The 57671-nt window shown below is 68.3% G+C and carries 38 protein-coding genes, 1 tRNA gene, 3 rRNA genes and 1 pseudogene (2 of these 43 cut by a window edge); 33 read left to right on the top strand and 10 right to left on the bottom strand.

Annotated elements, in window-relative coordinates:
* The 4 genes from ACSMXX_RS06995 to ACSMXX_RS06980 form a co-directional block, all read left to right on the top strand.
* Positions 1-289: the final stretch of an MFS transporter gene (locus ACSMXX_RS06995; protein WP_473183172.1), read on the top strand. 1151 nt of this gene lie to the left of the window's left edge; 289 of the gene's 1440 nt are visible here — the last part of the coding sequence; its start codon lies off the left edge, out of view; its stop codon occupies positions 287-289.
* Positions 286-1074 (top strand): DeoR/GlpR family DNA-binding transcription regulator, encoded by a 789-nt coding sequence (locus ACSMXX_RS06990; protein ID WP_473183171.1) that lies wholly within the window; start codon positions 286-288, stop codon positions 1072-1074. The genes ACSMXX_RS06995 and ACSMXX_RS06990 overlap by 4 nt, the downstream gene beginning before the upstream one ends.
* Positions 1075-1270: 196 nt before the next feature.
* On the top strand, positions 1271-4975 hold the full coding sequence (locus ACSMXX_RS06985; RefSeq protein WP_473183170.1) for a trypsin-like peptidase domain-containing protein: 3705 nt from the start codon (positions 1271-1273) through the stop codon (positions 4973-4975).
* A gap of 55 nt (positions 4976-5030) precedes the next feature.
* Positions 5031-5999, top strand: a complete 969-nt coding sequence (locus tag ACSMXX_RS06980) for a bifunctional riboflavin kinase/FAD synthetase (protein ID WP_473183169.1) — start codon at positions 5031-5033, stop codon at positions 5997-5999.
* Between the two features lie 80 nt (positions 6000-6079).
* On the opposite strand, the gene ACSMXX_RS06975 is transcribed toward ACSMXX_RS06980, so the two are convergent.
* The 3 genes from ACSMXX_RS06975 to eccE form a co-directional block, all read right to left on the bottom strand.
* Entirely contained in the window at positions 6080-9274 is a 3195-nt protein-coding gene (locus ACSMXX_RS06975) for an SCO5717 family growth-regulating ATPase (RefSeq protein WP_473183168.1), read from the bottom strand.
* A 489-nt stretch (positions 9275-9763) separates the two neighbouring features.
* Positions 9764-10618, bottom strand: coding sequence for a hypothetical protein (locus ACSMXX_RS06970; protein WP_473184670.1), 855 nt, complete (start codon positions 10616-10618; stop codon positions 9764-9766).
* A gap of 32 nt (positions 10619-10650) precedes the next feature.
* Positions 10651-11976: a type VII secretion protein EccE gene (eccE, locus tag ACSMXX_RS06965; RefSeq protein WP_473183167.1), complete on the bottom strand. Its 1326-nt coding sequence runs from the start codon at positions 11974-11976 to the stop codon at positions 10651-10653.
* A 559-nt stretch (positions 11977-12535) separates the two neighbouring features.
* On the opposite strand from eccE, the gene eccB reads away from it, so the two are divergent.
* The 9 genes from eccB (at position 12536) to ACSMXX_RS06920 (ending at position 22146) form a co-directional block, all read left to right on the top strand.
* Positions 12536-14077, top strand: a complete 1542-nt coding sequence (gene eccB, locus ACSMXX_RS06960; protein WP_473183166.1) for a type VII secretion protein EccB — start codon at positions 12536-12538, stop codon at positions 14075-14077.
* Between the two features lie 351 nt (positions 14078-14428).
* On the top strand, positions 14429-14740 hold the full coding sequence (locus ACSMXX_RS06955) for a WXG100 family type VII secretion target (RefSeq protein ID WP_473183165.1): 312 nt from the start codon (positions 14429-14431) through the stop codon (positions 14738-14740).
* Between the two features lie 93 nt (positions 14741-14833).
* Positions 14834-15124 carry a WXG100 family type VII secretion target gene (locus ACSMXX_RS06950; RefSeq protein WP_473183164.1) on the top strand — a complete coding sequence of 97 codons (291 nt, stop codon included), beginning with the start codon at positions 14834-14836 and terminating at the stop codon, positions 15122-15124.
* Between the two features lie 141 nt (positions 15125-15265).
* Positions 15266-16627: a type VII secretion-associated serine protease mycosin gene (gene mycP, locus ACSMXX_RS06945; protein ID WP_473183163.1), complete on the top strand. Its 1362-nt coding sequence runs from the start codon at positions 15266-15268 to the stop codon at positions 16625-16627.
* A gap of 26 nt (positions 16628-16653) precedes the next feature.
* A complete protein-coding gene (locus ACSMXX_RS06940) occupies positions 16654-16983 on the top strand; it encodes a hypothetical protein (protein WP_473183162.1) in 330 nt (109 codons plus the stop codon).
* 64 nt (positions 16984-17047) lie between these two features.
* Positions 17048-18541 carry a WXG100 family type VII secretion target gene (locus tag ACSMXX_RS06935; RefSeq protein ID WP_473183161.1) on the top strand — a complete coding sequence of 498 codons (1494 nt, stop codon included), beginning with the start codon at positions 17048-17050 and terminating at the stop codon, positions 18539-18541.
* A 94-nt stretch (positions 18542-18635) separates the two neighbouring features.
* Complete coding sequence (gene mycP / locus ACSMXX_RS06930; RefSeq protein ID WP_473183160.1) at positions 18636-19964, top strand: type VII secretion-associated serine protease mycosin; 1329 nt, start codon at positions 18636-18638, stop codon at positions 19962-19964.
* An 82-nt stretch (positions 19965-20046) separates the two neighbouring features.
* Positions 20047-21423, top strand: coding sequence for a type VII secretion-associated serine protease mycosin (gene mycP, locus ACSMXX_RS06925; RefSeq protein ID WP_473183159.1), 1377 nt, complete (start codon positions 20047-20049; stop codon positions 21421-21423).
* A 291-nt stretch (positions 21424-21714) separates the two neighbouring features.
* On the top strand, positions 21715-22146 hold the full coding sequence (locus ACSMXX_RS06920; RefSeq protein WP_473183158.1) for a hypothetical protein: 432 nt from the start codon (positions 21715-21717) through the stop codon (positions 22144-22146).
* A gap of 167 nt (positions 22147-22313) precedes the next feature.
* Here the strand turns inward: ACSMXX_RS06920 and ACSMXX_RS06915 are convergent, their stop codons facing one another.
* Positions 22314-22697, bottom strand: coding sequence for a hypothetical protein (locus tag ACSMXX_RS06915; protein ID WP_473183157.1), 384 nt, complete (start codon positions 22695-22697; stop codon positions 22314-22316).
* Between the two features lie 380 nt (positions 22698-23077).
* On the opposite strand from ACSMXX_RS06915, the gene ACSMXX_RS06910 reads away from it, so the two are divergent.
* The 5 genes from ACSMXX_RS06910 to ACSMXX_RS06890 are packed head-to-tail and all read left to right on the top strand — an operon-like array spanning position 23078 to position 26943.
* Positions 23078-23401: a hypothetical protein gene (locus tag ACSMXX_RS06910; protein WP_473183156.1), complete on the top strand. Its 324-nt coding sequence runs from the start codon at positions 23078-23080 to the stop codon at positions 23399-23401.
* The gene (locus tag ACSMXX_RS06905; RefSeq protein ID WP_473183155.1) at positions 23401-24687 is read left to right on the top strand and encodes a putative T7SS-secreted protein; all 1287 of its coding nucleotides are present in this window, start codon (positions 23401-23403) and stop codon (positions 24685-24687) included. The genes ACSMXX_RS06910 and ACSMXX_RS06905 overlap by 1 nt, the downstream gene beginning before the upstream one ends.
* A complete protein-coding gene (locus tag ACSMXX_RS06900; protein WP_473183154.1) occupies positions 24684-25394 on the top strand; it encodes a hypothetical protein in 711 nt (236 codons plus the stop codon). Before ACSMXX_RS06905 ends, ACSMXX_RS06900 begins: the two co-directional genes overlap by 4 nt.
* Entirely contained in the window at positions 25391-26215 is an 825-nt protein-coding gene (locus ACSMXX_RS06895; RefSeq protein ID WP_473183153.1) for a hypothetical protein, read from the top strand. The genes ACSMXX_RS06900 and ACSMXX_RS06895 overlap by 4 nt, the downstream gene beginning before the upstream one ends.
* Positions 26216-26262: 47 nt before the next feature.
* Positions 26263-26943, top strand: a complete 681-nt coding sequence (locus ACSMXX_RS06890) for a hypothetical protein (protein ID WP_473183152.1) — start codon at positions 26263-26265, stop codon at positions 26941-26943.
* 52 nt (positions 26944-26995) lie between these two features.
* Here ACSMXX_RS06890 and ACSMXX_RS06885 read toward each other — a convergent pair whose 3' ends face one another.
* The 3 genes from ACSMXX_RS06885 to eccCa all read right to left on the bottom strand — a co-directional run bounded on the left by ACSMXX_RS06885 (position 26996) and on the right by eccCa (position 32047).
* Positions 26996-27250 carry a DUF397 domain-containing protein gene (locus ACSMXX_RS06885; RefSeq protein ID WP_473183151.1) on the bottom strand — a complete coding sequence of 85 codons (255 nt, stop codon included), beginning with the start codon at positions 27248-27250 and terminating at the stop codon, positions 26996-26998.
* 140 nt (positions 27251-27390) lie between these two features.
* On the bottom strand, positions 27391-28017 hold the full coding sequence (locus tag ACSMXX_RS06880) for a hypothetical protein (RefSeq protein WP_473183150.1): 627 nt from the start codon (positions 28015-28017) through the stop codon (positions 27391-27393).
* 88 nt (positions 28018-28105) lie between these two features.
* Positions 28106-32047 carry a type VII secretion protein EccCa gene (eccCa, locus tag ACSMXX_RS06875; protein WP_473183149.1) on the bottom strand — a complete coding sequence of 1314 codons (3942 nt, stop codon included), beginning with the start codon at positions 32045-32047 and terminating at the stop codon, positions 28106-28108.
* Between the two features lie 269 nt (positions 32048-32316).
* Between eccCa and eccD the strand changes: the two genes are divergently transcribed.
* From eccD to ACSMXX_RS06845, 6 genes and pseudogenes are all read left to right on the top strand, one after another.
* Complete coding sequence (gene eccD / locus ACSMXX_RS06870) at positions 32317-33786, top strand: type VII secretion integral membrane protein EccD (protein ID WP_473183148.1); 1470 nt, start codon at positions 32317-32319, stop codon at positions 33784-33786.
* A gap of 177 nt (positions 33787-33963) precedes the next feature.
* Positions 33964-34254, top strand: coding sequence for a 30S ribosomal protein S15 (rpsO, locus tag ACSMXX_RS06865; protein ID WP_473183147.1), 291 nt, complete (start codon positions 33964-33966; stop codon positions 34252-34254).
* A 315-nt stretch (positions 34255-34569) separates the two neighbouring features.
* On the top strand, positions 34570-36822 hold the full coding sequence (locus ACSMXX_RS06860; RefSeq protein WP_473183146.1) for a polyribonucleotide nucleotidyltransferase: 2253 nt from the start codon (positions 34570-34572) through the stop codon (positions 36820-36822).
* Positions 36823-36902: 80 nt separating this feature from the next.
* Entirely contained in the window at positions 36903-38225 is a 1323-nt protein-coding gene (locus ACSMXX_RS06855; protein WP_473184669.1) for a M16 family metallopeptidase, read from the top strand.
* A 95-nt stretch (positions 38226-38320) separates the two neighbouring features.
* On the top strand, positions 38321-39076 hold the full coding sequence (gene dapB / locus ACSMXX_RS06850; protein WP_473183145.1) for a 4-hydroxy-tetrahydrodipicolinate reductase: 756 nt from the start codon (positions 38321-38323) through the stop codon (positions 39074-39076).
* A 4-nt stretch (positions 39077-39080) separates the two neighbouring features.
* Positions 39081-39512 (top strand): annotated as a pseudogene (locus ACSMXX_RS06845) (hypothetical protein); the annotation flags it as partial.
* 110 nt (positions 39513-39622) lie between these two features.
* Here ACSMXX_RS06845 and ACSMXX_RS06840 read toward each other — a convergent pair.
* Positions 39623-40204, bottom strand: a complete 582-nt coding sequence (locus ACSMXX_RS06840) for a hypothetical protein (protein WP_473183144.1) — start codon at positions 40202-40204, stop codon at positions 39623-39625.
* Positions 40205-40390: 186 nt separating this feature from the next.
* Positions 40391-40627, bottom strand: a complete 237-nt coding sequence (locus ACSMXX_RS06835) for a hypothetical protein (protein WP_473183143.1) — start codon at positions 40625-40627, stop codon at positions 40391-40393.
* Between the two features lie 336 nt (positions 40628-40963).
* Between ACSMXX_RS06835 and thyX the strand changes: the two genes are divergently transcribed.
* The 8 genes from thyX (at position 40964) to ACSMXX_RS06795 (ending at position 51391) form a co-directional block, all read left to right on the top strand.
* Complete coding sequence (gene thyX / locus ACSMXX_RS06830; protein WP_473183142.1) at positions 40964-41704, top strand: FAD-dependent thymidylate synthase; 741 nt, start codon at positions 40964-40966, stop codon at positions 41702-41704.
* A gap of 203 nt (positions 41705-41907) precedes the next feature.
* Entirely contained in the window at positions 41908-42807 is a 900-nt protein-coding gene (gene dapA, locus ACSMXX_RS06825; protein ID WP_473183141.1) for a 4-hydroxy-tetrahydrodipicolinate synthase, read from the top strand.
* A gap of 221 nt (positions 42808-43028) precedes the next feature.
* Positions 43029-44714, top strand: coding sequence for a ribonuclease J (locus tag ACSMXX_RS06820; protein ID WP_473183140.1), 1686 nt, complete (start codon positions 43029-43031; stop codon positions 44712-44714).
* Positions 44715-45109: 395 nt separating this feature from the next.
* Positions 45110-46637 (top strand): 16S ribosomal RNA (locus ACSMXX_RS06815).
* 341 nt (positions 46638-46978) lie between these two features.
* A 23S ribosomal RNA gene (locus ACSMXX_RS06810) occupies positions 46979-50104 on the top strand.
* A 150-nt stretch (positions 50105-50254) separates the two neighbouring features.
* Positions 50255-50371: ribosomal RNA gene (rrf, locus tag ACSMXX_RS06805) — 5S ribosomal RNA — on the top strand.
* The 16S, 23S and 5S rRNA genes sit together here, the layout of an rRNA operon.
* A gap of 102 nt (positions 50372-50473) precedes the next feature.
* A complete protein-coding gene (locus ACSMXX_RS06800; protein ID WP_473183139.1) occupies positions 50474-51160 on the top strand; it encodes a DegT/DnrJ/EryC1/StrS family aminotransferase in 687 nt (228 codons plus the stop codon).
* A gap of 158 nt (positions 51161-51318) precedes the next feature.
* Positions 51319-51391: transfer RNA gene (locus tag ACSMXX_RS06795), tRNA-Thr, on the top strand.
* A gap of 90 nt (positions 51392-51481) precedes the next feature.
* On the opposite strand, the gene ACSMXX_RS06790 is transcribed toward ACSMXX_RS06795, so the two are convergent.
* Complete coding sequence (locus ACSMXX_RS06790) at positions 51482-54097, bottom strand: SpoIIE family protein phosphatase (RefSeq protein WP_473184668.1); 2616 nt, start codon at positions 54095-54097, stop codon at positions 51482-51484.
* Between the two features lie 503 nt (positions 54098-54600).
* Between ACSMXX_RS06790 and ACSMXX_RS06785 the strand changes: the two genes are divergently transcribed.
* Positions 54601-57671, top strand: the 5' portion of a protein-coding gene (locus ACSMXX_RS06785; protein ID WP_473183138.1) for a HAMP domain-containing protein. 2641 nt of this gene lie beyond the right edge of the window; 3071 of the gene's 5712 nt are visible here — the first part of the coding sequence; its start codon is at positions 54601-54603; its stop codon lies off the right edge, out of view.

Here is a 57671-nt window from a genome sequence, read left to right as displayed (position 1 = left end):
CGTCGGCCCGTACCTGGTGGGCTGGCTCACCGACAGCACGGGTACGAGCGTGACCGGCTTCGGGGTGCTCGCCGGATTCCTCGCCGTTGCGGTGGTGCTGGTGCTGGCGGGGCTGCGGCCGGCCGAGGAGACGGCTCCGGGAGCGGATGCCGGCGGAGGTGCCGAGGCCGGGGGAGGTGGTGGCGCCGAGCCCGGGGGAGGTGGCGGTGCCGAGGCCCCGGGCGAGGCGGATGCGGGAGCCGGTGCCGGCACGCGCGCCGGTCAGGTCTTCGCGGAGAAGTCGCGATGACCGCCGCCCGTCCCCGCGCCCCGCGCCGTGGCACCGCACAGCGCCGCGACGACATCCTGCGGGAGGTCCTCGCGGGCAACGGCGAGATAACCGCGCTCGCCGACCGGTTCGGGATCTCCGTCTCCACGGTCCGCCGTGACCTGCAGGATCTGGCGGGGGACGGGCACATCCACCGAACGTACGGAGGCGCCGTCGCGGGCGGACACACCGCCGAACGCACCCTGGACGAGAAGGAGTCGGGCAATCCCGCCCAGAAGGAGGCCATCGCGCGTGCTGCGGCCTCGCGGGTCTCCGACGGAGACGTGATCCTCGTCGACGCGGGCACCACGACCGGAAGGCTCGCGCGGGCGTTGCGGTCGCGCAGCGGACTCACAGTCATCACCAACTCCACCATCGCCCTGGGGCATCTCGCCGAGGCGCAGGGGCTCGAACTGGTCGTACTCGGCGGCCGCGTGCGCCGTCCGAACGGCGCGATCCTCGGCCCCGAGGGGGACGAGACGCTCCGGCGACTCACGCCTGACCTGGTCTTCCTCGGGGCGGACGGACTGCACGCACTGGACGGATTGTCCTGCCCCACGCTCGAACAGGCGCACTCCAAGGAGCTGATGGCGGAACGCGGCGGTGAGGTGTTCGTCCTGGCGGACTCCTCCAAGCTGGGCGACAGCCCGTTCCCGTACCACGCCCGTCAGCGCCGCCCGTGGACTCTCATCACGGACGCGGAGGCGTCGCCCGAGCAGGTGGCGGAGTTCGCCGCGAGCGGCAAGTGCGACGTGGTCACCGCGTAGGTTCGTCCGGGATCCGGAATCGCCGCCGCATTCCCGTGCCCGGCGGGATTCACTCCAACGGCCGGGCGCTCGGAATGAGTTGAGGGCGCGGGCGGGGGCGCTTTCCCGGCATGCACTGTCGCCGCTGATCAACTTCCCTCTACGGTCAGGTCAGTTCGGCCGAGCGGACACAACTGGACGGTGCGTGATGGGAGCGGTGCTCGCTGAGCAGGCGCTGGTGCGGATCCGCGATCTGGCGGGGCGGCCGCGCGGTACCGGCTTCGTCGCGGACGCCGAGGGCACCGTGATCACCAGCCATGAGGCGGTGGACGGGCTCACCCGCGTCGTCGTGCACTCCCATGGGGGTCGCAGCCACCTCGCGGAGTCCGCCGGCATCACGCCCCTCCCCGAATGGGACCTCGCCCTGATCCGTACGGAAGGTCTCGGGCTGGCTCCGCTTCTCATCGGGGCGGAACGTGCGGCGGCCGGGAGTACGCCGGTGCGGCTGTTCACATGGGGGGACGAGGGCGGTGCCGACGACGGGAGCGGCTCCGGCGGTGCGGAGTGCGAGAGCAGCCCCGGCGGTTGGGACGGCCGGGACGGTGCCGGCGCACGCGCCGTGCGGCAGCCGGGCGGCGTCTGGAACGGGGCCGAGCTGGCCGGCGGCGCCACCACCGTCACCTACACCTCGACCGACCGCTTCCAGGAGCTGGAAGGGGCGCTGGAGTTGACGCTGCCCGAGGCCGCGGCCTCCCGGCTCCGGCTGAACCGCCGGGCCTCCGGCGCTCCCGTGCTCGACGCCGGGACCGGTGCGGTGCTGGCCGTGCTGGGCACCGCCCTGCACGCCGCTGGCGCCGGCCGCTCTTCCGCGTTCGCCGTGCCGCTGCGTACGGCCGGACTGTGGGACGCCGAAGGGCAGTTGGGTGCGCTCCTCGCCCGTAACGGCGCAACGGTTCCCGGGTTCGGGCCGGACCTCAATCTGGCGGGGGCACTGCGGCTGACGGGGGCGACCGTACGTCCGGCGATGAGACGCGCCGCCGCAATCGCCACGCGGCACGTGGACCGTCCCGAAGTCACCGGTGCGCTGCGGGAGTTCAGCGGGAGCGGTGCCTCGGTGACGGCGCTCGTCGGGCGTACGGGCACGGGCCGTACGACTCAACTGGCCGCGCTCGCGGCCGGGCGTGCGAGCGGCACGGCACCCGCACCCACGGTGTGGCTGCGGGGCGCGCAGCTGCGCGAGGGCGACGGGAGCGTACGCGAGGCGGTGGGACGGGCGATGGAATCCGTCGCGCGGCAGCACGGGCCTGCCGCGGAAGGCGCGGCCGCATCCCGTGCGGACGTCGTCGCCCGGCTGGCGCGGGAGGCGCGCCGGCCGCTGCTGGTGCTGCTGGACGCGCCCGAGGAGATGCCCGCACGGCTTGCCCGCGAACTGCGCCGCTGGACTGCCGGTACGGCGGGCTGGCTCCGTGCCGCCGGTGCCCGGATGGTGGTCGCGTGCGGGCCCGAACAGTGGGAGGAACTGGGGGAGTTGTTCCCCGCGGGGCTGCTGTTCGACACGAGGGGCGAGGCAGACGGCAGGTCTGGTGGCGAGGGAGGAGCACGCGGATCGTCCTCGCGCGGGCTTCCTCCGTGCGTACGGATCGCCGATCTGAACGCACCGGAGGCCCAGCGCGCACGCGAGCTGTACGGCCTGGGCACGCAGGACCTGGCCGCGGCGGATGCCGGGCATCCACTGGTGATGCGCATGCTGTCGGAGATCCGGGCTGCGCAGGACGGCGGCCGGAGGACAGGGCCGGAAGACGGCCACGCGGGGCAGGAAGAGGGTCACGCGGGGCGGGAAGAGGGCGACGCCGGGCCGGAAGACGGCGACGGAACGCTTTCCGCGCCCCCGAGCCGGGACTGCGTCTTCTCCGCGTATCTCGGCCTCGTCGCGCTGCGCATCGCACAGAGGCTCTGCGGCCGTGCGGCTTCGGCCGGTGCGGTGCGGTGCACGGCGGCCCGTGCGTCGGGAGCCCTGCACGAGGCCGCGCGGCGCTGTCTGGGCGCCGCACAAGGCGCGCTGAACCGGGGGGACTTCGAGCACGTCTTCCCACGTTACGGCGGCTGGGCGGAGGCGGCGCTCGCGGACGGTGTTCTGGAGGCCGCGGGGGAGCAGTTCCGGTTCGCCGACGAGGAGTTCGGGGACTGGCTGCAGGGCCGGCACCTGGACGTCGACGCGGCGCTGGAGGCGCTCGTGCCCGCGCGGCGGGACGACGACGGTGCGGTCGGCGGGTCGGAGAGGGGCGCCGGAGGGGCGAGGGGCGCCGGGTGGGCGAGGGACGTCGGAGCGGCGAGGCCCGCCGGAGCGGCCGACGTTGCGGATGTCCGGGTGCCGAGGCACAGGATCGGGCCCGTCGTTCACGCGCTCGTGCTGAGCGCCCGGCTCGAAGGTCCGTACGCGCTGGAGAGGCGGCTGCGACCGCTGGCCGACGCCGTCACGCGGGGCGGGGACGGCGAGGCCGGCTGGTGGGCCGGGCGGCTGCTGCGGGAGACGCTGCTGCGCGTCAGGGACGCCCGCCCGTACTACGGGCTGCTGCGCGGGCTGGCAGAGCACATCGCCGCCGAAGGCCGGGAGCGCGCATGCGGGTTCGGGCCGTCGTTCTGGCGGCGGCTCGCACTGCCGACTGCGCAGCGGACCGGGCTGCTGCGGCTGCTGCTGCCGGCCGACGTGCCGCGTGCGGTCACTGCCGGCCCCGTGGGGGAGCGCTACCTCGACGTCGTACGGGAGCTGCTGGCCGCTGAGCCCGAGACCGTACAGCCGCTGCTGTGCGGCTGGTTCACGGACCGGCGGCCGCTGTCCCGGCCGGAGGAGCCCGCCGGTGACGCCGCCGCGGAGGCGGACCGCGACCGCGAAGTACCGCGGCCCACCGTGGCGTCGGCCGCGCAGGCCCTGCTGTACACGCACCGCAGGCAGGCCGTCGACATGACCCTCGACCTGCTGACCGACGCCTGCCATCCACGTGCCGACGAACTCCTCGGCGAGCTGGCCGAGGAGGAGCCCTCCGCGTTGTGCCGCGCCGTCGAGCGCTGGGCGCACGACGAGCGGACGCTGCGGCAGATCGCCGCCGCCGAGTACGGGCCGCGGATGGCACGGCACGTGCGTACGGCCACCGGCCGCCGGCATCTGGAACGTGCCGCGCGTGCCCTGCTGCGCCTGCCCGGTGGTTCCTCGGCGCACGGCCCGGCCGCCGTGACGATGCTGCTGCGGCTTCGGCAGCTCGCGCCGGAGCCGCAGCCGCAGTCGGAGCCTCAGCCGCAGCGGCCCGAGCGGCAGGGCCTTGTCGACACCGCGCTCGGCCTCCTCGCGGCCACGGGATCGGCGGAGCTGTCCGACGCGCTCGTCGATGAACTCGCTTGCCGGCCCGCATCCGCGCTCGCCGCCTTCCGCGTGCGGCTGCGCGGACACCCCGGCAGCGGCGCCCACCACCTGGCCGAAGTGCTCGCCGCAGTGCGCCGCCCGGAGCTCGCCGTACCGACCGCGGAAGTGGTGCGCGATCTCACCGAGACGCATCCGGGCAGCGCAGGTGACGTGCTGGCCGCGTTCGTACGGCGCAGACTCACGGAGCGCCCGGAGGGCTGCGCCGGCCTTCAGCTGCTGACAGATGCGCTGCTGTGTACTCCGTACGCGCCCCTGAGGGCAGGCCTCGCCCGAGCACTCTCCGCGGTGCCCGGTCCCGTGCCGCGGAGGCTGCTGGACGTACTGCTCGTCGGGGAGCGGGACGAAGCCGTGCTGGAGGCCGCGCTGGAAGCGACGGCGCACAGCGCACGGCCCGGAAAGCCTCATGAAAAGGGTGAAACAGGTCGAACGGAAGCAGTCCGGACGTCTGAGCAGCGCACCCGGGCCGCCCCGGCCCACGCGCGGGTCCCGTGCGGACGCCACTGAGCAGCATGGCACCCTTGGACCGGCGGAACCATCGGCATCGGCGAGGAGCAGGGACGTGCAGCGCTGGCGTGGCTTGGAGGACATCCCTGAGGGCTGGGGGCGCAGCGTCGTCACCATCGGCTCGTACGACGGGGTGCACCGGGGGCACCAGCTGATCATCAACAGGACGGTCGAGCGCGCCCGTGAACTGGGCGTGCCCGCGGTCGTCGTCACATTCGATCCCCATCCGAGCGAGGTCGTACGCCCCGGGAGCCACCCCCCGTTGCTCGCGCCGCACCCGCGGCGGGCCGAGATCATGGCGGAGTTCGGCGTGGACGCGGTGCTGGTGCTGCCCTTCACCGCGGAGTTCTCCCAGCTCACACCGGCCGACTTCGTCGCCAAGGTGCTGGTCGACAAGCTGCACGCGTCCAGTGTCGTGGAGGGGCCCAACTTCCGCTTCGGGCACAAGGCCGCGGGTGACGTCGCCTTCCTCGCGGAACTGGGCGGGACCTACGACTACGAAGTCGTCGTCGTCGACCTGTACGAACGGGGCGCGGCCGGCGGCGGCGAGCCCTTCTCCTCGACACTGGTACGGCGTCTGGTCGCCGACGGCGACGTCGAAGGGGCCGCCGAAGTGCTGGGCCGGCCGCACCGCGTGGAGGGCGTGGTCGTGCGCGGCGCGCAGCGCGGCCGTCAACTGGGCTATCCCACGGCCAACGTCGAGACCGTCCCGCACACTGCGGTACCTGCCGACGGGGTGTTCGCGGGCTGGCTGAACGCCGACGGCGAGCGCATGCCCGCTGCGATCTCCGTCGGCACGAACCCGCAGTTCGACGGGACGGAGCGGACCGTCGAGGCCTATGCGATCGACCGTGTGGACCTGGATCTGTACGGCAAGCACGTCTCGGTCGACTTCCTCCAGTACATCCGCGGGCAGGAGAAGTTCGACACGCTGGACGCCCTGATGGAGCGGATGGCCGAGGACGTCGGCCGCTGCCGGACGCTGGTGGCGCGGGCCGAGGCGGAGGAAGCCCGTACGGCGTGAGGCACGCCGGACAGGCAAGCGGGGCCGGCCCGGGATGATCCCCGTGCCGGCCCCTCCGACCGTCTAGCGTGCCTGGTCCGTCACCGCTGAGGCGGCACCTGCCCCGGAGGCTGCTGCGGCCAGCCGCCGCCCTGCTGCGGATAGGGCTGCTGTCCCGGTTGGGGCTGCTGCTGCGGGAACGGCGGCTGACCGTACGGCTGTTGCTGCGGCTGCCCCTGCTGCTGGCCGGGCAGCGGCGGCGCCATCTGGGCCGGCGGGTTGTTGCCGTTCCCCGACCACAGGCCCTGCTCCTGCTGCTGACGGGCGAAGTCCTCGGCGATGAGGGCAGAGAGGTTGAAGTACGCCTCGCGGGTCTTGGGACGCATCATGTCCAGGTCCAACTCGGCGCCCGCGGAGAGGTGTTCGTCGAACGGGATGGTCACAACGCCGCGGCAGCGCGTCTGGAAGTGCGCCACGATGTCGTCGACCTTGATCATCTTTCCGGTCTCGCGGACACCGGAGATCACCGTGATGCTCCGCTGCACCAGATCCCCGTAACCGTGTGCCGAGAGCCAGTCCAGCGTGGTGCTCGCGCTGCTGGCTCCGTCCACGGACGGCGTGGAGATGATGACCAACTGGTCGGCGAGGTCGAGCACTCCACGCATCGCCGAGTAGAGGAGGCCCGTACCCGAGTCGGTGAGGATGATCGGGTACTGCTTGCCGAGGATGTCGATGACACGGCGGTAGTCGTCGTCGTTGAAGGTCGTCGAGACGGCCGGGTCGACGTCGTTCGCGAGGATCTCCAGGCCGGACGCCGCCTGCGAGGTGAAGCGGCGGATGTCCATGTAGCTGTTGTTGAGGTACGGGATCGCCGTCACCAGGTCGCGGATGGTCGCGCCCGTCTCACGCCGCACGCGGCGCCCGAGTGTGCCCGCGTCCGGGTTCGCGTCGATCGCGATGACCTTGTCCTGCCGCTCGGTCGCCAGGGTCGAGCCGAGCGCGGTCGTGGTCGTCGTCTTGCCCACGCCGCCCTTGAGGCTGATGACGGCGATGCGGTAGCAGGAGAGCACCGGCGTACGGATCAGGCTGAGCTTGCGCTCACGCTCGGCCTCCTCCTTCTTGCCACCGAAGCGGAACTTGCCGCCGAGCGCGGGATTCTGGGAGCGCGGCTTCTTCCGGTTGTTGACCAGGCGGTCCGACGAGAGCTCGACCGCGGCCGTGTACCCGAGCGGATTGCCGCCCTGGCCCTGACGCCGCGCGTCCTCGGCGGGCGACTGGCCGGGCGCCATTGCCCCCGGGTCGGCGCCGGGGGGCGGGGGGCCCTGCGGGGCGGGCCCGGCGGGGCCGGGCTGCTGCTGGGGGGCGGGCTGGTAGGGCGGCTGCTGTTGCGGGTGCTGCTGGGGCTGGGCCTGCGGAGGCTGGCCGGGTTGACCGGGCTGACCGGGTTGGGGGTAGCCGTAGCCCTGTGGGGGTTGTTGCTGGCCGGGCTGCGGTTGTTGTTGCGCGGGCTGTGGGTAGCCGTAACCGGGCTGTGCCGCTTGCGGGTTGGGCGCGGGCGGCTGCTGCTGGGGCTGGGCCTGCGGAGGCTGGCCGGGTTGGCCGGGTTGGGGGTAGCCGTAGCCGGGCTGTGCCGCCTGGGGGTTGGGCGCGGGCGGCTGCTGCTGCGGCTGCGCTTGCGGAAGCTGTGCCTGCTGGGGCTGTGGCTGTGCGGGCTGCGGGTAGCCGTAACCGGGCTGCGCGGCCTGCTGATCGTGCGCCGCGGGCTGCTGTCCCGGCTGTGGGTAGCCGTAGCCGGGCTGTGCCGCCTGGGGGTTGGCCGCGGGCGGCTGCTGCTGCGGCTGTGCATGCGGAAGCTGTGCCTGCTGGGGCTGTGGCTGCGGTTGTCCCGGCTGCGGGTACCCGTACCCGGACGGCTGCTGCTGTGCCGCCGGCTGCTGCGGGTAGCCGTAGCCCCCTTGCTGCGGGAACTGCGCGGGCGTACCGGCCGCGGGCGTACCGGGAGTGGCAGCGCCCGACGGCGGGTTCCCCGCGACCGGAGCCGAATCGCTCCCGGAGGTCGCGGGCTGGAAGTCCGGGGGGAGCGGCGGCAGTTCGGTGGACTGCGCACCCTGTTCACCGCTGCCGCCGCCCGGCGTCGTCCAGGGGGCGCCCTGCTGGGGGAGCGGCGTCGACTCGGGCGCAGGCTCCGGCGCGGGCGCAGGCTCGGGCATCGGCGCGGACTCGGCCGTCGGCGCGGGCTCGGGCGCGGCGCTCTCCTCCGCTCCCGGGAAGGCTCCCGGGAAGGTGCCGGTGCTGCTTACGCCGTCGTCCGCGGCGGGCGGTTCGCCGTCCTCCGCTGCCTCGTTCGCCTCGTCCGTCTCGGTCGCGCCGTCCTCCGCGGCGAGGTCGGCGGAGGGGCGCGGCTCGTCGGGCTCGTTCCTTTCGCCGCTCGCGTCCGTGCCATCGGTCTCGGCTCGCGCCGCCACGTCCGTCGACGGAGACTGCTGGTCGTACGAACGAGGGTCCACGGAGGATGTGTCGTCCCGTCCGGGGAGCGGGATCGCCGAGCCCTCGGGTTCCGCAGCACCGGTCGACGCCGAGTCCTCGGCGGCAGGCTGCGGAACCGCGGGGAAGGAGGGGACAGAGGGGAACGACGGTGGGGAGGCGGCAGTTGCCTCCGACGCCGTCGTGTCAGGCGCGTGGGTCGCATCCGTGGCGGCCGCGCTGTCCTGCGGCGTACCGGCCGGGGCTCCGCCGTCTCCGGCCGGCGGCTGCCCGAACTCGCCCCGTCCGTCACCGTATTCACCGGAATCGGGGCGTGGCTCCTGTTCCTGCTGATCCGGTCGTTGGGGCGCCGACGGCTGCGACAGCGGCGCCATCACATAGGTGGCGTCCGCGCGGACGGGCGGCCCGGACCCGGTGTCCTGCGGCCCCTGTCCCGCGAAAGAAGAGCTGTTGGGATCGTGCTCGCCCGCGGCCGGCGCCTGTGGGAACTGGAGAGGCGGTGGTGTCGCGGGCGTGGCCTGCGGCGGTTCCGGAGCGACGGGGCCGGGCCCGGCCGGCTGTCCGGGCGCACCCGGCAGCGGCTGGGGCGGAGCGAAGGGCGGCGGCGTCGTCGGACCGCTCGGATTGTCCCCCACACCAGGGGTGTTCGGGGCCGCGGCGCTGTCCGCGTCCTGCGTGTACCAGGCAGGGGGCGTGTAGTCGATGGTGAACTGGCCCGTCGACTCGGTGTCGTTCTCGGGAGCTGAATCATCGAACCGATCGGTATCGGGCCCCGTCCTGCCCCAGCGGATCTCGTCCCGATCGCTGCTCACAATGCCTCCTGCTGTGTGGTCGCACACCCCGTTTGTTGCGCAGTGGCCCAGCCTAATCACGACCGCTCCGGGCACGGCACTGTGGCCCCGTCCGTGCTCTGTGCCCGGGGGCCACTCTGTTCGCCTACGACCCGACTCAACCAGTCGAAGGTCTCGGTCCAGTCTCGGAGCGCACCGTCCGGCGGTCAACTTTCCGCCGTTTCAGGGTTGCTGTCCGTCCTGTACCAGTGCCGCTTCCCACACCCTCGGGTGGCGCGGATGACGAGTGTCAGGGGGGTACGGGGCGGATGGGCCGGTGCCCGCCTGCAGCCGGGCCGCAGCGGCTGGCCCGGTGCCCGGCGGACACCGTCACGCGCCCGCGTCGGTCACGTCACCCCAGGCCAGGTCAGGGCACGTCACCTCGGTCAGGAACGGTCACGTCATCTCGCGTCACGCGGCGCCACCCCCGGTCCCGCGTCCAGGCCGGCCTCGGTCGAGGCCGGGCCAACCTCAGTCGAGACGGCGCGCGTTGCCGAGCAGGCCGGCCTCGGCGTCCGTCGGCTGCGTCAGGGAGTAGTACCTGTCCTTGCGCGTGCACCACAGGGTGACGCCGTCACCCAGAGTCGAGAGGGCCTCCGTCTCCTCGCGGGGCAGCCGCATCGTCCGCGACAGATGCCCCGCCTCGTCCGGGGAGACCCGCTGGATGCCCACCAGCGAGGACGTCTGCAGCAGCCGCGGTGCCGCCGGGCTGAGGTACGGGAGCAGCGTCACCACCGACTGCCACGGTGCCGAAGTCACGCGCCCCCGCGGAGGCTTCATGCCGCAGTCCCGGATGATCACGACGGGGCTGCCGACCGAGGGACCGAGTGACGGCACGTGCCCGACGTCGTAGAGCATCATGCACTGCTGCTCCGCCCCCGCGGCACGCACCAGAGACGTCCACACATGCGTACGGCCCGTCTCGACCGCGACGCGCGCCCCGGTGCCCGCCGCACGCAGCGCCAGCACCTGCGCCGTCCACAGACCGCCGATCAGCAGCACGTCGTACGCCGTACGCCGGCTGAGCCCGAGAACGGCGGGCTGCCGCTGCGCGTCCGTACCGATCACGACGCCGTCGTCACCGAGCGGGACGCCTATGGCGGCGAGTTGCTCCACGGCGACCTTGTGCCGCAGATGGCGCGGACCGCGAAGCCCGAAACCGGGCCGGCGCGGACGGGCGGCCCGCTCCTGCTCCTCGTCGGTGTGCCCGAAGACCGGCACGACTCCCGTGTCGGTCGCGGTCGCCACGTGACGCGGCTGCGCCGGTTCGCCGTCCTGGCCGACGCCGCCCTGCGGCTGCTGACGGCCCAGGCCCGCCCCGGGCATGCCGGTCTGTCTGGGCATCATCGGAGTGGACATCAGCTGGTGCCTCCGAGGGGCAGAGTGGCGAGCACACCGGGCGTCTGCTCCCGGTCCAGCGGGACGAGCCCGGTCTTCGCCCGGCTCGCCGTGCGCTGCAGTTCACGCCGCGCGGTGGACAGGTCGTTCTCGCTGCGGGTGACGATGCGCACGTGCCCGGCGATGGACGCCGAACGCCCGTCCCCCCGGCTCAGCGTCAGGCTGAAGACGGAGGTGAAAACGCGCAGCGAGGTGAGGATGGACGCCAGGTGCGCCGAGCTCACGGCGTTCGGGCCGACCTGGGGCCAGCGGCTGATCCAGTACGTCGCGTGCCAGCGGTCGTCGCAGCGCCAGCCGCGCACCGACTCCTCTGTGCGCCGCTGTCCGGGCCGGCCGTCCTGCGAAGTGGCGTTGCCCGCCCGCGGGTTGAGACATGTGGAGGTGGCCAGGGCCTGGGTGAGCTCCGTCTCGTTGAGCACCGAGGCGCTGAATCCCGCGCCCTCCAGCCGGCTCGCGAGCTGGTCCGCGGCGCGCACCAGCGAACGCTGCGCGCCGCCGAGCCCGCCGCCGCGCGCCTCGACCGCCTCCGGCGTCAGTTCGGGCGTGAGCTTCAGCGCGACCCACGTCATACGGAGCGACGGGATTCCCGAGGCCTCCTGGAGCATCCCGTACGACCGTGCCACCACGGACTGTTCGGGCAGATGCGGCGCCGGCGCGGGCTGGGTGTGCTGGACGATCTGGACGGACTCCAGCCGGATGTCGTCGGTCGTCAGGGCGTCGTGCAGCACGTCCAGCGGCACGGGGCGCTCGACGCGGCCCCTGCGCCCCGGGCGCAGCGGAGCGTCCTGGCCCTCGACCGCGATGAGCGCCGTCAGGAAGGTGCCATCACCGACCATGCCGACCGCGCGGTCCTCGCGCGTCACGTACGTGGACGTCTGTACGGCCGGGTCGCACTCGACGACCGGCGCGAGACTGGGATCGGTGCCCGGCGGAAGCGGATACTTCGCCTCCCGCTTGCGGCGCCGCAGCGACCGCTTCAGCTCATACCACTCGGAGAGCGGGTGCTTCCGGCGGCGCACCAGGGCGAACAGCGTCAGCAGCCCGGCCGCCACGGCGGCCGGCAGCACCAGCCACTTCTGTGCGATCCAGGCGACCAGCAGAAGCCCGGCAGCGACCTCGATCAGTACCAGCTGCTGCAGTCGCACCGGGCCGAAACTGCCGGGCTTGCTGCTCAGCCGGAGCGTTGCGGTGCCAGGTGCCTGCGCGGCCGCCGGGGCCTGTTGCTCGTCGCTGCGCTGAGACGGTACGCGCTGGTCCCGGGACCGGCTGCGGGTGGCGCTCGTCATCCCCCGTAATTCCCCTTCGAGGTGTCATCTGCACGGCTGCTGACCTCAGTCGCCGTTTCCGCGTGCGGTTCGGTTCGCTTTGCTTCGCTCTGTTTCGGGACGCGGTCCGGGCGCCGCACAGGCGGCTTCTGCTGCGTAATGCTCTCGGTGATGTCGCCGCTTCAGCGATTCGCCGCTTCGGCGTCTGCGGTCGCCCCCTGCTGTGCCGTCGTCTTCGCCGGCTCCGGTGCCGTAGGCGGAGCCGTACCGGCCTGCATCGCGAACGGATGCGGGCCGGACGTCAGGATACTCATCGCGAACGCGGCCCCGCAGGCGGCTGACAGCAGGGCGAGTGAGGGCATTGTGCGGATACCGCGACGTCCGCCACCACCCGGGCGTTTGCGTACGCACCGTGGAGCGGCATAGTAGTGCAGCCGGGGGAGGCGGACTTGGGAGCCGGCGCGGATCCGGGACGATCCGGCAAGGCACAATTCTCCGAGCACCGCACACCACCAAGACACCACCAGTACCTGGGTACTTCGGTACTTCACCAGCACGTGAACGGGAGAGACGGGGACCGATGGCGACGCGGCGGGACGAGCTCAGCGCCCACACCTTCGCGCGGAAGCGCACGCTTGCAGCCTTTCTGCAGCCGGAATCGAGAGTGTCCGACGAGGAGGCCCCGCGTCCCGTGCGGGCGATCATGCCCAGCGCGGTGATGGGTCTGGTGCTGGTCGCCGGCTTCATCGCCTGGGGGGCCATCGCCCCCAGTGCGCCCCCGGGTTGGGACAAGGTGGGCGAGCACATCATCGTCGACAGTGATTCCACGACTCGGTATGTCGTCCTGAAGGACAAGACCAAGAGCGGCAAGAAGGTCGAGCAGCTCCACCCCGTGATGAACTTCGCCTCCGCCAAACTCGTCCTGGACAAGGGCAAGGGCGAGGTCATAGAGGTCTCGGGCAAGGACATCGACGAGAGCCCCATGGCTCGCGGTGCCACCATCGGAATCCCGTACGCCCCCGACCGGCTGCCGAGCACGGCCGACGCCGAGTCGCCGAAGGAGTGGGCGGTCTGCGAGAAGCCCGCCTCGAACGGCCAGGGCGAGCCCCAGCAGGGCGTGTTCGTACTGGGCGGCCGTGACAAGAACACCCTCAAGAACAAGTACCGCCTGGGCAACGGTCAGGCGCTGTTCGTCGAGGACAGCGAGACCGGGGACCAGTACGTGGTCGACGGCACGGGTACGAAGATGCTGCTGCACGGGCGCATGCAGGAGGACGAGGAGTTCTTGCAGGAACGCACTCTGCTGACCAGGCTCGCGATGGAAAGGCCCGAGAAACCGCAGAAAGTCTCAAGCCAGTGGCTGAAGACCCTGAACAGCGGTGACACGCTCACGTTCCCCAACCTCGGTGCCAATGTCGGGAGCCCCGCACAGTTCGATGGGGTGGACCAACTCCCCGCCGGGGCCCGTGAAGTCGGGAAGGTGCTCAAGTCCACCGACACGGGTACGCCGTATCACTACGTGGTGATGAAGAACAAGGTGCAGCGGGCGACCCCGCTCGTCGCGAAGCTCGCCATGGGCGGGGCGGGCCTGGGCCAGCGGAAACCCATCTCGGTCAACGACATTCAGGCGGCGAACGCGGGAGCCGAGGAGAACGAGGCGACCGGCGGCAAGGGCTGGCCCGAGGACGTGCTCACCCCCGTCAACCGCAGGGCCGAAGGCATCGGTTCCACATCACGCACGGTCTCCTGCAGTGTCTACACGGGGAAGATGTCCGGCGGGGCTCCCAAGCTGGCCGCCTGGGCCGGACCCGATTACCCGGCCAACATCGTCGACGGTGCGGCCAGCGCGTACGTCAGCTCCGGATCCGGGCTGCTGTACCAGGAGTTCAGCGGCAAGGGCGGCGGCGGTGCCCGGTACCTGCTGACCGACTCCGGCCTGCGGCACGCTCTCCGGGGCGGTGGCGGCGGCCAGCAGGGCGGCGGCGCCAAGGAGGAGAGCGCGCAAATGCGGCTCGGCTACGAAAAGGCCAAGGTCGCCCGGGTTCCGCAGAGTTGGTCCTCGCTGCTGCCCAAGGGCCCGACGCTGGACCCGGACAGCGCATCGCAGGAACAGGGTCTGTGACGCACGGAACGCCGGCGGGCGCTGACGCGTGCATCGACTGGCCGATCTTCGGGTAGGAGTAACTCCCGCCTTCTGGGCGGGAGTTACTCCTTTCCGGGGGTTTCACGGGGTGGACGGGGGGCAGGGTGATTTCGGTGTGTGAAGCACCGGCCGCAGTGTGATCACGGATTGGTCGCGGCGGTGTGTTGACCACGTGACGGTAATGGCATGCGAACAGCTGTGTCGGTGGGGCAGGGTAGTGTTCTTCCGGTGTCAGCTGACGGCCCGTTCTGTACGTGGCATAGGGTGACCCACCAGCCCGACGCGGGCTGCTGAGACGTTCACTAGATGATGCATGGGGGAAGGTGCGCCATGGCAGGACAGTTTCGGGTAACAGAGGACGAGCTCCGGGCTCTGTCGTCGAAGATCAGCGAGGTCAACAGCTCCGTCCAGGGTGAGGTCAAGCGCCTCGACGGTGTGATCAGCCAGATCGCCGGCGGCTGGCAGGGCCAGGCGGCCAGCGCTTACAACCGGCTGCAGCAGCAGTGGAACGAGGATGCGCGCAAGATGAACAACATCCTCAACGACATCAAGGAAGCGGTCGACTCCACCCGTCAGAACTACTCGGCGACGGAAGAGCAGCAGAACTCCGAGGTCAGCAAGATCATGTCGGACTTCGGCTGATCCAGGGCCAGTTGGCCGATCAGACGGAATTCGTCATTCCGTACGAGTTCACAGCTACTACTACCGAAGAATCGCTGAAGGAGGAGTCGTAAAGTGTCCGGAATTCTCGTCAATTTCCAGACGGTGACGCAGGCGTCGCAGGACGTGAGGTCCACGGCCGGCCGTATCAAGAGCCAGCTCGACGACCTCGAGGCCATGGTCAAGCGCGTGGCCAGCACCTGGGAAGGTTCCGCCCAGGAGGGCTACCAGGCCAAGCAGCGTCAGTGGGACCAGACCGCTGACCACCTGCACCAGGTTCTGCTCAAGATCTCGACCGCGCTGCAGAACTCGGCGGACAACTACCAGTCCACCGAGAAGAGCAACGCGAACGTCTGGGGCAACTGAGCAACCGGCAGCGCCCGTACGAGGAGTGGGCCCGGCCTCTCGCAGGCGGGCCCGCTCCTGCCGTTGCGTCAGGGCGTGCGACCGGGCCGGGGTGAGCACGTCGGCACGGACCGGCGTCCCCGGGGGAGAGTCACGATGTCCATGGCTAGCACTGGATTCAATCAGGAAGTCCTGAACGCAGATTCCGTTCAGGCAAGGCCCCGCAGAACCCGCTGCGCCCAGCGGGCGTTCGTCGTGCTCGCGGCGCTCGGTCTCGTGGCCGTCGGCTCCGCCGCACCTGCCGTCGCGGCACCGGCGTCTCCTGCGAAAGGCGGCGGCAGCCCGTCCGCGGAGCACTCGCCGGGCAGGGCGGGCCAGGATCAGGGCCTGGACAGCACCGAATGCAAGTTCGGCGGCAAGAACATCACGAGCACCCCGTGGTCGCTCCAGCGCGTACTTCTGGACGAGCTGTGGAGCACCGGGAAGGGCGACGGAGTCACGGTCGCCGTCATCGACACGGGCGTCGACAAGGGCAACCCCCAGATCCGCCCCGCCCTCGCTCCTGGCGGCAAGGACTTCGTCGGCAAAGCGAAGAACGGTACGACGGACGTCAACGGCCACGGTACGCGGGTCGCCGGCATCATCGCCGCCCGGCAGAGTTCCGGCACCGGCTTCTCGGGCATCGCCCCTGAGGCGCAGATACTGCCGCTCCGGTACACGGGCAGCGAGGACCCGGAGGAGCAGGGCAACTCCGTCACGATGTCCAAGGCCATCAAGTATGCGGTGTCCAAGGATGTCGACATCATCAACATCTCGTCCGACACGGTGAAGAAGGAGCCCAACGCCGACCTCGAAGCCGCCATCGACGTAGCGGTCGAGAGGGACATCCTCGTCGTTGCCGCCGCCGGCAACGACGGCGCGGACGGGAAGCTCGAGAACACCTACCCCGCCGCCTACGAGGGCGTCCTCGCCGTGGGGGCGTCCGACCGCAACAACGAGCGGGCGTTCTTCTCCCAGTCCGGCGAATTCGTGGACATCGCGGCGCCCGGCGTCGGCATGGTCTCCACCGTTCCCAAGGGCGGGCAGTGCTCCGCCGACGGCACGTCCTTCTCGGCTCCGTACGTCGCCGGCGTCGCCGCGCTGCTTTATGAGAAGTATCCGGAATGGACCTCCGAGCAGATCGCCACTCGCCTCCAGCAGACGGCCAACAGGCCCGGCTCCGACGCGGACTCGCAGCTCGGCTGGGGCGTCGTCGACCCTGTCGCCGCCCTTTCGAGTGACGACAAGCCGCAGAGCACTCCGCGCCCCGACAAGCCCAAGCAGAGCGGGCACGTCACGCCGATGTCCCTCACGGTCGGTGAGAGCGAAACCGAACGCACACAGCGCATCTCGGTCTACGTCATGGCCGCAGGCACAGTTCTGACACTGCTCATCGGCGGCACTGCCATCGCAGCCCGCGACCACCGCCGCAAGCGCACAGCCGCGAACGGCCCGGCGGACACCACAACTTCAACGAGGCACTAGGCAGCAGGGGGAGAGGAGACGGGGCTATGAGCAGCGGATACAAGGTCGATCTGAGCGCCCTGGACGAGGTCATCAAGAAGCTGAACCGCGTGGTCGACGACATGGGCGGCCCTCACACCTGCGCCAAGTACGAGACGTACTTGCCCGCCGGCTGGCTGGGGAAGGACTTCAGCGAAGAGAACGACTTCCGCGGGGCGCACGGCAACGTAAAGAGCGACATCGAACGTTACATCAAGCAGTTGCAGAACTTGATCAACCAGTTCAGCTCCAACGCGTCACAGGTCCGTCGGAACTACGACGACCAGGAGCAGAAGACCAAGCACGGCGTCTCGACGGGCTCCGGTGGTGGCAAGTGATGGGCCCGGACCAGAACTCAACGGTGGGGAGTGACTGCTAATGGGATACCCGGCCCATGGCCATATGACGCCGGAGCAGATCGAGGCTCAGCAGCGGGCGATCGAACAGGCCAAGAAGGAATCGCACGACGAAGGTCTTGAGGGTCATGAGAAGGAGATCGCCGACTACAAGAAGCTCAACGGGCAGTTCCCACTTCAAACGAACTTCACGGCTCATGACATCGACCAGCTGAAGGGCATGATCGAGCACGCCAACCCCGATGGCGTCGACACGGTCGGCAAGAACTGGAAAAGGGTTCACGACAAGCTGGTGGGGGAGGGCGGGGGCAGTTCACCGTCAGGAGGCAGTGCCTACGGCCAGTTGAAGAAGGCAGTCGACGAGGTCCTGGAGCACTGGGAGGGAGAAAGCGCCAACCAGTTCAGGACCAAGGCGTACAGGATCCTTCAGCAGATCGCCAACAGCGCGACTCACGCTCAGAATGTGTCTGAGGTCATGACCGCAGCGGCGAATGACCTTCGTACGCAGCGGGACGCGATCAGCAAGATTGAAAAGCCCAACTGGCTCTCCAAGGCGTGGGACTGCGTCACCGACTCCGGGCGTGACGACAAGTACACGCAGGAGGACGTAAAGAGCGGCAACATCCCCAAGGACCTCATCTCGGAGGCCAACGAGAACTACATCGGGGAAGAGAAGGAAGCTCAGCTCAAGGCTGCCGCCATCATGGAGACCCTTGGGCGTAGCTACGTGGGCTACGGAAAGAGGTTGGACTCCAAGGGCACGAGGGATGACAAAGACTCGATCCCCCCGGCGGAGCCAACAAGTCCTATGCCGACGCCAATCCCTGCAACTTCAGGGTCGTCAGCGACGCCGTCTGCCAGCGTAAGCCCGAAATCCACCACGGGGCTGGCAGGTACGAGCACAGCACAGTCGGCCACAGGTCCGCGTGATTCAGGAATTTCCGGTGGGCAGCAGGTCCCCGCGAGTCATACGAAGGTTGACAGTCTGCCGTCCGGCATTTCGGGTGGCGGCAGCGGCGCGGCCGGCGGCGGAGCTGTGTCGGGAGCCGGTGCAGGCGCTGGTGTAGGCGCAGCCGGAGGTGCTGGCGCGACAGCGGGTGTGCCCGGTGGCGGTCTTGTTGGCGGCGGTGCGGCCGCTGCTGGTGGAGCCCGGGGTGCTGCTGGGCGTGCCGGCATCGGAGGTGCTGGTGCTATGGGTGGCCGCGGCGCAGGCGCAGCAGGTGCAGGTGCCCGAGGAACCGCGGGAGCTGCTGGTCGTGGTGCTCTGGCCAAGGCGAAGGGCGGGGTTGCAGGGGCCCCCAAGGGGATCAGCGGTGGCAGGCCAGCAACTCCCGGTGGAACCGGTCTTGGAAAGGGCAGAGGCGGTGCGTCGGGTGCCGCGGGACGTGGCGGCGCTGGAATGCTTGGCGGGGCCAGGGGCACGAGCCAGCGGCCCGGTGACCAAGAGCGCGAGCAGGGAAGCCGTCCGGACTATCTTGTCGAGGACGAAGAGACCTGGACGCCCGAGGATAACCGGAGCGTCCCCAAGACGATCGAGTAGCAACTGTGGCAGGTAGCCACTGAGGAAGGCAGATGGCCCTCGCGAAAGTCAAGTTCGCGGGGGCCATCGTCGAGAGCAAGCAGAGGAGCAGGACTTGAGACTCCGACGAGCGCTGCATCTGGTGGGCACCGGAGCGTTGACAGGGGCTCTGCTCCTTGGCCCCGCTCCTGCAGCTTCCGCAGATGACATCCGGGACCGGCAATGGGCACTGGATTTCTTTGCTGCCGAGGATATTTGGGAACACGCGACTGGAAAGGGCGTCACAGTAGCTGTAGTCGACACCGGGGTTGATGCTTCCTTCCCCGACCTCAAGGGTCGCGTGCTGAAGGGCAAGGATTTTTCTGATGGACGTGGTGACGCACACGATGACCGGGCGGATCACGGCACTGGGATGGCGGGGGTCATTGCAGGAGCGGGCCACGGCACGAGGGGTACGTCGGGTGTCATGGGGCTTGCCCCGGACGCCAAGATCTTGCCGTTGAAGGTTTCTGATGATGAGTCCGGCTATGGGTCTTCAACCGTAGATGCGATTCGCTACGCTGTGGACCAGGGCGCGAAAGTCATCAACGTATCCCTCGGTGGATCCATCTACAACGATAGGGAACGTGAGGCAGTTTCCTATGCCCTGAAGAAGGACGCAATCGTTGTTGCGGGGACCGGTAACTCAGGGACCAAGAACAAGGAATATCCAGCCGCCTATCCTGAAGTACTCGCAGTTGGCGGCTTGGACAAGGATGGAACCGTCTGGGACGAGTCGAACTGGGGCCCACACACTACACTTGTTGCACCGGCGACGGATAATGTAGTGGCCAGTACGCAATCAGCTTCCGGGTACGCCGTGGCTAACGGTACTTCAGATGCCGCAGCGTATACTTCGGGTACGATTGCATTGGTTCGTGAGAAGCACCCGGATCTGACTGCAGGACAGATTATCAATCGCCTCGTTAAGACGGCACTGCCTGTAGCGCCGAAAGGGTCGAAGCCGAAGCTTCCCACGCAGAAATACGGTTACGGTGTCATCAGGCCTTTCCGTGCCGTGACATACGATATCCCGGCAGGCCCGAAAGACGGCCCACTGGTTAAGTCGGACAAGTCGTCTGACTCTGCGGCGGGCGACGCCAGTTCCAGTTCCGGCTCGTCATCGTCTGATGACTCGGCGGGTTGGATGTTCGCACTAGGCCCGCCCATCGTCCTCTTCGGGCTCATCTTCGTCTTGCTCGTAGGGGCCGCCGTCCTCGTCGTCATCCTCGTCAAGAGGAAAGATCGCCGTGACCGGGTCAGCGACCCCTGGGGTGCTGGCGGTGGCAGTCCGGCCGTGCCCCCGCAGCAGTACCCAGGCCAGCAAGTTCAGGCGCCGTCGGGCCAGTTCGGAGGACCGCCGAGCACGCCGCCTCCACCGCCGAACCAGCCGCCGGCGCCGTGAGATAGGCGGCACGAAGACCGTATCCCGCTGTTGCTCAGCTTGAGGGATCAGCGGGATACGAAAGACCACCACGGGGTAATAAATGGACTTCCGACGAGCGCTGCATTTTACTGGTGCGGGAGCGTTGACTGGGGCCCTGCTGCTCGGCTCCGCTCCCGCGGCTTCTGCGGACGATATCCGCGAGCGGCAGTGGGCCTTGACTGCATTTGATGCCGATAAGATCTGGAATCACTCCACAGGAAAAGGCATCACGGTCGCTGTGGTTGACGGTGGTGTTGATTCCTCTCATCCGGACCTGAAGGGGAAAGTCCTCAAAGGAAAGGACTTCACCGAAGAGGGGGGTAGCGCCCAACAGGACGGGGATGGTCATGGAACCGCTATGGCCGGCCTGATAGCCGGGAGGGGACACGGGCCCGGTGGAAATTCCGGAGTCATGGGCCTGGCGCCGAAATCAAAGATTCTCCCGGTGCGGTTCAGACACAAGAGCAATGAACTTGGAACTTCTTGGGCCGCGGGCGTGCGATATGCCGTCGACCACGGGGCGAAGGTAATCAATCTTTCCCTCGTAACGACGAAGGACACTCGCGATCGTGAGGCAATCGAATACGCCCTCGAGAAGGACGTGGTGGTCGTCGCGGGTACAGGAAACGAGGGTATCGAAAAGAGGAACTATCCGGCCGCCTATCCGGGTGTGGTGTCCGTTGGTGGCGTGGACGACCGTGGAGCTGTATGGGAAGACTCCTCCTGGGGGTCGAACACCACACTGGTAGCTCCGGCCACCAAGAACGTCGTCCCCAACTCAACGTACGAATCAGGCTATGCGATGGCCGATGGGACATCGGACGCTACCGCATACGTGTCTGCGTCCGCTGCCCTTGTGCGCTCTGCCCATCCCGACCTCTCCGCGGGACAAGTGATCAACCGCCTGATCAAGACCGCTAAGGTGCCCGGACCCGAAGAAGCGAGCAATCCGAAACTGCCCGATGAGAAGTTCGGTTACGGCGTAGTCCGGCCGTATCGAGCCGTTACGTACGACATCCCTGCCGGACCCAAAGCCGGCCCGTTGGAGCAGCCCGACAAGGCGGCGGATTCCGCGGCGGGGGACACGGACGCCGGCTCGTCGTCCTCCGAGGACTCCATGGGCTGGATGTTCGCCCTTGGCCCGCCGATCGTTGTGATCGGCGTCATCCTGGTGCTGGTCGTCGGTCTGATTGTGCTGTCGGTGGTGCTGGTCACGAGGACGAAGCGGAGGAGGGCTCCGTACCCGGGTATGCCTGCCGGTCCAGGGGCACCGCCAGGGTGGGCAGGTGGGCCCGGGCCAGTCGCCCCGCCCCCGTTCCCTGGGCAGCAACAAGCACCGCAGGGGCAGCAGTGGCAGGCACCGCCCGCCGGACAGTTCGGCGGCCCGCCGCCGACGTCACCACCACCCCCGCCCCCAAATCAACCGCCCTCGTGGTGAGTTGAGGGCGGGGCCCCGCATCGGCACTAGTGAGTTTCAGGTAAGCAGGGTGAGTTCAGCGTGGTGAGCGGAATCAGTCGGGTGGGGCTACGGTCGAGCGACGAGTTGAGGCCGTTGGTGACGTCCGCCCTCCAAGGGACGGACAGTGCTGTGGCCTTCAGCACCGTGAACCGAGGGGCGCACGCCAAGATCTGTCCGCGACGCCTGCTCCCGAAATCCGAGGTGCTGGCGCCGAAACCTAAACCGAAGCCGCGGCCGGCGACCTGGTATCAGAAGCTTGCAGTCGGGCTCGTGCTGTTCGGCTCGTGGCTCATGGGGCCCTTCGACTTCCTCGGCGACGCGCTCTGGTCGCTGGTGCGGCGGGTCTTCCGCGGGATCAGGTGGGTCTTCCGTACGCCCGAGAGGCGCCGCCGCAGGACGCAGTTGAAGGGCGGCTGGAAGAGTCTCGCCGGCGGCCTCGACATGTCGATGTGCATCTACGGCGACAAGGTGCTCGTGGTCGGCGAACATCACCTGGCGCTCGTGTACGTCGGCGAAGGTGAGTCGGAGATCGGTTGGCAGGGGCCGCTCACGGATGTCGCGGAGGCCGAAGTGGCGACCTGGCGCAGCACCGACGACCGTGGCGCGACGCTCCGTTGGCACTTCCGGGACGGTTCCTGGGTCGACGTCTTCGCCAAGGGACCCGACTGGAAGGCCCTGATCACCGTCGTCCCGCAGTCCTGAACAGCCGCCGCCGGAGCCGGAGTTACTGGGCGTTGCGGGCTTGCGCCGCGGCGTCGCGCCCGCACCGCCGCAGCGAGGCGGGCGACCCGAACCGGCCGGGCGGCACGGGCGACGGCGGTCGTCACCCGGGACGGGACTGGCGGCTGTAGCCGTGCGCCGGCCCGCGCTCAGAGTTGCCTGACCAGCTCCGCCGCGTCCTTCAAGGACAGCCGGGGCTCCTGGCGGCGCAGCTCCTTCACGGCCCTGACCTCCCCCTTGCTCGCCTTCATCGAGCGCACGGCATCGGCGTCGATGCGGGCACGTACGTCGTCGAGGGACATCGAACTGGCGCGCTGCTTCTGCTTGCGGAGCCAGAGGTTGAGCGCCAGGGCGACGGGGACGAAGATCCACGCCACGATGGTGATCGCCGTCTCGGTGGTGGTCGTGCCGGTGAGGGAGAGCAGAAGGATTCCGGCCCCCGCCGCGGTGAGAAGAGATACGAACCAGATCAGTTCGAGCTTCTTGAGGGAACGTGCGTCGGCGGGGCGCCCGTCCCGGGACTGGTTCTTCACGCGGGAACCCTTCTGCATTGTCGGCGGGAGTCCGAGGGGGCGGTTCCGCCCCTGCCATACGCTACGTGGGCGCGACCGTTCCGCCACAGGGCGGTGTGGATTTCGCGTGAAGCTTCCCGAAAGGTAGTGCCAAGAATCGCGGCTGCTTGCAACCTCTCGGAGCTCCCCCAACTCCCCGAAGGTGTAGGGCCGTCGCCATCCGGCGCACGATCGGTCGCCGGGGCCCCGGAGCCTGGGACGATTACGCTCCGGGGGTCGGCTCCTGCTCCTATAATCAGCGCTGCTGCGGGAGGCATCATCGTCGCCAGGGGGAATCTGTCCGGTTGACGCCGCTCTCGCCTGGCTTGTTCGTTCCCTTCACCGCCGAGGAGAGGCACTTCATGGGGGACCACTTCAAGACGGATGTCGATCAACTCGATCAGTTCGTCAAGACGTTGGACAGCAGCGTCAAGGATCTTGACGACGCCCGTTCGGCGCTGTCGCACGTCCGGGGCGACCAGATCGGCACATCACGGCTCGACAAGGCCTGCGACGACTTCCAGGAGCAATGGAAGTACGGCTCCGAGCAGATGAGCGAGATGATCGGCGGCATCAAAGAGGGTGTGAAGGCGAACAAGCTGAGCTACCAGGAGATGGAAACGAACCTGGAGAAGGCGCTCAAGCAGATGGAGCAGCAGGGCACTTCGGCCGGCGGGGGCAAGTGATGGCGACGAATCCGTATCCGCACCTCGGCTGGAACCCCGTTCCCGGTATCCCCTCCGAAGTCCAGGCGCTCAAGAACAAGGTCACCAAGGCGGCAACCGCACTGCGCAGCTGCCACACGCAGATCGAGCGCCTGCTCGGGCAGAGCAGCCACTGGGAGGGCGACGCCGCGGACGCCTTCCGCGACAAGCTCGACGGCGATCTGCCCAAGTACATGAAGGACGCCGCCACGTCCATGGAGAAGGCTGCCGCCCAACTGTCCAAGTGGGACAGCGACTTGACGTCCAACCGCGAGCTCGCGAAGAAGTACGACGACGAGGCGCGGGAGAAGAAGGAAGCTGCCGGCACCGCAAAGGGGCGCCAGGACACGGCGAGCAAGGACCCGGACCTCAAGCTCGGCGGCAGGCAGTTCCCCAGCCAGGCCGAGGCGGACGCGGCGACTGAGCGGCTGCGGGCGGCCGAGGGCCGTCTGAAGGACGCCTCGGACAGTCTGGAGAAGGCAAACGAGGCCTACAACAGCGTCATTGCGAAGGCCAAGACGCTGGAAGAAGAGCACGAGCGGGAGGCCAACAAGGTCGCCGACGAGCTCGACAAGGCCGATGACGACCTCGCTCCCGAGGAGCCCGGCTGGCTGAGCAAGACCCTCAGCGCGATCGGCGACGGCCTCGCGGCGGCCGGTAAGTTCCTCCTCGACCACGCTGGCACCATCGGTGCGATCGCGGGCCTGCTGGCGCTCTTCCCGACGCCGCTGGCTCCGCTCTTCGCAGGCATCGCGGTCGTCGCGAGCGCCGCGTCGCTGAGCAAGAACCTGGCCAGTGAAGACTTCCGAGATTCGCTGACGGGTAAGTACGGCTGGGGGCAGGGACTCGCCGCGTGGGGCTCCGTGGCCGGTGACACCCTGGGCATGCTGCCGGGCGTCGGCGCCCTCGGTAAGGCCGGAGGCGAGGTCAGCGTGCTGTCGGGCGCCGCGCGGGAGGGCGGCGAGGTCATGTCAGCGGGCTCGAAGGCGGCCGCCTTCGGACGGGAGACCGTCGAGGCGTTCAACTACAAGGCGCTCGACACCGCGACGAACCCGAACACCGGAATGCTCCAGTACGGCGTCAACGGCGCCAACGTGCTCGCCAACACCGCCTCCTCGCTGGAGACGGAAGGCGTTCTGCCCGACACCGGAGCGGGCCACTACAGTGCGGAGGCGACCAAGGCCGGAGCTGCGGGCTTCGGCGCCGGCGGGAACGCCTCGGACGCCGCCCGCGGCATCAGTGACCTGGTCACGGGAATCCGGCTGTGAACGGCGTTCAGGAGGGCTCCGACTCGGCCGTCACGCTGCGGCCGGCGTTCTGGTACGACATCCCGCAGGGATATCAGAAGCTCGACATCTATCCGTCCGCGGAGCACATGGAGGAGCTGGCACGCCAGATCCTCGCCCTGCCGGACGATGTCCGGGACCGCGCGGATCAGGTGTTCCGGCTGTACGCCCTCGTGATGTGGGAGATGCAGAAGCACCGCGTGCAGGGCTGTGCGCTCGGTCTGCACCCGGACGACCGAGGGGGTGCCGCCATGTCCGTGCTGACGGTGTCCAGCGTGGAGATGCAGGGCGTCAATCCCAAGGCGGTGCTGGCCGTGCTCATGGCCTCGGGGGCGGGGGAGACAGGCGAAAGCGGCATCGTGCCCGTCGAACTGCCGAGTGGCCCCGGTTTCCTGACCGACTCCGTGCACAAGGCCACGGTGCCCGGCACTCCGGCCGCGGAAGACGGCACCCCGCAGGAGTCGCCTGTCTGGCGTGGCATGGTCGCCATCCCCGACACCCGCTCGTCCGCCGTCATCGCCGTACAGCTCGTCACGCCCGTGGTGGATCTCGCCGACGACTACCGGAACGTGCTGCTCGGCGTCGCCAGGACGGTGACGTTCACCGACCCGGCGCTCGCTGCCCGTACGGGGGACGAGCCGCCGGAGCCCGGTTCCGCGACGGAGGCAGTGAGAAGTGACTTCGGGTGAGCAGTGAACAGTCGGCGGGCAGCGGGGGTTCCGGGCCCGTGGTACAGCCGAACAAGGCAGGACAACCATCCCGGTTGCGGACGCTGGTGAAGTGGGCCCTGGCCTTCGCCGTCGCATACGGGCTCTCCCTCACGGTGCTGACCGACTACCTCGTGGTCCTCGCGGTGCCGGGGCTGATCGCCCTCCTGGCACTGACCTCCACCGCGGTGCTCCTGCTGCTCTACGAGCCCTTCCGAGGTGACGTTCCGTACGCCACGGACGGATCGGACCGCCGGGGAGTGGTGCGTCACCATCGCACGGTCCTGCTGCGGCGTTACTTGTCGCTCCTGTGCGTCGTCGCCGCGCTTGTGGCGCTTGTGTTCGTGATCCAGTCCGACTACGCGGTCATCGCTGCTCCCATGGCAGTAATGGCCTTCATGCTGGGGACGGCCTTCTGCGGCCAGCAGATGCGGTCGGTGCGGCTCGCCGCCCGTGTGCTCGCGGTGTACGACTTCACCTTCCGTTCCCCGGTGGAGAAGCTCAACCTGCGTGCCTCCGGCAAGCGTTCGCTGCGCCTCGGCGACGGGGGAAGCGGTGATGAGCGGTCGTCGGAACTGGCGGCCCACCAGCCCATCGGCAAACTGTGGCCGAAGAACATCGAGGACGGCGTGTGGTTCGCCGGCGACGAGATCTTCGGAGGGGTCGTGATGGTCCCCGGATCCGGTGAGCTGATGCGCGTACAGCCGCTGCATTGGGACGAACTCGCCGCGGAGCGGAGCCGTGCCGGCGCCGAGCGCCTTGAGAAGGCCCAGCGCGCCGGGCTCGCCCGGCGCTCGCTGTAGCAGAGTCACGGACCGAGACCACAGAAGCGATGAGAGGACCTTTGCCAGTGGGAGACCACGAGCCCCGACTGCCGTCGACGGGGGTGGCGTTCGATGCCCCGGGCACCCAGGCAGTGTGGAAGGCGACGCGTCGCCGGGTCATGCTCAAGCTGTGGCTGTGGAGCGCGCTGCTCGTCGCCGCTCTGGCGCTGAGCGGCGTGCTCGCTCAGGTGCGGTGGGGCGACGGCTACGCCAGGGGCGACAACAGTGTGGGCGGCCTCATCGGCGGACTGGCCGTCCTGGCCTACCCGTTCGCGCTGTACGCCTGCTGCGGTGCCCTGTCCCGGTTGCGCAAGGCCCGCAGCATTCTGGAGGCGTATCCCTGGCAGTCGTTCCCGGCGGTGCGGAGGCTGTCCGGCACGAAGGAAGCGACGGGCGTGCCGGTGCAGTTCAGGCTCCCCGACGGTGGGGAACAGGGCGGCGGTGAGAGCACGTACGTGGACGACGACGGCTCGGTCTGGTCACAGAGCATGTCCGCCCGCAATCCGCTCCGTTGGAACCGCTGGGACGAATCGATGGAGCGGGGCGCCTGGTACGCAGGCGACGTCGAAATCGGCGGAGTCCTCGCGCTGCCCGGCGGCAGCGGGTTGATGACCGTACAGCGCCGGGTGCAGGTGCTCTCCATGGAGCGGCGGACGGCCAAGGCAGACCACGCGAGCATCCTCGCGGCTGCCCCCGGGCGGGACTGACCCCCAGGGAGCTCGGGAGCTGTCGGCTGGGCGCCTCCCGGGGCGCCCAGCGTTACGCTCCGCCGTTCTCCCGCGTCGGCTCCAGGTCGAACTCACCGTCGCGTGCGCCGAGTACGAACGCACGCCACTCGGCTTCGGTGTAGCGCAGCACCGTGTCGGGGTCCTTGGAGTTGCGCATCGCGACGGCGCCGCCGGCGAGGTGTGCGATCTCGACCTTCTCCTCCTCCGGGCCACCGGGAGCGGACTCCCAGACGGCGTCGGAGATGTCCATCGCGTACAGCTCGTCCTTCTCCTGCTGCGTCCCCATCGGCGCATGCTCCTCTCTTCGCGTCCCGGCGTGGCATATCTTCCCATGAGGCCCTGACCGTGCAGGTCGGATCGAGTCAGCGTCCAGGGCGGCCCGCCGAACCCCGGGCGTCCCCGCACCCGCAGCCCTCTCGCGTCCCCTCAGTACACCGTGCCCAACACGCCGCTCCGCTCGGCCAGTTCATCGGCACCCGGAAACGGCTCTGGCCGCCTCTTGAGCTTCTTCGGCCGCTTCTCCCGTACATGGCGCACCGGCCGTCCGCCGCCCACCGGCGAGAGGACCCCGCCGTACCGCGGGTCGCCGCAGAACCAGGCCTCGTCGGGGTGCTTGCTGCCCCCCGGTTCCAGCACGTGCCGCATCATCCTCGGTGTCAGGACGAGAACATCGCCCGGCTCAAGGTGCAGCCGCACTTCCACGCGCCATCTCATGACCCGGACCTCGCACGGGTACGCCTTCCATCCGTACGACTCCAGGATCCTCCGCTCCCGGCGGCCGCTCGCGAGTGCGGTCAGCTGCACCGGCGCGATCATCAACAGGACGAGCAGCGAGAGCACTTGGAGCCCGATGTAGTCGCCGGGATCCTCCGGCAGCACCGCGGAGCCCGTCACGATCGCGGCGACGGCCGCCCACGAGCCGGCGATGGCCGCCCACCGGCGCAGCCGTCTTCTCCGGAAGCCCTCGGCCGTCGCACGGACGTCCATGGCACTCTGCTCCGGCGTCTGCTCCGATGTCTGTTCCGGCCGCGCCGCCCCCACTGCCTCCGACATGCCACCTCCCCTACGTGGCGGAGCCGGGCCGCGATCCCAGATCCCGGCCCGGCTCCCCGGCTTTTCACCGGCGGCGTTCAGCGCCGCCTCAGTTGTTCGCCGGCATCCATCCCGTCTGGACGAGCTGCCCGCCCCGGCGCCGCGTCTGGAAGTAGCCGCGGCCGACCGGGAGTTGAGTGGGCGAGATGTTGCCCAGCAGCGCGCCCTCGGACTTGTCGCCCGAGAGTACGACGCCCTGCGCGCCCAGCTCCTTGATCCGCTGCATCACCGGCTCGTACAGCGCGCGGCTGGCGCCGCCGGACGAGCGGGCGAGGATGACGCGGAGCCCGACGTCCCGTGCGAAGGGCAGATACTCCAGCAGCGGCATCAGCGGGTTCTGCCCGGTGGCCACCAGGTCGTAGTCGTCGATGACGACGAACGCGTCCGGGCTGTCGTACCAGCTGCGGTTGCGCAGCTGCTCCGGAGTGACGTCCGGCCCCGGCATGCGCCGGGACATGGAGCCCGCGAGGCCTTCGATCGTCTCCTGCAGCGACGGAGCCGCGGCGCAGTACCGCGACACGTGTGCCTCTGGTACGCCCTGGAGATGCGCCCGCCGGTAGTCACCGACGACGATCTTGGCCTTGTCCGGCGAGTAGCGCTCGGTGATCTGGTGCATGAGGAGCCGCAGCAGCGCGCTCTTGCCGGATTCGCTCTCGCCGAAGACCACGAACAGCGGGTCGGTCTCGAAGTTGACGAAGACCGGCCGCAGCGAGCTCTCGTCGATGCCGAACGCCAGCCCGTGCTCGGGGTAGTCGGAGCCCTTGGGGAGCCTGGACGCCTCGAGCATCGTCGGCAGCAGCCGGACCGCGGGTGCGGGCTCGCCCGTCCAGTGCTCGTTGATCGCGCTGATCGTCTGCCGGGTGGCGTCCGGCAGGTCCTCCAGCGTCGACGAGCTGTCGATGCGCGGCAGGGCCGTCATCAGGTGCAGCTTGTCCGGGCTGAGACCGCGGCCCGGCATGGCCGCCGGGACGTTCGCCGCGACCTTGCGGTCGATCTCGGACTCGGACGGGTCGCCCAGCCGCAGTTCGATGCGGTTCTGCAGCAGGTCCTTGAGCGCGGGACGCACCTCCGTGTACCGCGAGGCGGTCAGGATGAGGTGTATTCCGAAGCCGAGGCCGCGCTGGGCGATGTCGGTGACGTCGGCTTCGAGCATCTCGTAGTCGTTCTTGAACGTCGCCCAGCCGTCGATGACGAGGAAGACGTCGCCCCACTTCTGGTCCGGCAGCTGGCCTGCCGCGCGGCGCTGGCGGAACGTGGCGATGGAGTCGACGTTGTGCGCCCGGAAGTACTCCTCACGCTCGTTGAGGATCGTCATGACCTCGCTGACCGTACGGCGCACCTTCTCCCCGTCGAGACGGTTGGCGACGCCGCCGACATGGTGCAGGTCCTCCATGGCCAGCAGCGAGCCGCCGCCGAAGTCCAGGCAGTAGAACTGCACTTCGGACGGTGTGTGCGTCAGACCGAACGACGTCACGAGCGTACGCAGCAGAGTCGACTTGCCGGACTGCGGTCCGCCGATGACGAATCCGTGGCCCGCCGCACCGGAGAAGTCCCGGTAGAGCACGTCGCGCCGCTGCTCGAACGGCTTGTCCAGCAGGGCGACCGGCACCGCGAGACGGCCGAGGGCCGTGTAGTCCGGTGCCGTCAGGCCGCGCTCCGGCGTGGCCGCGAGCGCGGGCAGGAGCTGGTCGATGGACGGCGGCTCGTCCAGCGGCGGCAGCCACACCTGATGCGCGGACGGGCCCTGCCCGACCATCTTCTGCACGATCACGTCGAGCACGGTGTCGGCGAGCGCGTCGTCGACCGTGTCGGTCTCAGGGGCCTCGGGCTCCGGCGCCGCCGGCAGCGTCACAGGCGTCGCCGTGAACATCACCGGGCGCGTCTGGGTGGCCCGGCTGACCCGCGTCGGACCCGCCGCGCGGTACGCACCGGAGACGTAGGCCGCCTTGAACTGCACCATCGTCTCGGTGTCGTACTTGAGGAAGCCCGCACCCGGCACGTTCGGCAGGTGGTAGGCGTCCGGGACGCCGATCGCGGTGCGCGACTCGGCGGCCGAGAACGTACGCAGACCGATCCGGTACGAGAGGAAGGTGTCCAGGCCCCGCAGCTTGCCCTCCTCCAGGCGCTGCGACGCCAGCAGCATGTGCACGCCCAGTGAACGGCCGATGCGGCCGATCTGGATGAACATGTCGATGAAGTCGGGCTTGGCGGTGAGGAGTTCGCTGAACTCGTCGATGATCAGGACGAGCGAAGGCAGCGGATCCAGCGCCGCACCGGCGGCGCGCGCCTTCTCGTAGTCCGTGATGTTCGCGTAGTTGCCCGCCCTGCGCAGCGTCTCCTGACGGCGGTTCAGCTCGCCGGTGATCGCGTCGCGCATGCGGTCGACGAGGGTGAGCTCGTCGGCGAGGTTGGTGATGACCGCCGCGGTGTGCGGCATGTCGGCCATGCCCGTGAAGGTCGCGCCGCCCTTGAAGTCGGCGAGGATGAAGTTGAGCGTCTCGGACGAGTGCGTCACGGCCAGACCGAGCACGAGCGTACGCAGCAGCTCGGACTTGCCGGAGCCCGTCGCGCCGACGCACAGGCCGTGCGGGCCCATGCCCTCCTGCGAGGCCTCCTTGATGTCGAGCATCACCGGCTCGCCCTCGCCGCCGATGCCGATCGGCACACGCAGCCGCTCGTGCAGCGAACGCGGCCGCCAGGTGCGTGCCATGTCGACCGAACCGGCGTCGCCGATGCCCATGAGGTCGGTGAAGTCCAGGTTGGACAGCAGCGGTTCGCCCTCCTCACCGCTGCCCATGCGCAGCGGTGAGAGCTGCCGGGCGAGCGCCTCGGCCTGCTCGTAGCTCAGCAGGTCGGGCTTGCCCGAGTACGCGGACTCCCGGCCGACGTACAGGTCGAGGGCCTTCTCGCGCACATGCACGGTCAGGCCGCCGGACATCTGGTCGTCGAGCGCTCCGGGAGCGACCTCCACGAAGGTGACGCCCTGGAGGCCCTCGGCACCGGCGAGTTGAGAGTCCGGCGGGATCGAGCCGCCGTCGAGGACGACGATTATGTGCGGCTGGTCGGCGACGGGTGTGCCGTCCCTGTTCCAGCGCGGACGCCCGTCGAGCTGGCTCGCGAGCGACTCCTCCAGCTGCCCGAGGTCGTCGAAGAACAGGCGTGCCTGGCCGGCGCCGTCCGACTGCGACGGGTGCTGCGCGTGCGGCAGCCACTTCGTCCAGTCCCATTCGGCCATCGAGCCCGGGTGGGCGACGACCGCGATCATCATCTCCTCGGGGGAGTGCAGCGCGGAGAGCTGGCCGAGCGCGGCACGGACATTGCCGTACACCTCGTCGGTGCTTCCGGTGACGACCACGTGGTAAAAGGCCCGCAGGCTCACCGCGATGGGAAGATCCGGAAGTGAACGGTGAATGTCCAGGAAGGACTTCATCGCTTCGGCGGTGAGCGGCTCGAGTTCGTCCTTGGGTGCCGTTTCCGGCGCGACGAGCGGAGTGCTCAACTGCTGCCAGCCCGTGCCGATTCGCACGGACGAGAAGTCGTTGTCGGACGGGCGGCGTTCCCACAGCCGTTTGCCGTCGCCGGCGATGGCCCACAGCTGATCCGGACTCGGATGCTGATACAGCTGCGCGTTCCGCTGCGCGTCCGAGGTCTTGCGCACGTCTTTCCGCACCTGGTCGAGATAGCGGAAGTAGTCCCTCCGCTCCTGGCCCATCTGGGCCCTGCCTCCCCGCCGCGCGCGTACGACCTGCGCGACCGCCATGGCGACCGTGGAGACCGCCATCAGGGCGCCGACGACCTTCATGTAGGGCGCTGCGCCCGGCATGAAGAAGAATGCGACGGAACCCCCCATGCCCATCACGGGCAGGAGATTCATCCAGATGTCGTTGTCACCGTCGCGCGGCAGTTCTGGAGGGGATTCCAGCTTGACTTCCCCTTCGGGCACGGTCGGCGGCATGACCCGTGGCTGCCGCTTCACGATGACCACACTCACCGTTTCATCAGTCCTTCACGATAAATTCGCAATTACGCACCGACGCCCCCGCCATCGCAACAGCTACCGGTCATGCAGACGCTGATCCTAGTAGGTATGAGAGTCTCCGGTATCCGGGAGGACCGACTGTCCGCCGCGGACGGTAAGGTGACCCGCAATCTTCCCCAAGTACTTCCGTGGCGCGGGAGCTTGGGGCAATCCACAGGCCCGAGATGTCTGTAATTCATCGTGACGCCGAGTACGAGCAGTGAGCAAGGGGGATCAACAAGGTGGCCACGACCGCAGCGACCGGCTTCTGCCGCGTCACGGTAGTTGCTCCCGGGGGGCGCATCGACGTCGCGCTCCCCGAGGACGTGCCCCTGTCCGACGTCTATCCGGAGATCGCGAGGCTCTCCGGAGGCAGCACCGCCGACGGTTCCCTGTCGGGGTATCACCTGGTGCGCCGGGACGGACGGGTTCTGGAATCGGGGCTTTCCCTGGCGGGCAACAGCATCCGGGACGGCGAGGTGCTGCTGCTGCGCCCGTTCGCCGACTCGTTGCCCTCCGCCGTCTTCGACGACGTCAGTGACGCCGTCGCCTCGGGAGTGCGGCAGGACCGCGCACTGTGGAACGAGGGGCGGATGCGCGCCGCCGGACTCACCGGCGGCGGCGTGCTGTTGGTGCTCATGGCCTTCGCGCTGTGGTTCGCCGACCCGGTCAGGCACGACATGCACGGGCTGCCCGGCATCATCGCCGCCGCGGCCGGCGTCCTGCTCGTCGCCCTCGCATGCGTCCGGGCCCGTGTGTACGACGACAGGCTGTCGTCCATCGCGCTCGGCCTCGGCGCGATGCCGCACATCATGATTGCGGGGTCCGGGATCCTCCCGCTCGGTGAGGGCGAGGGCATCGGCCGGCTGCAGTTCCTCATGGGGTGCGTGGCGGTGCTGCTCGCCTCGGCGGTGCTGATCGCGATCACGCCCAGGGGCGACGGCCCGTTCGTCGCCGCCGCCATCGTCTCGGCCACAGGCACCGTCTTCACCTTCATCGCCGTCGTCGCCGACATCGGAGCGGTCGATGCCGCGGCGATCGCGGCCCCCGTCTCCGTCGGCATCATCGCCTTCCTGCCGGGGCTCTCCGCCCGCTTCGCACGGCTGCCCATAGGCTTCGAGCCGCGCGCCGGCGGCCCCGGCGGCTACGACGGCGGGCAGGACGGCTCCCGCGTCGCCCAGGGCCCGGTCGACGCCGAGCGCATCGCGGCACAGGCGCGTCGCGGCCACGAGATGCTCGTCGGGCTCGTCGGCGGCTGGTGCGCCGCCGTCGTCGGAACGGCAGCGGTGCTGGGCTTCTCCAACAACGGCTGGGGCCAGCTGCTCGCACTCGCCACCGGCATCGCGATGCTGCTGCGCGCCCGCCTCTTCCGCTACACCTCGCAGGTCATCTGCTCCCTGGCCGCGGGCCTCGGCGCCCTGACGCTGCTCGCGCTCGGGATGTCCCTCAATCCGCCGGCGGCACTGGTCCGCGAGTTCCTCCGTGGCGACAGCGGCGGCCTCGACGTCCGTACGGTCTGGATCGCGGCGTCCATCGCGCTCGCCGCGGCGCTGGTCACCGCCATCGGCCTGATCGTTCCGCGGACGGGGCTGACCCCGTTCTGGGGCCGCTTCATGGAGCTGACGGAGACCTTCGTGCTGCTCTCGCTGATTCCGCTCTGCCTCGCGGTCATGGACGTCTACGCCGACGTGCGGGGGTCCATCGGAGGCTGACCGGCCCGCTGCCGCACCGCCGAGGTGTCCCTCTCCGCCCGCCCCCAAGAGCTGTACCGGGGGCGGGCGGAGGCATGCTGCGGCGCTGATAGGCTGGTGCGGCCTTCCGAGTTGTCGAAGGATCCCCTGAGATGAAGACCAGGGGCGCTCGTGGGCAGAAACCGCAGAGGAGTACGCGTGTCGTCTCTCGATGTCGCGACCAAGAAGCAGATCATCTCCGAGTTCGCCACCAAGGAGGGTGACACCGGCTCCCCCGAGGTCCAGGTGGCGCTGCTCTCCCGTCGCATCTCGGACCTGACCGAGCACCTGAAGACCCACAAGCACGACCACCACTCCCGCCGTGGTCTGCTGCTGCTGGTCGGCCAGCGCCGCCGCCTCCTGCAGTACCTGGCGAAGAAGGACATCCAGCGCTTCCGCGCTCTCGTCGAGCGCCTCGGCATCCGCCGCGGCGCGGCGGGCGCCCGCTGACATGTGACGCAGGGAGCGGTTCCCATCACCGGGGGCCGCTCCCTTCGCCGTATCTGAAGGGACCGGATGGTTTGTAGGCTGGTCCCAGCACGACGTACAACCCGAAGACCGCCCCCACAGGACAGCGGCTTCACGCACACATAACCCGAAACAGACGCGGCAGGGGCGCCCCGCCGTCGCCGGTCCTCGGTAGTGGCCCCCGGACACAAGGAAGTTCCGGGTGCTTCGATCGAAGACCGGCCCGCAAACGGAGCGCTCCTCCGCAGCCGGTCCGCCGCCACACGGGCGCCGGACGCAGACGAGGAGATATCCCTGGTGGAGAACGAGACCCACTACGCCGAAGCCGTTATCGACAACGGCACGTTCGGCACCCGCACCATCCGGTTCGAGACGGGCCGGGTGGCCAAGCAGGCCGCCGGCTCCGCCGTGGCATACCTGGACGACGACACCATGGTGCTGTCGGCCACCACGGCCTCAAAGCAGCCCAAGGACCAGCTCGACTTCTTCCCGCTGACGGTCGACGTCGAGGAGCGGATGTACGCAGCCGGGAAGATCCCCGGTTCCTTCTTCCGCCGTGAGGGCCGCCCCTCCGAGGACGCGATCCTCACCTGTCGCCTGATCGACCGCCCGCTGCGCCCCTCCTTCAAGAAGGGCCTGCGCAACGAGATCCAGATCGTCGAGACGATCATGGCGCTCAACCCCGACCACCTCTACGACGTGGTCGCCATCAACGCCGCCTCCTGCTCCACGCAGCTGTCGGGCCTGCCCTTCTCCGGCCCCATCGGCGGCACCCGCGTCGCCCTCATCCAGGGCCAGTGGGTGGCGTTCCCCACACATACCGAGCTGGAGGACGCCGTCTTCGACATGGTCGTCGCCGGCCGCACCCTCCCTGACGGCGACGTCGCGGTGATGATGGTCGAGGCCGAGGCCACCGAGAAGACCGTCGAGCTGGTCAAGGGCGGAGCCGAGGCTCCCACCGAGGAGATCGTCGCCGCCGGCCTCGATGCCGCAAAGCCCTTCATCAAGGTGCTGTGCAAGGCCCAGTCCGACCTCGCCGCCAAGGCCGCCAAGCCCGTCGCCGAGTTCCCGATCTTCCTGGACCACCAGGACGACGTGCTCGACGCCCTCACCGAGGCCGTACGTGACGAGCTGGCCCAGGCCCTCACCATCGCCGGCAAGCAGGAGCGCGAGGCCGAGCTGGACCGCGTCAAGAGCCTCGCCGCCGAGAAACTCATCCCGCAGTTCGAGGGCCGCGAGAAGGAGATCTCCGCCGCGTACCGGACGCTCACCAAGGAGCTGGTCCGCGAACGCGTCATCCGTGAGAAGAAGCGCATCGACGGCCGCGGCGTCACGGACATCCGTACGCTCGCCGCCGAGGTCGAGGCGATCCCGAGGGTCCACGGCTCGGCGCTCTTCGAGCGCGGCGAGACCCAGATCCTCGGCGTGACCACGCTGAACATGCTGCGCATGGAGCAGCAGCTGGACACCCTCTCCCCGGTGACCCGCAAGCGCTACATGCACAACTACAACTTCCCGCCCTACTCCACCGGTGAGACGGGCCGCGTCGGGTCCCCCAAGCGTCGCGAGATCGGCCACGGCGCCCTCGCCGAGCGTGCGCTCGTGCCGGTGCTGCCGACGCGCGAGGAGTTCCCGTACGCGATCCGTCAGGTCTCCGAGGCGCTCGGCTCCAACGGGTCGACGTCCATGGGCTCGGTCTGCGCCTCGACCATGTCGCTGCTGAACGCGGGTGTGCCGCTCAAGGCCCCCGTCGCCGGCATCGCCATGGGCCTGATCTCAAAGGAGATCGAAGGCGAGACGCACTACGTCACTCTCACCGACATCCTCGGTGCGGAGGACGCCTACGGCGACATGGACTTCAAGGTCGCCGGCACCCGCCAGTTCGTCACGGCCCTTCAGCTCGACACGAAGCTGGACGGAATCCCGGCGTCCGTGCTCGCCGCGGCGCTCAAGCAGGCCCGCGACGCGCGTCTGCACATCCTCGACGTGATGAACGAGGCCATCGACGTCCCGGACGAGATGTCCCCGAACGCCCCGAGGATCATCACCGTGAAGATCCCCGTGGACAAGATCGGCGAGGTCATCGGCCCCAAGGGCAAGATGATCAACCAGATCCAGGAGGACACCGGCGCCGACATCACGATCGAGGACGACGGCACCATCTACATCGGTGCCGCCGACGGCCCTGCCGCCGAGGCCGCCCGCACCACGATCAACGGCATCGCAAACCCGACGATGCCCGAGGTCGGCGAGCGCTACCTGGGCACGGTGGTGAAGACGACCACGTTCGGCGCCTTCGTCTCGCTGCTCCCCGGCAAGGACGGGCTTCTGCACATCTCGCAGATCCGCAAGCTCGCCGGCGGCAAGCGCGTGGAGAACGTCGAGGACGTGCTCGGTGTCGGCCAGAAGGTCCAGGTCGAGATCGCCGAGATCGACCAGCGCGGCAAGCTCTCGCTCATCCCCGTCCTCGAGGACGAGGAGGCCGAGGGATCCGGCGGTTCCGATCAGAAGGACTCCGCGCCGGCCGACGCCGCCGCGGACGACCAGTGACACATGCGCACCGTGCGACGGCCCGCCCCACCACCAAGGAGGGGCGGGCCGTCGCCCGTACATCATCGGGAGTGAACGCGATGTCTGGCGGCGGCCGCCCGACCGCAGTGGGCGGGGGCGAGGTCCGCAAGACGGTCCTGCCCGGCGGACTTCGCGTCATCACCGAGACGGTGCCCACCGTCCGCTCGGCGACGCTCGGCATCTGGGCGCACGTCGGCTCCCGGGACGAGACGCCGGCGCTCGGCGGCGCCACCCACTACCTGGAACATCTGCTCTTCAAGGGCACCAGGCGGCGCAGCGCCCTCGACATCTCGGCCGCGCTGGACGCGGTGGGCGGTGAGGTGAACGCCTTCACCGCCAAGGAGTTCACCTGCTACTACGCACGTGTCCTCGACTCCGACCTGCCGCTGGCCATCGACATCGTCGGCGACATGCTCACCGGCTCCGTGCTGGACGCCGCGGAGGTCGAGGCCGAGCGGGGCGTCATCCTCGAAGAGATCGCCATGACCGAGGACGACCCCGGCGACTGCGTGCACGACCTGTTCGCCCGCGCACTGCTGGGCGACTCACCGCTCGGCCGCCCCGTCCTGGGCACCGTCGAGACGGTCAACGGCTTCACGCGCGAGCGTCTCGCCCGCTTCTACCGCAAGCACTACGACGCGCCCCACCTGGTCGTCGCCGCCGCCGGCAACCTCGACCACGACACCGTCGTGCGGCAGGTGCGTGCGGCCTTCGACAGGGCGGGCGCCCTCGACCGTACGGAGGGCAGCGAGCCCGTGGGCCCGCGCACCGGCGCACGCACCCTGCGCGCCGGCGGCCGCGTGGAGATCGCCGACCGCAGCACGGAACAGGCCCATCTCGTACTCGGAATGCCGGGCTACTCCCGCAACGACGACCGCCGTTGGGCCCTCGGGGTGCTCAGCGCCGCGCTCGGCGGCGGGATGAGCTCCCGCCTCTTCCAGGAGATCCGGGAGAAGCGCGGCCTGGCCTACAGCACGTACTCCTACACCTCCGGCTTCGCCGACTGCGGCGTCTTCGGCGTCTACGCGGGCTGCCGCCCCGGCCAGCTCTCCGACGTGCTGAAGATCTGCCGGGACGAGCTGGACCAGGCCGCACGGCACGGCCTGCCCGACGACGAACTGCGCCGTGCCATCGGCCAGTTGTCCGGCGCGACGGTGCTCGGCCTGGAGGACACCGGCGCACTGATGCACCGGCTCGGCAAGAGCGAACTGTGCTGGGGCGAACAGCTCTCGGTCGACGAGATGCTGGCCAGAATCGCCGCCGTGACCCCCGACGACGTACGCGAAGCAGCCCGCGACGTGCTGGCCCGTCGCCCCTCGCTCGCCGTCATCGGGCCGCTCACCGACCGTCAGGCATCCCAGCTGCACGACGCGGTGGCCTGACACCCGCCCCTCCCACTCCCGCCCTCCCACTCACGTCTCCCGCCACAGACCCGCCGGCCGCGCACCGGCCCGGGCAGTCACGAAGGAACGAAACGATGAGCAAGCTGCGCGTGGCCGTCCTCGGCTCCGAAGGACGGATGGGCTCAGAAGCCGTACGGGCCGTCGAAGCCGCCGGCGACATGGAACTGGCCGCCGCCCTCGACCGCGACGACAGCCTCGACGGCCTCACCCGCTCCGGCGCCCAGGTCGCCGTCGACCTGACCCACCCCGACGCCGTGATGGGCAACCTCGAGCACTGCGTCGCGGCGGGCATCCACGCCGTCGTCGGCACCACCGGCTGGACCGACGAGCGCCTCGCCGCCGTACGGGGCTGGCTGGAGGCCTCGCCGGGCACCGGCGTCCTCATCGCGCCCAACTTCGGCATCGGCGCGGTGCTGACCATGCAGTTCGCACAGCAGGCCGCCCGTTTCTTCGAATCCGCCGAGGTCGTGGAGCTGCACCACCCCGACAAGGCGGACGCACCGAGCGGCACGGCCGTACGCACCGCACAGCTCATCGCCTCCGCCCGCGAGGAAGCGGCCCTGCCCGGCCAGCCCGACGCCACCTCCACCGCCCTGGACGGTGCACGCGGCGCGGACGTGGACGGTGTCCCGGTGCACGCCGTACGGCTGCGCGGCCTCGTCGCCCACCAGGAGGTGCTGCTCGGCGGCGAGGGGGAGACCCTCACCATCCGGCACGACTCGCTGCACCGCAGCTCGTTCATGCCGGGTGTGCTGCTGGGAGTGCGCCGCATCGTCTCCACGCCTGGACTCACCTACGGTCTGGAGCACTTCCTCGACCTGGACAGGTGACGGCGTGCGGGCGAAGATCACGTACTTCCTGCTGGCCGCCGTGCTGGTCGCCTACTTCGTGCTGGCAGGCAGCCGCGGAGTGCTGCTGATCGAGCAGGGCACGCCGCTCACCGTCACCTTGGGCCTCGCCGTTCTCGTCCTGCCGCTGATCGGCGTCTGGTTCCTGTGGCAGACCACCCGCTTCGCGCAGAAGGCCGAGCGGCTGGCCCGGGAACTGGAGGCGGAGGGTGGGCTGCCCGCCGACGAACTGCGGCGCACTCCGTCGGGCCGCATCGACAGGGACTCCGCAGACGAGGTGTTCGCCCGCAGAAAGGCCGAAACCGAACGCGAACCGGACGACTGGCGCCGCTGGTTCCGGCTCGCCGTCGCCTACCGCGACGCCGGCGACACTCCCCGGGCCCGCAAGGCCATGCAGCACGCCATCCAGCTGCACGACAGGCAGGACCAGTACGCCGGGCAGGAACGGCACGAACGGCAGGAACGGCACGAACAGCACGACCGGCGGGACGGCCCCGCGAGCGGGCACGCCGGCAGCGGCGACGCCCTCTAGCGGAGCGCCGTTCCCTCCGCGAAGGGCCGTGACTCGGCCGCCCAGCTCTCTATGACGTCGGCGGCACGGTCGAAAGCCTCGGGCCGCGCGAGGAAATCCGCGTTGTGGTCGGTGAGCAGCGTGCGCAGCGGCTCACCGTCGCCGGCCCGTACGACGTCCAGCGCCTGACCCTGCACGGTCCTCGGGAACCCCAGCCACCGCACCGGCTGCTGCACCGTGCGTACAGCAGCCACATCGGCCCAGCCCACCGTCACCGTGTTCAGCAGTCCGACCCGTCGCAGCCCGTACGCCGAGACCCACACGCCCACCCGCAGGAGCCGCAGCGCGAGCCCGATGACCGCCAGCGCGGCGCCGAGGCAGACCAGCGCGCCCGGAATCGCCCCGGCCAGGGCGATGATCAGCGCGGAGAACAGCATGTACGAGGCGAGCAGCAGCAGCACCGCCGCGCCCCCGACCCGCCAGGGGCCGGGACGGTACGGACGGCGCCAGCGCTCACGGGCGTCGTACGGCAACGGGCTCTGGTCTGCGTGCTCGGCCGCGCCGGACTGTCCTGCGGCCGTCATGAAGGGCAGGGGCACTGGTGGTCCTCGCTCGGAACGGTCCCGTTCGGGTGGATCGGGTGGTGCGCGAGGACACTAGCGAGGTGTGCGGGACCCGGCCAGCCCGGCAGGTCGGCGCGGCGCGGCGCAGCCGCCAGGGGGCTCGGGCGACGCGTCGGGCGGACCACCGGCGGACGGACCACCGGCCGGAGACGCCCGGCTCGGTCAGCGGCTCTCTGCGGCGGCGGGCCCGCGGTGCTGCGACTGACGTTCGGGATCGAGGGCGGGAACGCCCAGAATCAGGGAGCCGACCAGCCCCGCCACGACCGTGAGGCCGAACAGGGCGCTGCCTGCCTTCTCGGCGGCACTTCGCTGGGCACGCGGCGGCGGCGTGACATTGCTGCGGAACCGGTCGGCGTCGGCGAGGAACGCGAACGGTACAGACTCTCCGCGGCGGAACATGGGCAGGGGGCTCCTGTCGAGATCGTTCTGGAAGGTTTCGTAGGTAGAACGCCCGTGGCGGCTCAGAAGTGCCGGGTCTAAGAGGACGTGCGTCAAAAATATCAAGCGGGCACGGGCCTTCCTGCAGCGACCCCCCTTATCCCGCCAGACGGCACCTTTTGTCCGGACACAAGGTACGTACGCGACGGCACGGGCCTGCGGAAACGCGGTCCACGGGCAGGTGTCCCCGGACGCCGCCCGGAGCCCCGGGAAGCACGCCGGGCACGGTCGGGGACTGTCGGTGGTGCGCCGTAGGCTGGGCGCGCCCGGAAGCCGCACCACACGGAAGGACCTCCCGTGACCGACACCCCAGACCAGCCCGCCGCACCCAGCTTCCGCGGAGACATGACCGTCGAGCTGGTCAAGCACAGCGCCGCCGACACCGACGTGCTGTGGGCGGCCCGGGTCTCCACGGGGGGCGAGAAGTCCCTGGAGGAGCTGCACAAGGATCCGCAGCGCTCCAAGGGCCTGATCAACTACCTGATGCGCGACCGCCACGGCAGCCCTTTCGAGCACAACTCGATGACCTTCTTCATCAGCGCTCCGCTCTTCGTCTTCCGGGAGTTCCACCGTCACAGGGTCGGCTGGTCCTACAACGAGGAGTCCGGTCGCTACCGCGAGCTCCAGCCCGTCTTCTACACCCCTGGCCCCACCCGCAAGCTCGTCCAGCAGGGCCGCCCCGGCAAGTACGAGTTCGTGGAGGGCACCCCTGAGCAGCACGAGCTGACGGTCTCCGCGATGGAGGAGTCCTGCCGGCAGGCGTATGAGACCTATCAGCGTCTGCTCGCGGGCGGTGTCGCCCGCGAGGTGGCCCGCGCCGTCCTCCCGGTCGGCCTGTACTCCTCCATGTACGCGACGTGCAACGCCCGCTCCCTCATGCACTTCCTCGGGCTGCGCACCCAGCACGAGCAGGCGAAGGTGCCGTCGTTCCCGCAGCGGGAGATCGAGATGGTCGGTGAGTTGATGGAGGAGCAGTGGTCGAAGCTGATGCCCCTTACGTATGAGGCCTTCAACGCCAACGGCCGCGTCGCTCCGTAAATGCCCGGATTGCGGGCTTTCGTGTAGTACGTCTACGCTGAAATCACGGCCCGGCACTGCTTGAACCCCCGAGCAGGCAGTGCCGGGTCTCCTAGCTCCAGGGCGCCGTCAAGAGCGCGTAATCCGCCTTCGTACTCGCCGGATGACCATGACCATGGCCCCGAGGGGGCACGACCGCCCGAGCTGCGAGTAGCGTGGACCCTATGGCTCCGACCTCCACACCGCACACGCCCTTCGGGCGGGTCCTTACAGCGATGGTCACGCCGTTCACTTCAGACGGCGCCCTCGACCTCGACGGTGCGCAGCAGCTCGCCGTTCATCTGGTGGACGCCGGCAATGACGGCTTGATCCTCAACGGCACCACTGGCGAGTCCCCGACGACCAGCGATGTCGAGAAAGCCCAGCTCGTGCAAGCAGTGGTCGAAGCGGTCGGCGACCGCGCCCACATCGTCGCCGGAGCCGGCACGAACGACACCGCGCACAGTCTCGAGCTCGCGCGTGACGCGGCGAAGGCCGGCGCACACGGCCTCCTCGCGGTGACGCCGTACTACAGCAAGCCGCCGCAGGAAGGCCTGTACCGGCACTTCACGGCCATCGCCGACGCCACGGATCTCCCGGTGATGCTCTACGACATCCCCGGCCGTTCCGGCGTCCCGATCAACACCGAGACGATCGTCCGGCTCGCCGAGCACCCGCGGATCGTCGCCAACAAGGACGCGAAGGGCGACCTGGGCCGTGCCAGCTGGGCCATCGCCACCAGCGGACTCGCCTGGTACAGCGGCGACGACATGCTCAACCTGCCGCTGCTCTCGGTCGGTGCGATCGGCTACGTCTCGGTGGTCGGTCACCTGGTCACACCCGAGCTGCGTTCGATGCTCGAGGCACATCTGAGCGGCGATGTGACCAAGGCCACCGAGATCCACCAGAAGCTGCTGCCCGTCTTCACGGGCATGTTCCGTACGCAGGGTGTCATCACGTCGAAGGCCGCCCTCACCCTCCGCGGTCTGCCGGGCGGGCCCCTCCGGATGCCGCTCGTCGAGCTCTCCCCGGAGGAGACGCAGCAGCTGCGGCACGACCTCGCGCACGGCGGCGTGCAGATCTGAACACCCGACGTCATAACTCCATAACGGGCAACACCAGAAGAATCCAGACATAGTCAGTACGAGCGAAGAACCATCAACCCAATCCCGAATATCGCGCGCGCCACGTGTCCCACGGGGTCCCTCATGCCGGAGGCCAGTGGGGTTCCCCCATGCCGCAGGCCAGTGGGATACCCCATGCCGGAGGGCCGGGGCCGTGGCGCGCGTCTGGTGAGGAGAGTCTTTTGAGTCATCCGCATCCCGAGCTCGGCCCGCCGCCGAAGCTGGCCGAAGGCGGCCTGCGCATCACGCCGCTCGGCGGCCTGGGCGAAATCGGCCGCAACATGACTGTCGTCGAGTACGGCGGCAGGCTGCTGATCATCGACTGCGGCGTGCTCTTCCCCGAGGAAGAACAGCCCGGAGTCGACCTGATCCTGCCGGACTTCACTTCGCTGAGGGACCGTCTCGACGACATCGACGGCATCGTGCTGACGCACGGGCACGAGGACCACATCGGCGGCGTACCTTTCCTGCTGCGTGAGAAGGCCGACATCCCGCTCATCGGCTCCAAGCTGACCCTCGCGCTGATCGAGGCGAAGCTGCAGGAGCACCGCATCCGCCCGTACACGCTGGAGGTCGAGGAAGGCCACCGCGAGCGCATTGGGCCCTTCGAGTGCGAGTTCGTCTCGGTCAACCACTCCATTCCCGACGCGCTGGCGGTCGCGATCCGCACGCCTGCGGGCATGGTCGTCCACACCGGCGACTTCAAGATGGACCAACTCCCGATGGACGGGCGCCTGACGGATCTGCGGGCCTTCGCGCGGCTCGGCGAGGAGGGCATCGACCTGCTGCTCTCCGACTCGACGAACGCCGAAGTGCCGGGCTTCGTACCGCCGGAGAGGGACATCTCGGGTGTGCTGCGGCAGGTGTTCGCCGGTGCGCAGAAACGCATCATCGTGGCGAGCTTCGCCAGCCACGTGCACCGCATCCAGCAAATCCTCGACGCCGCCCACGAGTTCGGACGGCGGGTGGCCTTCGTGGGCCGCTCGATGGTCCGCAACATGGGCATCGCGCGGGACCTCGGCTACCTCGACGTGCCAGCCGGCCTCGTCGTCGACGTCAAGACACTCGACGACCTCCCGGACGACGAAGTGGTGCTCGTGTGCACCGGATCGCAGGGCGAGCCGATGGCCGCGCTGTCCCGCATGGCCAACCGCGACCACCAGATCCGCATCGTCCAGGGCGACACGGTGATCCTCGCCTCGTCCCTCATCCCGGGCAACGAGAACGCCGTGTTCCGCGTCATCAACGGCCTCACCCGCTGGGGTGCCAACGTCGTGCACAAGGGCAACGCCAAGGTCCACGTCTCCGGGCACGCCTCGGCTGGCGAGCTGCTGTACTTCTACAACATCTGCCAGCCCAAGAACCTCATGCCGGTGCACGGCGAGTGGCGCCATCTGCGCGCCAACGCCGAACTGGGAGCCCAGACGGGCGTGCCGCGCGAGCGGGTCGTCATCGCGGAGGACGGGGTGGTCGTCGACCTGATCGACGGCAAGGCCACCATCGCGGGCAAGGTCCACGCCGGTTACGTGTACGTCGACGGCCTCTCGGTCGGCGACGTGACGGAGTCCTCCCTCAAGGACCGCCGCATCCTCGGCGACGAGGGGATCATCTCCGTCTTCGTCGTCGTCGACAGTAGTACCGGAAAGATCGTCGGCGGGCCGCACATCCAGTCACGCGGCTCGGGCATCGACGACGCCGACTTCGAGCGGGTGGTGCCGAAGATCGACGAGGCGCTCGCCAAGTCGGCTCAGGACGGGGTCGCCGAAACACACCAGCTCCAGCAGCTGGTACGCCGCACCGTCGGCAAGTGGGTCTCCGACACCTACCGGCGCCGCCCGATGATCCTCCCCGTGGTCGTGGAGGTCTGAGTCCCAACGACGAGCGGAGCGCCTCGATTTGCATCCAGGCGCTCCGCTCGAGTATGTTTACAGCTCCAACTCAGCGGGTACCGGGCGAGCTTCGCCAAGGCAGACCCGCATCCAGTGTCAACTCAAGGGTCCGGCAAACGGATTCGGAAAGCGGCCCTGGTAAGGTTGGAATCACCGAGAGGGAAGCGCCCGGAGTGGCCTGTGGCAGGGCTGTGATGGAAGCGTCCGTTCTTTGAGAACTCAACAGCGTGCTAAAAGTCAACGCCAGATATGTTGATACCCCGCATCCCGGGTTTTTGAGGGGTGTGGATTTCTTTGATGACAGCGAGGGTGCTGGCATGCCGGGATTATTCCTCCTGGTTGTGCCGCTCTTTGTGGTCTGTCTTTTTGAGGCATTCACGGAGAGTTTGATCCTGGCTCAGGACGAACGCTGGCGGCGTGCTTAACACATGCAAGTCGAACGATGAACCGGTTTCGGCCGGGGATTAGTGGCGAACGGGTGAGTAACACGTGGGCAATCTGCCCTGCACTTCGGGACAAGCCCTGGAAACGGGGTCTAATACCGTATGGGACTGCCGGGCGCATGCTCTGGTGGTGGAAAGCTTCGGCGGTGCAGGATGAGCCCGCGGCCTATCAGCTTGTTGGTGGGGTGATGGCCTACCAAGGCGACGACGGGTAGCCGGCCTGAGAGGGCGACCGGCCACACTGGGACTGAGACACGGCCCAGACTCCTACGGGAGGCAGCAGTGGGGAATATTGCACAATGGGCGGAAGCCTGATGCAGCGACGCCGCGTGAGGGATGACGGCCTTCGGGTTGTAAACCTCTTTCAGCAGGGAAGAAGCGTGAGTGACGGTACCTGCAGAAGAAGCACCGGCTAACTACGTGCCAGCAGCCGCGGTAATACGTAGGGTGCAAGCGTTGTCCGGAATTATTGGGCGTAAAGAGCTCGTAGGCGGCTTGTCGCGTCGGATGTGAAAGCCCGGGGCTTAACCCTGGGTCTGCATTCGATACGGGCAGGCTGGAGTTCGGTAGGGGAGATCGGAATTCCTGGTGTAGCGGTGAAATGCGCAGATATCAGGAGGAACACCGGTGGCGAAGGCGGATCTCTGGGCCGATACTGACGCTGAGGAGCGAAAGCATGGGGAGCGAACAGGATTAGATACCCTGGTAGTCCATGCCGTAAACGTTGGGCACTAGGTGTGGGCGACATTCCACGTTGTCCGTGCCGCAGCTAACGCATTAAGTGCCCCGCCTGGGGAGTACGGCCGCAAGGCTAAAACTCAAAGGAATTGACGGGGGCCCGCACAAGCGGCGGAGCATGTGGCTTAATTCGACGCAACGCGAAGAACCTTACCAAGGCTTGACATACACCGGAAAACCCTGGAGACAGGGTCCCCCTTGTGGTCGGTGTACAGGTGGTGCATGGCTGTCGTCAGCTCGTGTCGTGAGATGTTGGGTTAAGTCCCGCAACGAGCGCAACCCTTGTCTCGTGTTGCCAGCAGGCCCTTGTGGTGCTGGGGACTCACGGGAGACTGCCGGGGTCAACTCGGAGGAAGGTGGGGACGACGTCAAGTCATCATGCCCCTTATGTCTTGGGCTGCACACGTGCTACAATGGCCGGTACAATGAGTGGCGATGCCGTGAGGTGGAGCGAATCTCAAAAAGCCGGTCTCAGTTCGGATTGGGGTCTGCAACTCGACCCCATGAAGTCGGAGTCGCTAGTAATCGCAGATCAGCATTGCTGCGGTGAATACGTTCCCGGGCCTTGTACACACCGCCCGTCACGTCACGAAAGTCGGTAACACCCGAAGCCGGTGGCCCAACCCCTTGTGGGAGGGAGCCGTCGAAGGTGGGACTGGCGATTGGGACGAAGTCGTAACAAGGTAGCCGTACCGGAAGGTGCGGCTGGATCACCTCCTTTCTAAGGAGCATGTGGCGACAGGGTTCACCTCCCGTTCGGAGGTCCTGCCGTCCAGAGCCATTTCGTCGGCGAATGTCCGACGGTGGTCTGCTCATGGGTGGAACGTTGACTATTCGGTCTGCTGTCGCGGGCCTGTCATCCAAGTACTGCCTCGTCTTCGGACGGGGTGTGGAACGGAGGACGGGCCGGTGGCGGGGGCCGGGCGCGCTGTTGGGTGTCTGAGAGTACGGCCGTGTGGTCGTGGGTCTCTTGGTGCCGGTCCCGGTGTACTGCGTCTGTGGGCGTGGGTGGTGGGTGGCTGGTTGTTGTTTGAGAACTGGACAGTGGACGCGAGCATCTGTGGCCAAGTTTTTAAGGGCGCACGGTGGATGCCTTGGCACCAGGAACCGATGAAGGACGTGGGAGGCCGCGATAGGCCCCGGGGAGTTGTCAACCGAGCTGTGATCCGGGGGTGTCCGAATGGGGAAACCCGGCAGTCGTCATGGGCTGTCACCTGCATCTGAATGTATAGGGTGTGTGGAGGGAACGCGGGGAAGTGAAACATCTCAGTACCCGCAGGAAGAGAAAACAACCGTGATTCCGGGAGTAGTGGCGAGCGAAACTGGATGAGGCTAAACCGTATGTGTGTGAGACCCGGCAGGGGTTGCATGTACGGGGTTGTGGGATCTCTCTTTTCATGGTCTGCCGGCTGTGAGGCGAGTGAGAAACCGTTTGTGTAGGCGAAGGGTATGCGAAAGGCCCGGCGTAGAGGGTAAGACCCCCGTAGCTGAAACATGAGCGGCTTGTTGGAGAGACACCCGAGTAGCATGGGGCCCGAGAAATCCTGTGTGAATCTGGCGGGACCACCCGTCAAGCCTAAATATTCCCTGGTGACCGATAGCGGATAGTACCGTGAGGGAATGGTGAAAAGTACCGCGGGAGCGGAGTGAAAGAGTACCTGAAACCGTGTGCCTACAAGCCGTGGGAGCGTCGCGTGCCAAGCTTGCTTGGTGCGTCGTGACTGCGTGCCTTTTGAAGAATGAGCCTGCGAGTTTGCGGCATGTTGCGAGGTTAACCCGTGTGGGGGAGCCGTAGCGAAAGCGAGTCCGAAGAGGGCGTTTAGTAGCGTGTTCAAGACCCGAAGCGGAGTGATCTAGCCATGGGCAGGGTGAAGCGGAGGTAAGACTTCGTGGAGGCCCGAACCCACCAGGGTTGAAAACCTGGGGGATGACCTGTGGTTAGGGGTGAAAGGCCAATCAAACTCCGTGATAGCTGGTTCTCCCCGAAATGCATTTAGGTGCAGCGTCGTGTGTTTCTTGCCGGAGGTAGAGCACTGGATAGGCGATGGGCCCTACCGGGTTACTGACCTTAGCCAAACTCCGAATGCCGGTAAGTGAGAGCGCGGCAGTGAGACTGTGGGGGATAAGCTCCATGGTCGAGAGGGAAACAGCCCAGAGCATCGACTAAGGCCCCTAAGCGTGTGCTAAGTGGGAAAGGATGTGGAGTCGCAGAGACAACCAGGAGGTTGGCTTAGAAGCAGCCATCCTTGAAAGAGTGCGTAATAGCTCACTGGTCAAGTGATTCCGCGCCGACAATGTAGCGGGGCTCAAGCACACCGCCGACGTCGTGTCACTCATATGTGAGCCCTAACGGGTGTGTGGGTGGGTAGGGGAGCGTCGTGTGCCGGGTGAAGCAGCCGTGTAAGCGAGTTGTGGACGGTATGCGAGTGAGAATGCAGGCATGAGTAGCGATACATACGTGAGAAACGTGTGCGCCGATTGACTAAGGGTTCCTGGGTCAAGCTGATCTGCCCAGGGTAAGTCGGGTCCTAAGGCGAGGCCGACAGGCGTAGTCGATGGATAACCGGTTGATATTCCGGTACCCGTGGCAGTGCGCCAGCGCTGAATCAGGTGATGCTAAGCCCGTGAAGCCCCCTGCGGTGTCCTTCGGGATGCTGTGGGTGTGGTGGAGCCGGCGGTCCGAGTCTGTAGTAGGTGAGTGATGGGGTGACGCAGGAAGGTAGTCCAGCCCGGGCGGTGGTTGTCCCGGGGTAAGGGTGTAGGGCGTCATGCAGGTAAATCCGCATGACATGGGCCTGAGACCTGATGCCGAGCCGATTGTGGTGAAGTGGATGATCCTATGCTGTCGAGAAAAGCCTCTAGCGAGTGCTGTTGCGGCCCGTACCCTAAACCGACTCAGGTGGTCTGGTAGAGAATACCGAGGCGTTCGGGTGAACTATGGTTAAGGAACTCGGCAAAATGCCCCCGTAACTTCGGGAGAAGGGGGGCCACGGCTGGTGATCCCACGTGCTGGGGGAGCTGGTGGTGGCCGCAGAGACCAGCGAGAAGCGACTGTTTACTAAAAACACAGGTCCGTGCGAAGCCGTAAGGCGATGTATACGGACTGACGCCTGCCCGGTGCTGGAACGTTAAGGGGACCGGTTAGTCACATTTCGGTGTGGCGAAGCTGAGAACTTAAGCGCCAGTAAACGGCGGTGGTAACTATAACCATCCTAAGGTAGCGAAATTCCTTGTCGGGTAAGTTCCGACCTGCACGAATGGCGTAACGACTTCTTGACTGTCTCAACCATAGGCCCGGTGAAATTGCACTACGAGTAAAGATGCTCGTTTCGCGCAGCAGGACGGAAAGACCCCGGGACCTTTACTATAGCTTGATATTGGTGTTCGGTTCGGTTTGTGTAGGATAGGTGGGAGACTGTGAAGCATTCGCGCCAGCGGGTGTGGAGTCGTTGTTGAAATACCACTCTGATCGTGCTGGATGTCTAACCTGGGTCCGTGATCCGGATCAGGGACAGTGTCTGGTGGGTAGTTTAACTGGGGCGGTTGCCTCCTAAAATGTAACGGAGGCGCCCAAAGGTTCCCTCAGCCTGGTTGGTCATCAGGTGGTGAGTGTAAGTGCACAAGGGAGCTTGACTGTGAGACTGACGGGTCGAGCAGGGACGAAAGTCGGGACTAGTGATCCGGCGGTGGCTTGTGGAAGCGCCGTCGCTCAACGGATAAAAGGTACCCCGGGGATAACAGGCTGATCTTCCCCAAGAGTCCATATCGACGGGATGGTTTGGCACCTCGATGTCGGCTCGTCGCATCCTGGGGCTGGAGTCGGTCCCAAGGGTTGGGCTGTTCGCCCATTAAAGCGGTACGCGAGCTGGGTTTAGAACGTCGTGAGACAGTTCGGTCCCTATCCGCTGCGCGCGTAGGAGTCTTGAGAAGGGCTGTCCCTAGTACGAGAGGACCGGGACGGACGGACCTCTGGTGTGCCAGTTGTTCTGCCAAGAGCATGGCTGGTTGGCTACGTTCGGGAGGGATAACCGCTGAAAGCATCTAAGCGGGAAGCCTGCTTCGAGATGAGGACTCCCACCCCCTGTGTGGGGTTAAGGCTCCCGGGAGATGACCGGGTTGATAGGCCGGATATGGAAGACCCGTGAGGGTTGGAGTTGACCGGTACTAATAAGCCGAGGGCTTGACCACAGATTCTTTTTGCTCGCGTCCACTGTGCGGTATCTGAAACAACAACCCCCACACCCCCAAGCAGGGGCAGCCGGGGCGGTTGTTGATATGTGAAGAGTGCGCTGACACACACATACACAGGTTTCCCCCACCGTTGTGTGGGGGGTGTGTTTCGGTGGTCATAGCGTGAGGGAAACGCCCGGTCACATTCCGAACCCGGAAGCTAAGCCTTACTGCGCCGATGGTACTGCATGCGGGAGCGTGTGGGAGAGTAGGACACCGCCGAACTATTATTCAAGGGCTGTGGTTCCGAAACTGTTCAGTTTCGGAACCACAGCCCTTATTCATGCTGTCACCGGCAGTTCATTTTCCGCCCGCACTATCGGCGCCATGAGCGCGACTGAGATGGCGGGCGTCGGCATAGGCAGCGGAGACGAGGTTGTGGTGCCGGGCTTCGGTGGAGCCGAAGTGGCGGGCGCAGTACGGGCGGTGGGGGCGCGCCCGGTGTTCGCGGACATCGATCCGCTGAGCTTCTGCTTGTCCCCGGCGGCAGTCGATGCCGCGGTCACGGATCGGACGGTCGCCATCGCGCCCGTTCATCTCTTCGGTCATCCCGCGGACATGGTGTGCCTGCATGAGGTCGCGCAACGGCGGGGTCTCCGCGTGGTGGATCCCGACCCCGGGCCCTCAGTGGTCGCCGTCGACGCGGCGCGCCGCCGGCAGTTCGCCGACTACCTCGAGAGACGACTGCGAGGCGTGGTCATACCCTCCGTCGCCCTCGGAGTGCAGCATTCGTTCACCGAGTACGTGGTGCGTGTGCCGGGCAACGGACGACCTGACCGGGACGCCTTCAAGCGCGCGCTCCGGGCGCGCGGTGTGGACTGCTACGTACCGGTCAAGACCCCGGCCCACCGCACCGCGGAGTTCCGCAGCGATGTGTGGCTGCCCGAGTCGGAGCGTGCGGCGGACGAGACGCTCGCGTTGCCCGTGTCGACGTCGATGACGAAGCGCGAGCTCCATCGCCTGATCTCCGCCTGCAACGGGCTCGGAGGCCTGTTGATGGATTCCGCTTGCTGACTGGACCGGCCTGCTGAGTTCGCGGACGTTCGCCATCCGCGTGCGAAGGTGCGCACCTCAACCCTGGGACAGCCAGGGCCGGTTGCCGGGGTTGCCGACGCCGAGGCGATTTGCGGAGTGGCGTCGTTCATCGGGTAAGATCGCCGACGCCGAAGCGCGCCCCAATAGCTCAGTCGGCAGAGCGTCTCCATGGTAAGGAGAAGGTCAACGGTTCGATTCCGTTTTGGGGCTCTGAGCAAGTGTGTTGAAGAGGCTTCCGTCCACCGTCGGAAGCCTCTTTCGTGTTGTACGGACGTCCGTGTCCGGGTCGCCGACCCGCGTCTACTCGGGAACGCGCATGGCCAGGATGGCCATGTCGTCCGAGGGAGCCGCGCTCGCGAAGCGCTCCACGGCGCGCATGATGCGCGCGGCGACGGCGCCGGCCGTCAGGCCCGTACAACTGGTCAGCACGTCTGCGAGCCCGTCGTCCCCGAGCATGCGGGTGCCTTCGCGGCGCTCGGTGACGCCGTCAGTGACACAGAGGAGTACGTCGCCGGGGTCGAGGACGACCCTCTGCTCATACAGTTCGAGGTCGTCCATGACGCCGAGGAGGGGCTGCGGATCGGCGGCCGGTTCCACGCTGCCGTCCTGCCGCAGCCGCAGCGGAAGCGGATGGCCGGCGCAGACGACCTTCAGCTCGGCGCTGCCGTCGCGTTGCGGCCGCAGCTCCCCGTACAGAAGTGTCAGGAAGCGGCTGCGTGCGCCCTCATCGAGGATCGCGGTGTTGAGCCGGTCCAGGACCGCAGGTCCGCCCAGGCCCTCGCGGGCGAGCAGACGCAGGGCGTGCCTGGCCAGGCCGGTCACTGCGGCCGCTTCGGGGCCGGTGCCGCAGACGTCGCCGATGGCGAAGCCGTAGGTGTCCTCGGAGATGTCGAACAGGTCGTAGAAGTCGCCGCCCACCTCGTTGCCCTCGCCGGCCGCGCGGTAGATGACCTCGACCTCGACTCCGCCGCTGACTTCGGGGAGTTCGGGCGGGAGGAGGCTGCGCTGCAGCGACTGGCTGATGGCCGTGCGTTCCGAGTAGAGCCTTGCGTTGTCCAGGGCCAGCGCCGCACGGCGGGAGAGGTCCTCGGCGAGTTCGAGGATCTCCTGACGGAACCGTTCTTCTGCCGGTTTGCCCAGTGTGAGCATGCCGATGACGCGGTTGCGGGCGACGAGGGGAAGCACGACGGTCTCGCCGCCGACCGCTGTCGCCGTGACCCGGGTCGAGCCCGGCGACAGATGGTGTTCCTCCTCGCCGAGCACCACCGTGCGCAGCGAGCTGCGCAGCGCCGCCGAGTGGGCCGCGTCCGAGGGAGCGCTCCACACGCGGGCGCCGGGAGTGGGCACCGGGTCCGGCGGATCGACCTTGTTGAGCAGCGCCTTGAGGTGGTCGATGCGGTCCTCGTCCTCGTGCAGTACGTACGAGAGCTTGGGGTCCGAGCCCGGTTCGGCGACCGTGTACACGGCGCACCAGGCGGCGAGCGTGGGCACCGTCATCTGCGCCATGAGCGCGAGCGTCTGGTCCCGGTCGAGGGTGCCGGCCAGCAGGTCGGAGGCTTCGACGAGGAAGGAGAGCGAGCCGCGGCGCAGCCTCTCCAGCTCGGTGAGGCGGGCCCGTTCGACGGCGAGCGCGATGCGGTCGGCGGCGAACTGGAGCCGCAGGGCTTCCTCGTTGGTGTACCGGCCGGGGGACTCGGTGGCCACGCCCAGCGAACCGGTGAGCCTGCCCTCGACCTTCAGCGGGACGGTGACGACGGAACGCATGCCCGTGCCGGCGAGCAGCGGCACCGCGCCCGGCACGACCGTGAGGTCCTCGTGCACGGAGGGCATGCGGGCCGATCCGTAACGCCCGGTCCCCGCCTCGACCGGGACGCGGGCGAAGCGCTGGCGGGCGGAGGGCAGGCCGGTGGACGCCCGGACTTCGAGCTCGGTCTCGTCGTCGGTGGCCAGCAGGAGGTAGGCGGAGTCGCCGTCCAGCATGTCCCGGGCGCGCTCCACCGTTCGCTGCAGCAAGCCGTCGAGATCGTCGGGCGCCGGGGAACCGATAAAGATTTCGAAGGGGTCGCCGGGGCCCTCGCCGCTGTCGCGGCGGCTCGCGGAGTCGGGTGCGGGCGAGCGCAACGGGGACTGCAGAACGGCTCGTTCGTGGTCCCGTACGAGCAGGCACACGGTGGACGGTTCGCCGTCGCTGTCGCGCACACGCAGGTGAGAGGCGTAGACGGGGATCGTACGGCCGTCGGCGTCCCGCAGCCCGTAGGAGCCCTCCCAGCGCGAGAGGTGGAGCGCCTCGGCGATGCCTGTGCTGGTGCCCGGTGTGTGGGGCCAGGCGGCGAAGTCGGTGAGCGGCTTGCCGACGACCTGCTCCGCCGGGTATCCGAAGAGCTGGTGAGCGTCCTCGTTCCAGGCGGAGATGGCGCCGCCGCGGTCGACCTGGACGACGGCCACGTGTACGTGCGTATCGGCGACCGGAAGCGCGTCGTCCGGCAGAGCGGGACCTGCGGCGCGGGTGCCCACGGGACGTTCGGGAAGGTCGAGGCTGAACCAGACGCGCTTGTCGGCGGCCGTGTAGTCGACGCCCCAGTGCGAGGCGAGTGCGGCGCACAGCAGCAGCCCGCGGCCGCCTTCCCGGTCCGGGCTGCCGAGGACGTGGGCCGGGTCCTGGAGCGGCAGTTCGCGCTCGGGATAGCGGTCGACGACCTCGATGCGTACGCCTTCGCCGTCGCGCAGGCACACGACCTCGGCGGCCGTGCCCGCGTGCACCACCGCGTTGGTGACGAGTTCGCTGGTCAGGACGACGGCGTCGTCGACGATGTCGCCCAGCCCCCACCCCTGGAGGGTGTCCCGCACGAAGGCACGGGCCGTCGCGACGGAACGTCCGACAGGCTCGAACGTGGCCGCTGCCCTCGCGGTGATCACTCGTCTCCCCTTGTATCGCTGGTCGCTTCCCGCCCGCGCGCCGTCCGCGCTCGGCGGGGCGTGCTGCGCCGCGATGGCGGGCGTGCTCGCGCTGCCGTCTGCGGGGCCGTCCCCGTTGCGGCCGGCCGGGAGACCCACGTCGCCGTGCGCGGGCAGACTCCCGCGCTCGGCGCTCTGCTCTTGCGTCACCCGCGGCGCCCCTCCGTTGCCTTTCATGCTCTCGCAGCTGCTCCCCGGCCCTCTTCGTGCGTTTCCGCACGATTCGCACTTTTCGCGCTCAGTCCGCAACACGGGACGGATGGACAGCCGGAAGCCAGGTTACTTACGTTCGCAGTGTGCGCGGGTGCCGGATCCAGTGTGTTTTCCGTCCGGGGTGTGTGGAGAGCCGTGTGCCATGCTGCCGAACTGTTATCGCCTGGTTCGGGCAGGGTGAAACACTGGGAAGGCTCGAAGCAACAGCCCGGGTATGACGGCAGGACGGTCGACCCTTCGGGAGGGACACGGTGGAGTCTGGCGCAGCGGCGCGTGGCAAGAGTGCGCGCGCGAAGGGCGGCCGCTCCCGGAAGAGCGGGACGATCGAGGTCGACGCGGCTTCCGTCAATCGGCTTCTGACGGCCCTGACGGCGATGCGGGACGGTAACTTCCGTAAACGGCTGACCGTCACCGGTGACGGGCCCATGGCGGAGATCGCCGCGGTCTTCAACGAGGTCGCGGATCAGAATCTTCATCTGACCGGCGAGCTGGCCCGCGTACGGCGGGTGGTCGGCCGTGAGGGCAAGTTGACGGAGCGGCTCGAGACCGGCACGTGCGAGGGCTCGTGGGCGGCGGCGATCGACGCGTCGAACGCCCTGGTGGAGGACCTGGTCCGGCCCGTCTCCGAGGTCGGCAGAGTGCTGACCGCGGTGGCCGAGGGCGACCTGGAGCAGCGGATGGATCTGCGCTCCCGCGGTGCCGACGGCAGCGGGCGGCCGCTGCGCGGCGAGTTCCTGAAGGTGGGGCGCACCGTCAACGGGCTCGTGGATCAGCTTTCCGCATTCACGGACGAAGTGACGCGCGTCGCAAGCGAGGTCGGTACGGAGGGGAAGCTGGGCGGCCAGGCGCGGGTGCGCGGCATGTCCGGTTCCTGGAAGGACCTGACGGACTCCGTCAACACGATGGCGTCCCGGCTGACCGCGCAGGTGCGGGACATCGCACTTGTGACGACCGCGGTCGCCAAGGGTGATCTCTCGCGCAAGGTCACCGTCCATGTGGCCGGTGAGATGCTGGAGTTGAAGAACACCGTCAACACGATGGTGGACCAGCTCTCCTCCTTCCAGTCCGAGGTGACCCGGGTCGCCCGCGAGGTCGGCACCGAGGGAGAGCTCGGCGGTCAGGCCCGTGTGCAGGGCGTGGCGGGTGTCTGGAAGGACCTCACGGACTCCGTCAATCTCATGGCGGGCAATCTCACCTCACAGGTGCGTGAGATCGCTCAGGTGACCACGGCGGTCGCCAACGGCGACCTGTCGCAGAAGATCACGGTCAACGCGCGGGGCGAGGTGGCGCAGCTCGCCGAGACGATCAACACGATGACGGAGACGCTGCGTACGTTCGCCGACGAGGTGACCCGCGCGGCGAACGAGGTCGGTACGGAGGGCGTCCTCGGCGGTCAGGCGCAGGTGCCGGGCGCCGCCGGGATCTGGAAGGACCTCACCGACTCGGTGAACACCGCGTTCCGCAACCTCACCGCGCAGGTCCGGGACATCGCGCAGGTCACGACTGCGGTGGCGAACGGTGACCTGTCGCAGAAGGTGACCGTGGATGTGTCCGGCGAGATGCTGGAGCTGAAGACCACGGTGAACACGATGGTGGACCAGCTCTCCTCCTTCGGCGCCGAAGTGACCCGCGTCGCACGGGAGATCGGCGTCGAGGGCGAACTGGGCGGTCAGGCGCAGGTGCCGGGCGCAGGCGGCACCTGGAAGGACCTCACCGACTCGGTGAACACCGCCTTCCGCAACCTCACGGGCCAGGTCCGCAACATCGCGCAGGTCACGACGGCGGTGGCGAACGGTGACCTGTCGCAGAAGGTCGCCGTGGACGTGTCCGGCGAGATGCTGGAGCTCAAGAACACCGTCAACACGATGGTCGACCAGCTCTCGTCGTTCGCCGAGCAGGTCACGAGGATGGCCAGGGACGTCGGTACGGAGGGCCGCCTGGGCGGTCAGGCCCGCGTCGACGGCGTCTCCGGCACGTGGAAGGACCTCACGGACTCCGTCAACTTCATGGCGGGCAACCTGACTTCGCAGGTCCGCAACATCGCTCAGGTGACCACGGCCGTCGCCCGCGGCGATCTGTCGCAGAAGATCGAAGTCGACGCCCGCGGCGAGATCCTGGAGCTGAAGAACACCATCAACACGATGGTCGACCAGCTGTCCTCGTTCGCAGAGCAGGTCACGCGGGTGGCCCGCGAGGTCGGTACGGAGGGACGGCTTGGCGGTCAGGCGCAGGTGCCCGGCGTCGCGGGCGTCTGGCGCGATCTGACCGACTCCGTGAACGGCATGGCCGGCAACCTCACGGACCAGGTGCGCAACATCGCGCAGGTGGCCACGGCGGTCGCCCGTGGTGACCTGTCGCAGAAGATCACCGTGGACGCGCGCGGCGAGATCCTGGAGCTGAAGAACACCCTGAACACGATGGTGGACCAGCTGTCTTCATTCGCCGAGCAGGTCACGCGGGTGGCCCGCGAGGTGGGCACCGAGGGCATCCTGGGCGGCCAGGCGGAGGTCAAGGGCGTCTCCGGTACGTGGAAGGACCTCACGCAGTCCGTGAACTTCATGGCGAACAACCTCACCTCACAGGTGCGGAACATCGCCGAAGTGACCACGGCCGTCGCACAGGGCGACCTGTCGAAGAAGATCACCGTCGATGCCAAGGGCGAGATCCTCGCGCTCGTGACGACGGTGAACACGATGGTCGACCAGCTGTCCTCGTTCGCCGAGCAGGTCACGCGGGTGGCCCGCGAAGTGGGCACCGAGGGCATGCTCGGCGGTCAGGCGCGGGTGCCCGGCGTCACAGGCATCTGGAAGGACCTCAGCGAGAACGTCAACCTGATGGCGAACAACCTCACCAGTCAGGTCCGTAACATCTCGCAGGTCGCCACGGCGGTCGCCAACGGCGACCTCACGAAGAAGGTCACCGTCGAGGCGAGCGGTGAGGTCGAGCAGCTCGCGGACACCCTCAACACGATGGTGACGGCGCTCTCGACGTTCGCCGAAGAGGTCACCAGGGTCGCCCGCGAGGTCGGCACCGACGGTGTCCTGGGCGGCCAGGCCCGGGTGGCCGGCGTGGCCGGCACGTGGAAGGACCTGACCGAGTCGGTGAACTCGATGGCCTCCAACCTCACCGGCCAGGTCCGCAACATCGCGATGGTCACCACCGCGATCGCCCGTGGTGACCTGACGAAGAAGATCGACATCGAGGCCAACGGCGAGATCCTGGAGCTGAAGACGACCATCAACACGATGGTCGACCAGCTCTCCTCCTTCGCGGAGCAGGTGACCCGGGTGGCCCGCGAGGTGGGCACGGAGGGCCAGCTGGG

This window comes from Streptomyces sp. DSM 116795 (assembly GCF_055792905.1).
Note: the sequence above shows the minus strand (reverse complement) of the source record. Positions and strands in the feature narration are given on the sequence as shown.

Bases quoted from the DNA above. Each gene is read 5' to 3' on its own strand.
- eccE (WP_473183167.1), bottom strand. From the start codon at position 11,976: ATGACGAGCGCCACCCGCAGCCGGTCCCGGGACCAGCGCGTACCGTCT.
- ACSMXX_RS06955 (WP_473183165.1), top strand. From the start codon at position 14,429: ATGGCAGGACAGTTTCGGGTAACAGAGGACGAGCTCCGGGCTCTGTCG.
- ACSMXX_RS06935 (WP_473183161.1), top strand. From the start codon at position 17,048: ATGACGCCGGAGCAGATCGAGGCTCAGCAGCGGGCGATCGAACAGGCC.
- ACSMXX_RS06855 (WP_473184669.1), top strand. From the start codon at position 36,903: ATGTCTGGCGGCGGCCGCCCGACCGCAGTGGGCGGGGGCGAGGTCCGC.
- ACSMXX_RS06880 (WP_473183150.1), bottom strand. From the start codon at position 28,017: ATGTCGGAGGCAGTGGGGGCGGCGCGGCCGGAACAGACATCGGAGCAG.
- ACSMXX_RS06990 (WP_473183171.1), top strand. From the start codon at position 286: ATGACCGCCGCCCGTCCCCGCGCCCCGCGCCGTGGCACCGCACAGCGC.
- dapB (WP_473183145.1), top strand. From the start codon at position 38,321: ATGAGCAAGCTGCGCGTGGCCGTCCTCGGCTCCGAAGGACGGATGGGC.
- ACSMXX_RS06910 (WP_473183156.1), top strand. From the start codon at position 23,078: ATGGGGGACCACTTCAAGACGGATGTCGATCAACTCGATCAGTTCGTC.
- ACSMXX_RS06905 (WP_473183155.1), top strand. From the start codon at position 23,401: ATGGCGACGAATCCGTATCCGCACCTCGGCTGGAACCCCGTTCCCGGT.
- ACSMXX_RS06885 (WP_473183151.1), bottom strand. From the start codon at position 27,250: ATGGGGACGCAGCAGGAGAAGGACGAGCTGTACGCGATGGACATCTCC.
- eccB (WP_473183166.1), top strand. From the start codon at position 12,536: ATGGCGACGCGGCGGGACGAGCTCAGCGCCCACACCTTCGCGCGGAAG.
- ACSMXX_RS06800 (WP_473183139.1), top strand. From the start codon at position 50,474: ATGAGCGCGACTGAGATGGCGGGCGTCGGCATAGGCAGCGGAGACGAG.
- ACSMXX_RS06940 (WP_473183162.1), top strand. From the start codon at position 16,654: ATGAGCAGCGGATACAAGGTCGATCTGAGCGCCCTGGACGAGGTCATC.
- ACSMXX_RS06835 (WP_473183143.1), bottom strand. From the start codon at position 40,627: ATGTTCCGCCGCGGAGAGTCTGTACCGTTCGCGTTCCTCGCCGACGCC.
- mycP (WP_473183159.1), top strand. From the start codon at position 20,047: ATGGACTTCCGACGAGCGCTGCATTTTACTGGTGCGGGAGCGTTGACT.
- mycP (WP_473183163.1), top strand. From the start codon at position 15,266: ATGGCTAGCACTGGATTCAATCAGGAAGTCCTGAACGCAGATTCCGTT.
- dapA (WP_473183141.1), top strand. From the start codon at position 41,908: ATGGCTCCGACCTCCACACCGCACACGCCCTTCGGGCGGGTCCTTACA.
- ACSMXX_RS06970 (WP_473184670.1), bottom strand. From the start codon at position 10,618: ATGCCCGGGGCGGGCCTGGGCCGTCAGCAGCCGCAGGGCGGCGTCGGC.